The organism is Robiginitalea biformata HTCC2501, from assembly GCF_000024125.1.
GTDB classification, from domain to species: domain Bacteria; phylum Bacteroidota; class Bacteroidia; order Flavobacteriales; family Flavobacteriaceae; genus Robiginitalea; species Robiginitalea biformata.
On the sequence record NC_013222.1, the window covers coordinates 2491359 to 2548477 of the forward strand.

The window sequence follows — 57119 nt, forward strand, 5'->3', positions numbered from 1 at the left end:
TCCCCGGCTGGCCCACCTCCAGGCTGAATACCGGCTCAAGGGTTTTTCGGTCAAAGAGCATGTTTGCATTGCTGGCATGGGGCAATTCCCCCGCCAATGCCTTTAAATTGGCGTAGTGCGTGGTGATCACGCCAAAAGAGCCCCGTTCGTAGAAGGTTTCCAGGAAGGTTTCCGCCAGGGCGCCGCCGAGTTCCGGGTCGCTGCCCGTGCCGAACTCATCGATCAGGAAAAGGGTTTCCGCATTGCATTTTCGCAGGAAGCGGTTCATGTTTTTCAACCGGTAGGAATACGTGCTCAGGTGGTTTTCGATAGACTGGTTGTCGCCGATATCGGTGAGCACCTGATCGTAGAGCCGGCAGGAACTTCGCTCGTGGACGGGGATAAGCAGGCCGCTTTGCAGCATCACCTGCAGGAGTCCGATGGTTTTCAGGGTGATACTCTTCCCGCCTGCATTCGGCCCGGAAATTACGATAATCCGGTTCTCCGGGTGCATCCCGATGGTCTGGGGCCAGGTTTTCAGGCCCTGTTTCCGGTTGCTGAGCAGGAGCAACGGGTGGTAGGCATCGCGGAGGTAGTGCTTCCGATCCGAATTGATCTCCGGGAGGATCCCCCCGTAAGATGCCGCATAACGTGCCTTAGCTGCCGTCAGATCGATTTCCGTCATGACATCCTGGTAGGTGGCCAGATCCGGAATAAAAGGCCTTAAATCGGCTCCCAGGGCCCGGAGGATTTTGTGGATTTCATCCTTTTCGTCGAGTTCCAGCAATTGGAGTTCCCGGTTATGCCGTTCGGTAGCCTCCGGTTCGACATAGACAATACTGCCGGTCTTGGAAGTGCCAAGCACATTGCCCTTTACCTTGCGACGGTACATCGCTTTCACCGCGAGTACCCGCCGGTTCTCGACCACCGACTCCCGAATTTCGTCCAGGTAATCCGCTTGCTGGTAGCGCGACAGGGCGGAATTGAAACTCTTGTTGATTCCGGCCCGCGCCTGTTCCATTTTCCGGCGGATCTCCCGCAGATTGTCCGAGGCGTCGTCGCGGATTTCCCCGAAACGGTCAATCACCCCGCCGATTCGCTCCGGGATTATCGCGTGGAATTCCGCCCGGGCAACCCATTGGTTCAGATACGGATAATAGTCTGCAAACTTTTTAAAAAACCGCTGGTGGTCCCGTATCAAACCAGCCAAATCGGACATATGCCGGAAAGCCTCGATGGGCAGCAAACTGTTTTCCACCTTGAGCATCCCCAGGAAGGAGTCTACCGGTTCAAACCCGTGATTCGGGATCTGGTTGTCGTTTTCAAACGACGCCAGGTATTCCGAGGCGCGAGCCAGGCTATCCTGCAGGAGCCCGGCATCGCGGAAAGGGGTAACCGACCGGGCCGCCTGCCTGCCGGGGCCCGTATGGCAGAATGCCTCGAGTTGTTTCCGGATTTCCGGGAATTCCAGGTCTTCAAGCGTTTTTGCAGTGATTTTCTTCATCGTAACAGGCAACCTGGCAAAGGTAGTCAATGCCGGTAAAAAGCGGAATGGCGAATTGCTGAAAAGGACGGCGCGCCCGCCCGTCTTCCGCCGGGTATTTTGTACCTTCGCCGAATAGCCCCGTCTCCCTGAAAAACCAACTGATTCCTCATGGAAGTACGCATAAACCCGGCCTGGAAACCGCTTTTGCAACCGGAATTTGAGAAACCCTATTTCCGGAAACTCACCGATTTTGTCCGTCGGGAATACAACGAGCACACTTGTTACCCGAAAGGGGCGGAGATCTTTGCAGCCTTCTCCCACTGCGATCCCGATGCTGTCAAAGTGGTTGTCATCGGTCAGGACCCCTATCACGGACCGGGGCAGGCCAACGGGCTGTGCTTCTCAGTTCGCGAGGGACTAAGCCATCCGCCTTCTTTGGTGAATATATTCCGGGAAATTGAGCGGGATCTCGGGCAGCCCTGCCCGCAGAGCGGGGATCTTGGCCGGTGGGCCCGACAGGGGGTGTTGTTGCTCAACGCCACCTTGACCGTTCGCGCCCACAAGGCGGGAAGCCACCAGAAACAGGGCTGGGAAATTTTCACCGATGCGGTAATCACTAGGCTTTCGGAAGATCGCGACAGCCTGGTGTTCCTGCTCTGGGGCGGATTTGCCAAGCGCAAGGCACCCCTGATCGACGCGGCGAAACACCATATCCTGACCTCGGGCCACCCGTCCCCGCTGAGTGCCAATCGGGGGCTGTGGTTTGGCAACGGCCACTTCAGAAAAACAAATGAATTGCTGGAAGCGGGGGGGAGGAGCCCAATCGAATGGTGATTGGAGGCTCCTGCACGAGCAGGCCGCCTTTACGGGCGTGCATCCCGGGAAAATTCCCCGCCTAGAAAGGGTTTATTTGGGATTCCCGGAGGTGGGCTCCCATAAGAAATCCTCCTTCCTGATATTGTTGGACAATAAGTTTAATTCAAATAATGTATTGATTACATTATCAAGAACATGTACTTCAACCTGTTGCTGACTCCACTCGGTGATTTTTAGCCAGGAACGTATATCCTCCAATTTCTGATCATACCGGAGCGCCAGGGTCTGGTCGATATCCGGGATGGCTTTGAAGCGAGAGGTGTAGCTATTGATGACCTGCAGCAGGGTTTGCAGGACCCCGGGCTTTGAACGCGCATATTCGCCTCGGGCAACCAAAACAAAACAAGGCCATGGGGTTGGGCAGACCCCGACCCGCCGGAACACATCGGAATCGACCAGGGCCTGGGTGGTAAACCGTTCCCACATAAAATAATCGGCTTCTCCCGCAGACAGGGCGCTAACTGCCCCGTCCAGGGTATCGACCACCTCAAAACCCATGGATTGCGTATCCCAGCCCATGTTCCCGGCAAGGACATAAGCCATCAGGTGGCTGCCACTTCCGTACCGGCTGATGGCCGCCCGGCCGTTTTGAAGCTCTCCGACCTCCTGGAAATCGCTTTTACTGCCCACATGGATGCCCCATTGCAGCGGAGATCCCACATATTCCTGGACAATGACGGCATCCAGCCCCCCGGAAGCCGCTTTGACAAATCCTTCAGTGAGTATCAGGGCGAGATCTGTCTCCCCTGCTTCGAGCATGGCGCACATGCGCCCGGTTCCCTGGGGCACATCCGTCCATTCGAGGTGGATGCCCTGTCGGGCAAAGGCGCCGTCCTGAAGTGCGAGGTGCCAGGGCAGGTTGAAATGTTCCGGGACTCCGGCTATTCGTGCCATATTTTCCATAGAATTCAATTTATACCAGGATTTCCAAAGTGCGGGTGATCAACCGGTCGATAGTCCGTGACGGGTCTTCGGAAAACTCCCCGTTTGCCCGGTTGGCCAGGATAGCGCTCAGGGAGGCGGCCTGGTGGCCCAGCAAGCCGGCCAGCCCGAGGATGCCAGCTGTTTCCATCTCCATATTGGTAATCCGGAGGTCCCCAAACCGGAACTCAGCCATCCGGGCCAACCAGTCCGGTTGTTGAAGGGGCAGGCGCAACCTGCGGCCCTGGGGGGCGTAAAACCCCGGGTTGGTAGCCGTCATCCCGCGGATGACTTCCGACGTACTCAATAAATCCGTAAGCCCGGGATCGGGGGTCACCACGTAGGGCACCGCTTTCATAACAGACCATTGCATCGCCTCCAGAAAGCGGTACTGGATATCTGCCCGTTGCAGGTGCTCGCTGTCATAGTAGTGCAACAAGCCGTCAAACCCGATGGCATACTCGCTGATTACGAAGGAATCCACGGGAATATCCTTTTGCAGCGCCCCGGAGGTACCGATACGGACCAGGCGAAGGCGGGTTGTCGCCGCCCTGGGTTGCCGGGTCTCAAAGTCAATGTTGAAAAGCGCGTCGATTTCGTTCAGGACAATATCGATATTATCCGTTCCGATGCCCGTGGAAACGACACTCAGGCGCTGTTTGCCCAACGTGCCCGTGTGCGTGGTGAATTCGCGCTTGGACACGGAGAATTCAACGGAATCAAAATGGCGTGAGACCTGAGGGACCCGTTCGGGATCGCCCACCAGGATGATGGTTTCGGCGAGATCCCCCGGCCGTAGATTGAGGTGGTAGACGGAGCGATCCGCATTCAAAATGAGTTCGGAGGGCTCCAGGGACATATCAGAGCTTTAGGATGCGCCCGGAATCCGAATTGTAAAGGAAGTTGTATTTCAGGGCGCCGCCCAGGTAGGCATCACTATCGCGGATCATCGAGTAATAACTCGTTTTCCGGTCCAGGATGTCCTTGCCGGTTTTATTGAGCCGCGCAGGGCTGATAGAGGAAAAGAGCGGCTTGAGACTGGATAGGATGCGTTCGTATTGAGAATCGCCGAAACCATACCACCCCTGGTTGGTCAGCAGGGACTTCATCAGGGCTTTCTTGCTTTTCGGTTTCTCCTCGGCAACTACCTGGAGGACCCGGTTTTCCAACTCGTTAAGCCCGTTGCTGATGGTCGGGAAGCGCTTGAGGTGGACCAGGATGCTGTTTTCCAGGTAATCAAATTTGTAATTCTCAAAATCCGTCAGGTTTTCCAGCCGGATCGGGTTGTCGCTGCAGTAGAGTTGCCACACGTAGTCCGCGTATTCAATATCGTCCTGTGAGAGTTCTACCCGTTTGTCGAAGAGTTTGTGGATTTGTTCCTCGCTCAATTCGGAAAGGCCGTGGTACTTGCCGTCGGATTCCTGGTCGCCGCTGCAGGCCAGCGTGATCCGGGCGTGACGCCGGTGCGTTTTCAGCCAGCTGATGACCGCCAGCATGTTGATCTGGCAAAAAAGGTCGTATTCAAACCACAAAATAATCTCGTCCTGCTGTTTGTGGTTGCAGAGCGAGCGGTATTCCTTCAGCGTTTTTTCGATGAACCAGGATTTGCTGACGTTGTAGTTCTTGTGGAGGAATTCAAACCGGGTTTTCCAAAAGGCTTCGCTGCCCACATTGGTCTCCGTCTTCCCCTCGCACAGCATCTCCCGCCAGGTGATAATGTCGCCCTTCAACTTCAGTTCTTGTAATCGCTGGGTGAAATTATCCCCGTTGGTAATGTGCAATTGGGAACTCATTTTCGGACTGTTTTGGTTGCGGTTCTATCGAGTAAATGTAATACTTCGTCGATAAAAAGCAAAACTAATTAACAGATACCCGGCGGATTATCCGCCTACCCGCTTTACGTTAAAACCTTTGCTTTTAAGAAGTTGCATAATCTGGTCCCGGCAGTCGCCCTGTATGAGGATGCGGTCGTCCTTGTAGGAGCCTCCAACCCCCAGGTGCTTCTTGATTTCCCGGGTAAGGGAAGCGAAATCCGAATCGGCACCCGTATAGCCCTCAAGGACCGTTACCGGCTTGCCGCGGCGCTTCTCGTAAATACAGCGGATGGGGTCTTCCTGCAGCCAAACGGGGTTTGGGTCGGGATTCCCCGAATCGGATTCCGATTCCGGTTCCGGTTCGTGGTCGGGAAACAGGTTTTTCAGTTGATCTCGCAGGTCCATGTGCAGCTATTTTTTCACCAAGCCGAGCTCCACCAGCCGTTCGTGCAGGAATTCCCCCGCGGTGATGTCCTCAAAGCGTTTCGGGTTTTCCTCGTCGATGCAGTGCTCCAGGCAATCCAGGGGCATCGTGCTGATGGGGTGCATAAAAAACGGGATGGAATAGCGGGAAGTACCCCAGAGTTCCCGGGGCGGGTTGACCACCCGGTGGATCGTCGATTTCAGCCGGTTATTCGTCAGGCGCGATAGCATATCGCCCACATTGATCATCAGCTGGTCCGGGGCGGCAATTGCGTCGATCCATTCGCCCTTGTGGTTTTGTACCTGCAGGCCCTTGCCGTGCGCGCCCATGAGCAGGGTGATCAGGTTGATATCTCCGTGGGCCGCTGCCCGGACGGCATCTTTGGGTTCCTCCGTGATGGGCGGGTAGTGGATGGGCCTCAGGATGGAATTCCCGTTGTGGATGAATTCGTCAAAATAATTCTCGGGCAATTCCAGGCGGAGCGCAAGGGCCCGTAAAACATACTGCGCGGTTTTCTCAAGCATCTTGTAGGCTTCCCGGCCCACTTTGTTAAACTCCGGCAATTCTTCAACCAAGACATTATCCGGGTATTCCGCTTCGAGCTCCGGGTCGTCCTCCACGTATTGCCCAAAATGCCAGAATTCTTTCAGGTCGCCCGCTTTTCGCCCCTTGGCGTGCTCTTTTCCAAAGGAGGTATACCCCCGCTGGCCTCCTATGCCCTCAATTTCGTATTTGGCCTTGACCTCCTGGGGCAGGTTGAAGAAATTCTTCACCTGACTGTAGAGCTCCTCCACGAGCTCTTCCGAGAGGAAATGCCCGCTAAGCGCTACAAAGCCAATGTCTTCAAATGCCCCGCCGAGCTGTTCGACGAAGGCGTTTTTGCGCTGGGGGTCCCCGGAGATGAAGTCGCGCAGGTCGGCACTGGGAATCTGGTTCATAGGCTGCGTTTTTACTGGCCCAAAGTTAATAAAATAATAGGCCATCCTGCCGGCGAATATGTAGATTTGTGGGTAAATACCCATTGCATACCCTATGGAAAAGACCCCGCTTGCTTTCGACTACGAAACCTTCCAAGTGCCCCGCGAGATGCAGCTCAGACTCTACCGGGAAATGTTGCGCCCCCGGCTGATTGAGGAAAAGATGTTGATCCTGCTGCGTCAGGGGAAGATTTCGAAATGGTTTAGCGGCATCGGGCAGGAGGCCATTGCAGTGGGTGTGGCGGCCAGCCTGAAGCCCGAGGAATTCATCCTTCCCATGCACCGGAACCTGGGGGCGTTTACCTTCAGGGACGTACCCCTGAACCGGTTGTTTGCCCAATGGCAGGGCAAGGCTAACGGATTTACCAAGGGCAGGGACCGGAGTTTCCATTTTGGGAGTATGGAGCATCGGATTGTCGGCATGATCTCCCACCTGGGCCCGCAACTGGGGGTGGCCGACGGGATTGCCCTGTCGGACCTTTTACAGGGGCGCAGTCGGGTGACGGCTGTGTTTACGGGGGAAGGAGCCACCAGCGAGGGGGATTTTCACGAAGCCCTGAATATTGCGTCGGTATGGGGGTTGCCGGTGCTGTTCTGCATAGAAAACAACGGGTACGGGCTGTCCACCCCCGTTTCCGAGCAGTATAATTGCGAAAACCTGGCCGACCGGGGCGCCGGCTACGGGATGGAATCGCATATTCTGGACGGCAACAACATCCAGGAGGTTTACGCGAGAATCAGCGAACTATGCGCCAGTATGCGGAAGGAACCCCGTCCGGTCCTGGTGGAGTTTAAAACTTTCCGGATGCGCGGACACGAGGAAGCCAGCGGCACGCGCTACGTCCCGGAGGAGATGATGGAGCATTGGGGGAAACGGGACCCGCTGGAAAACTACGCGGCCTTCCTTCGGGAGTCCGGGGTCCTCAGCGAAGTTCGCGAGGTGCGGATTAAAAAGGAAATTCAGGAGGAGATTGATAACGCTTTGGACGAGGCATTTGCAGAACCCGCTGTTGAATTCAATGAAAGTATTGAGTTAAATGATGTGTTTAAACCATTTGTATTTAAACAAGTTGAAAAAGGATTAAATGCAAATAATATCCGCTTGGTAGATGCCGTCTCTCAGGGACTCAGGCAGAGTATGCAGCGGCACGACAACCTGGTGCTCCTTGGGCAGGACATTGCGGAATACGGTGGAGTCTTTAAAGTGACGGAAGGGTTTGCGGAGGAGTTTGGGACAGACCGGGTCCGGAACACACCCATTTGCGAATCGGGTATCGTCTCCACGGCCATGGGGCTCTCCCTGGGGGGTATGAAAGCGGTGGTCGAGATGCAGTTCTCGGATTTTGTCACGTCGGGGTTCAACCCGATTGTCAATTACCTGGCCAAGGTGCATTACCGTTGGGGGGAGCCGGCAGATGTGGTGATCCGGATGCCCTGCGGTGCCGGAGTGGGGGCGGGTCCGTTTCACTCCCAGACCAACGAGGCCTGGTTTACCAAAGTCCCCGGCCTTAAAGTTGCTTATCCGGCATTCCCGGCCGACGCCAAGGGATTGCTCGCCACGGCCATCGAGGACCCGAATCCGGTGTTGTTCTTTGAGCACAAGGGTCTCTACCGGTCGCTATACGGGGATGTGCCCCAGGATTACTTCACCATACCTTTCGGGCAGGCAGCGCGTTTACGGGAAGGGGAGGGCCTGAGCGTAATCACCTACGGCGCCGGGGTGCACTGGGCTATCGAAGCCCTGGATGCGCTGGGGGTCACCGATGCCGACCTAATTGACCTGCGGACGCTCTGCCCGCTGGACACCGGGACGGTATTTGAATCCGTCCGCCGGACCGGGAAGGTCTTGCTCCTGCAGGAGGACACGCTCTTTGGCGGTGTATGTTCGGACCTTGCCGCCATGATAGGCGAACATTGCTTTGAATACCTGGACGCGCCGGTTCGCCGGGTGGCTTCCCTGGAAACCCCCGTGCCTTTTGCCCGTAACCTGGAAGCGGGTTTCCTGCCAAAAAAGCGGTTACGCCGGGCCCTGGAAGAACTGATTGCTTACTGAGGCGGGGTAACCGGCGGCACGCTTCCCCCTTTACGATTTTAGCGGGGACACAATTCTGCGGATCGGGCAAAGTTTCTACCGGGATTTCGCGCATCTTTCGATATAGGCAACGTCCGGAAACGGGCTTAGACCGTATATATTCGAACAAAACAATCATTTATGAAACGCATACTCCCAATGATACTCCTGGTGGCAATGGGGATCCAATCCTGCTCCGTTTCCAAAGCCGTACGGGAAAAACGCAACATGATAAGCGGTACGTGGACCCTCACGGATATCGTTTACGCCAATAACGAAGGGACATTTAAGGCAACCCTGTTTGACGATGCCGATGCCATATGCTATGAAGGCAGCGAATGGTATTTCCGCGACAACAACAGCACGGGGCGCTATACCATTGAGTCCGGCAGTCTCTGCAATGGGGGCGACCGGTTTTTCCGTTGGTCTGTCATTGAGCAACCTGAAAGCTACAACCCGACCTTCCAGTTCAAATTCATCGACGAAAACCGAAAGGACATCTCGGGCGGCTACGGGTACCGGCTGACAATCGAAAACCTGACGGCCACCGAAATGCAAATGCGCTCCAATGTCCGGGTAGACGGCCAGCCTGTGAGCGTTGTATATCAATTTATCAAAAAATAATCCATGAAAACCTATCGTATGCGCATGGCGAGCTGGATGCTGATCCTCGGGCTCGTATTCGGTTGCAATACCGTTAAAAATGCAAACAACAAACAGAAAGGCGCTGTTATCGGCGCCAGTAGCGGCGCGGTCATCGGCGGGGTCGTCGGCAACAATGTGGGCAAAGGCAATACCGTACTCGGCGCCATCATTGGCGGGGTAGTCGGCGGAGTTGCCGGCGGATACATCGGGGACCGGATGGACCGGCAGGCCGAAAAAATAGAAGAAGAACTTCCAGGTGCGGAGGTAAAACGCGTAGGGGAGGGGATCAATGTCACCTTCACCCAGGACCAGGGGGTCCACTTCGCCACGAACCAGTCGGCTATTGAAGGCGCCTCGGTAACCACCCTGAACAAACTGGCGGGGATTTTTAAGGAATACCCGAAATCCGTGATCCTGGTGGAAGGACATACCGACAGCGCCGGGCCGGAGGATTACAATATGAGCCTCAGCCAGCGCCGGGCAGAGTCTGTGGTCAACTACCTGGTTGCCCAGGGGATAGACAAGGACCGCTTTACGGTTAGGTGGTACGGGGAAACCCAGCCCCGTGCCGACAACTCCACCGCGGAGGGCAAGGCCCAAAACCGCCGTGTGGAAATGGGGATCATCGCCAGTGAGGCCCTCAAGGAGGAGGCCCGGAAGGAAACGGGCGGAAACTGATCGCCAGCTTCCCCGATTTGAATCCAAATAAAATTAGTCCCGGCTCCGGCCGGGATTTTTTTTGATTTCGCGTAACTTAAGAAAATGGAATTCACGGAAATCGCCATTGCGGGAGGGGGTCTGGCCGGCCTGACTGCGGCCATCGAGTTGAGGTGCATGGGGCGGGACGTTACGGTTTTTGAAAAGCATCCCTACCCGCGCCACAAAGTTTGCGGGGAGTACCTGTCGGCCGAAGTACTTCCGTATCTGGAATCCGTCGGGGTGGACATCTCGGACGCCCCCCGGATTACCCGCCTGCGGCTCCAGTCCGAAAGAGGCAGGCCGGTATTTGCCGATCTGCCGCTTGGGGGGCTGGGCATCAGCAGGTATGCGTTGGACCACCGGCTCTGCGAGGCGGCTTCCGGGCTGGGTGTCCGCCTGCGGTTTGAAACCATTCGGGAAATCAACCCCGGGGAAACAGGCAGCTCGCTGCGTACGGATGCAGGAAATTATCGGGCCGGTCGCATCCTGGCCACCTGGGGCAAACGGAGCAACCTGGACCGGCAGCAAGACCGGCCGTTTTTTGCAAGAAAATCCCAATGGATGGCGATTAAAAACCATTACCAGGCCGATTATCCATCCGACCAGGTGGGGCTCTATACTTTTCGCGGGGGGTATGGCGGTTTGTCGGTTACGGAAACCGGAGCCCTCAATTTTTGTTTCCTGATCCGCCAGAAACGATTCGCGTATTATAATTCACCGGAAACCTGCGCAAAAGAAATTATTGCAGCGCACCCCGGGTTGCGGGAGGCGTTAGGGGAGGCGAAACCATTGTTTTCACGTCCATTGGCCATTTCACAGATCTCCTTTGACGCCAAGAAGCGCCACAGGAACCAGGTATTATTTGCCGGGGATGCTGCGCAGCTGATCCACCCCTTAACCGGCAATGGTATGGCGATGGCTATCCTGGGGGGCAGGATGCTGGCCCGGCAACTCGGACAACAGGCGGGTGTCCCAGGCCCCGGAAATGGGGTGGCGAATGAAGATTATTCAGGGAAATGGGATACCGCTTTCAGGGGTCGGTTGTTATCCGGCCGTGCATTGCAATGGCTCCTGACGCGTTCCCGAATGACGGATGTCCTTGTGCGGATGGCCGGTTCTTTCCCGGGGTTGCTGCCGCTTATTGTTTCGAAAACCCATGGACCCCCCGTTCATCCATGAGCCGCTTTAAAATGCGGAGCCAGGCCGCTGAACAAATGGACGACCTGGAACTCGACGAGGGCCGACTCGCCCTGGCACTCGCGGATATTCGACGGGTTAACCGGTTGCTTGGTGGGCATGCCACGAGCCTGGCAGGCCTCAGGCCTTTTCTCAGCCTGGAAAAGGCAGGCCCGGTGCACGTGCTGGATGTGGGCTGCGGGGACGGGGAATTCCTTCGCTATCTGGCTGCCTATTGTCGGAGGGAGGCGATCCCCTGCCGCCTGACGGGGTGGGACTTTAACCCAAAGACTCTGGACCAGGCACGGCAGGCTTCCGCCGGATATCCGGAAATCGCCTTCCGGCAGCGCGACCTGCGCAACCAGCCGGAATTCCCGGAAGGAACCCTGGTCATCTGCAACCTGTTCCTGCATCATTTTACGGATACCCAAATACGGGAGCTGTTGGCGCATTGGCTCTCTCAGGGCCCGAGGGCCATCGTCGTAAATGATTTGCACAGGAATTCGGCAGCATATTATTTGTTCTGGTTTTTTGGGCTTATTTTTATGAGGTCGCCGATTGCCCGCAGCGACGGGCGCATATCCATACTGCGGGGCTTCAGGCGAAAGGATTTCAGTCGTTTGGCGGCAGGATTGCCCCTGGGGCGCACCCGCCTGGTATGGCGGTGGGCCTTTCGGTACCTGTGGACGCTGGAACCTAAAAAGAAATTGCTATGAACGACGTATCGATCGTTACGGCCCAACGGGCGTTGCCCGCTTTCAGCCGAACTACCGACGAGATATTGCCCTACCTGGACCAGTGGCTCCGGGACGAACCGGACCGGCTGCGAAGGAAGGCAAGGAAGATCTTTGAAGGTGCCGGGGTAGATCGCAGATACGGGATTATGGATGTCGCCGAGGTATTTACCCCCTCGAGTTTTGAGGCGAAGAACCGACTGTATGCGGCAGGGGCCAGGGAGCTCGGGAACCGTGCCCTTCAGGCAGCGCTGGAGGCGGCAGGTTGGGAGCCGGATTCTCTGGATATTCTGATTACAGTTAGTTGTACGGGCATCATGATCCCATCGCTGGATGCCTACCTGATCGATGATCAGGGGCTTCGGGGCGATATCATTCGTCTTCCGGTTACCGAAATGGGCTGCGTTGGAGGTGTCTCCGGCCTGATTTACGCCCGGCGTTTCCTGCAAGCCGGCTCGGCGAGCCGGGCCGCAGTCCTGGCTGTGGAATCGCCTGCGGCGACCTTCCAGCACAACGACCGATCCATGGCGAACATCATCAGTGCCGCCATTTTCGGCGATGGGGCGAGCTGCGTGCTGCTCAGCAACGAAGCGGGGCAGGCCGGCCCGCGGATACTCGCCGAAGGAATGTATCATTTCCCGGAATCGACCGGATTGATGGGTTTTGACCTGACCAACCGGGGACTCCGGATGATCCTGGATCCAGATGTGCCCCACGCCATCGGCCGGAATTTTCAGCAGTTTCTCGGGCCGTTTCTGGCCCGGTCCGGCCTTGAAATTACCGACCTCCGGCATCTGATATTCCACCCGGGAGGGAGAAAGATCGTGGAAACCGTGTCGGAACTATTCCGGGACCAGTTGGCCAATATGGACAAAACCCGGGAGGTCCTGCGCCATTACGGCAACATGAGCAGCGCCACCGTCCTCTATGTTTTGCAGGCTTATCTGGAGGATCCCAGCCTGCCACCGGGCCCCGCCCTCATCCTGAGTTTCGGCCCGGGGTTTACCGCTCAACGGATGCTGATCGAGTTCTCGTAGCTTGATTAAATATCTGAGTTAAAAACTTTGTATACAATTACATATAGATATTATGTTAATGAATACTTCAAGAGACTGCGCCCTGGTTATCGGAGGCAGTAAAGGGCTTGGCCTGGCAACGGTGGAGAAGATAGCAGCTACCGGTTATCCGGTTGCGGTTGTTCATCGCGACCCGCGCAAAGACCTCGAAGCCGTCCGGGAACATTTCGAGGCATTGCAAAACAACGGAGCCCATTTGTTGCACCAGAATACGGATGCCATCGGGGGGGAGGGGAGAGACCAGTTTCTCAATGCCCTCGAGGATTGGCTCACACCCGGTCGGAAAGTTGGCTTGGTCGTATTCAGCATTGCCAAAGGCAACCTGAAGCGTATGGTGGAGTCAGACGGCCTGACGGGGCGGGACCTGGCCATTACCTCGGAAGCCATGGCCTTTGCGTTTTACGACTGGGCCCGGGAATTGAAAGGCCGCGGGATGCTGGGTGAGGGAGCCTGCCTGGTTGCATTTACCAGCGAGGGAAGTCAACGGGTTTTACCGGCCTATGGGGCCGTGGGAACGGCCAAAGCTGCCCTGGAGGCCCTGGTCCGCCAAATGGCCGTGGAATGGGCCCCGGAGGGAATCCGCGTCAATTGCCTGCAGGCAGGGGTTACCCAAACGGATTCGCTGATGCGCATCCCCGGGGTAAAGAAATTGCTGGATCGCGCAAGCCGCCGGAACCCGAGTGGCCGCCTGACCCGGCCTGCCGATGTGGCCAACGCCGTTTACCTCCTCAGTCAGCCCGAAGCGGCCTGGATAACCGGCAATGTCCTCTGCGTGGACGGAGGCGAGAGGCTCTGCTAAACAGCGCAGCAAAGTATTCTTTAGTGAAGGACGATGAGATGAAGGACGAGTTACAGGAAATATTGAATCGATTGCCCTACAGGGAACCGTTCCGTTTTGTGGACGAATTGGATTACGTCTCTGATACCGGGGCGTCCGGCCGCTATACATTCCGGCCCGAAAGCTGGTTCTACCCCGGCCACTTTCCCGGCAGCCCTGTTACCCCCGGCGTACTGCTCACCGAATGCTGTGCCCAGATCGGGTTGGTTTGCCTGGGGATTCACCTTTCCGGGTTGCCGGGTAATTCGGCGGCGGCACCGGGCTTTGCACTGTCAGATTCCAGGATGGAATTCCTGCTGCCGGTTTCCCCGGGCGAAACTGTCCGGGTGGTGAGCGAAAAACTTTATTTCCGATTCGGAAAGCTGCGTTGCGATGTCCGGCTGTTTTTGACGGACGGGCGTTTGGCGTGTAAAGGCCGGTTATCGGGAATGCTAATAAATTCTGCTGCATGAACCGACGCGTCGTGATTACCGGGCTGGGTATATGCGCCCCCAATGCTATAGGCACAGCGGGGTTCCGGGAGGCTATGCGGCTCGGAACGAGCGGGATTCGGCATATTGCCGAACTCGACCGGTTGGGATTTCGATGTACGATGGGAGCCGCCCCGGAAATTCCCGCGGAGGTCCTCGAAACTACCTTTACGAGCCTGGAGCGGCGGGGTCTGACGGCATCCGGCCTGATTTACGGAGCGCTGGCGGGTATGGAGGCCTGGGAGGACGCCCGCCTGTATCCGGAGGGATCGGACGAGCCGGATTGGGATTCCGGGGTGCTTTTCGGGACCGGCCTGCTGGGGGCAGACACGTTCCGGGCGGCAGTTAACCGTATCGATGCCCACGAAGTGCGCCGCCTGGGCAGTACTACCGTCCCTCAGATTATGGCGAGCGGGGCGAGTGCCTGGCTGTCGGGGAAACTCGGGTGCGGGAACTGGTCCGGGGCAAATTCCTCGGCCTGCAGCACAGGTGCCGAGGCCTTGCTACTTGCCTGTTGGCATATTCGCAATGGTCGTGCCGAGCGCATGCTTGCGGGGAGTTGCTCCGATTCGGGACCGTACATCTGGGGTGGGTTTGACGCGATGCGTATTTTATCATCGGCGGACCCCGCGGTACCGGAAGCTGCCTGCCGGCCGCTGTCGGCCACCGCGTCGGGATTTGTTCCCGGTTCGGGAGCCGGTGCCCTGGTTCTGGAATCCCTGGAAAGTGCAAATGCCCGGGGAGCCCGCATATATGCGGAAATCCTGGGGGGAGCCGTCAACAGCGGGGGCCAGCGGGGAGGAGGTACGATGACGGCAGCCAATGCCGGAGGCGTGCTGCGGTGTATCCGGGGAGCCCTGGCCGATAGTCGGGTAGACGCCGGTTCCATCGACCTGATCAACGGGCACCTGACGGCCACGGCCCGGGACCCGGAAGAAATCGACGGGTGGTCTGCTGCCCTGGGCCGGTCCGGCAGCGATTTTCCGTTTATCAACTCCTGTAAGGACCTGCTGGGCCACGGCCTGGCGGCATCGGGAAGCATGGAAGCCGTGGCGTCCGTCCTGCAGCTGGCAGACCAGGAGGTGTTCGGCAACACGAATGCCCAGGACCTGCACCCGGAAATCGCCGCGCGCATAGACCGTACCCGGGTCCCGGTGGCGAGCCGGCCTGCAGCCCTGAATTATCTGGCAAAAGCCAGCTTTGGCTTCGGCGATGTCAATGCATGTATTATTTTTAGACGGTATGAACCCTGAATCCAAGAACGTCCGCACATGAAAACACACCCGCACTATGAAACCCTGCAGCAAATTATCCGGCCATATTTGCCCGAAGATGTGGATCCGGACACGGTGGGTCCGGACAGCCGCCTGGTGGCAGATCTGAATATCAATTCGGCCCACCTGGTGGATATCGTCCTGGATGTTGAGGATCGGTTTGATATCCGGCTGGAAGATGCGGATATGCAGGAAATGGCCACCGTGGCCGATGCGCTGGGGGTTATTGATTCCAAGTTAAACAACCCCTGAAGGCCGATGAACAGTCCCTTCAGGGAGCGCGGCTAGGATTCGTCCAGGCCGGCGGAATTCGCCTCGAAGAATTGTACGAGTTCCGACGGGGTACTGAGCTGCCCGATGCGATCCCCGCTTACCACAATCGGGTACTGCAACAATACGGGGTTCTCGTTGAGCATCTTCAGCCAGTCATCCGGATGCAGGTTCCCGCTTCCGGTATCCGGGGCATCCGGATGATCCAAAGCCAGCAACTCGTCAAACGGTTTGTCCAGCCGATCCTGCAAACTTACCCAAAGCGTATTGCCGAGTTTTGTTTTGGAAATATCCAGGTCCTGAATCGCCTTGTTGGAGCCCTGGAGATATCCCAAAGCCTGTTTTCCCAATCGGGTTTCCGAATTGTAGATCAGTGTAAGCTGCTTGTCGTCAGTTGCCAAAACGCTCATTGCATTTTAATAGATTAATCATCCGGCAGTTACCGGTTTTTCATTTTTTCCTTCCGCTTTCGGAGTTGCCGTTCCAAATCATCGGCTGCCTCGGCAATAGAAGCCTCGTAGCTTCCCGTGCTTGCCTCCGCAAACAACCGCGGCCCGGGAATGCTCAAACGGATATTGCAGATTTTACCCGTATCGGGTTCTGAGGTGTTTTCCTTTTTGAAAAAGATATCGGCCCGTACGATAAAATCGTATTTATCGACCATTTTTTCGACCTTTTTACCAGCCATTTGCTCGAGTCTCAGGCTCGCCTTGACCCCATCGTATTCAAAATTGATATCCATATGCAGTATTTATGAGTAAGATACATTCCCGGGGGGCCTTTTCCAAATATTCCGCCTGGTAAAATGTACCGGATTGCAAGTTGCAGAAGCCCTCTTTGCGTTAACGAAAAGATAAGTAAGGGAAATCCTTATGTTAGGAAGTCCGGACAAGGCCGAAAATTCGTAACTTTTATACATGGCAATCCTAACACTTCCAGTATATGTCTGCGTTCACACATCCATCCGGCACCAGGGATAGCCGCATTCCGGGAAGCGAGCGGATCAAGCGGTTACTTCGCGAAGCCGGGCATCTGCGCGCCCTGATCGCAGGCTACCACTGCGAACCCAAAACGGAGCAGCAATTCTTAATCCGCAATTCCCTGACCGAACGATTGCGATCGTTCGAATCGGCCTGCCGGCAACTGGACAACCGCTCCGTGCCGCAGCAACTTCAGGAAGTTTTCAGTAAACTGCAGCACGATACCTTTGCGTATATCCGGGACGCCCGGATTTGATTCAGCCCGCCGGTTGATCCTTCTCCGGGCCGGAATCTTCCCCGCCGGGTCCCGGCAGTTCGCCGTTTGTTTTGTCGGAGGTCAAAACAGATGTCAGGATCCCAGTTGCCAGGCTGACCACAATGACCGAGAGGGAAATCCACTCGGGCACTTCCACCTGGTGGGCGAATAACATTTTCAGGCCCACAAAGGCCAGGATCACCACCAGGCTGTAATTGATATGCCGGAATTTCTGCAGCATCCGGGATATTAAGAAATACATGGAACGCAGTCCCAGGATGGCCAGGATGTTTGAACTGAATACCAGGAAGGGGTCGGCCGTAATGGCCAGGATGGCCGGGATGCTGTCAAGCGCAAACAGGATATCGGTGAGTTCAATGACTACCAGGGCGACAAACAGGGGGGTGGCCGCCCGGATGCCCATGCGCCGGATAAAAAAATCGTGTCCGTGTGTCCGGGAGGTTACCGGAAAAATCCTTTTTACCTGTCGGAACACCAGCGATTTCTTCGGGTCGAACTCCTGCTCGTGGGAACGGAGCATTTTATAGGCGGTATACAGCAGGAACACCCCGAAAACGTAAATAATCCAATCGAATTTATTGATCAAAGCCACTCCGAAAATGATCATGATCCCCCGAAAAACAATGGCCCCCAGGATTCCCCAGAACAATACGCGGTGCTGGTAAATAGGGGGGATAGAGAAAGAGGAGAAGATTACGGCGATCACAAAAACATTGTCGATGCTCAGGGAGAGTTCAATGAGGTACCCCGTGATGTATTTGAGCATTGCATTGCCTGGTGTCAGCCCGGTGGGGTTGTCCACCATCCCTTCGGAAAACAACCAGTAGACCACCCCGCTGAACCCCAGGGCCACCGAGACCCAGAGGCTTGTCCAGGCAGCGGCCTCCTTGGAGCGGATGATGTGGTCTGTTTTGTTGAAGACGCCCAGGTCCAGGGCAAGAAAAATAACTATCAGGGCTATAAAAAGGACCCATATCAGCATATGCCATTCCAATTTAGCGCAAAGATACACATCCCGTGCAATTGCCGCGGCTCAATCCGCAGCGGTGTTGTCTTTTTAACGAAATCCCGGCAGGTTCGTGCAAAAATTCCCATGGCTAGCGGGCCAGTCGCCGGCCGCGCCTCATACGGTAATTGCTGTAGGTGAGCAAAACCAGCGACAAGGCCCCGCAGATAAAGAATCCCTGGAAGAGCGGCAGGGCGGATGTCACCACAAAACTGCCGATCCACGCACTGATGGGCACGGACATCAGCGTGGCGATGAACCCGGTGATCGCAGCGCCGATTCCGGCAATATGGCCCAGGGGCTCCATCGCCATGGATCGAAGGTTTCCAAACAGGAAGCCGACGGTAAAGAATTGCAGGGCCAGGAATACCATTAAAAAGGCCATGTGCGGGTTGTTCCCATTGGCAAATAAAAGGGCGTAGCACAGGGAATTCAATGTAAAGCCCACCAGGGAGACGGTGATCAGGCGACGCATACCAAACCGGACCACCAGCCAGCCGTTGATCAGCGTGGCCGTACCGATGGTGATGGCCAGCCCGGCAAACAGATACGGGAACATTTCCGGCATCCGGTACTGCACCTCAAAAATTTGCTGGGAAGTGCTCAGGTACACCAGGAACGAGCCGGTAATAAACCCCCAGATCAATGTAAATAACATGGTCCGGCGGTAGGCGAGTACTTCCCTAAAACCGCTGAATATGCGATTGAAACGGAAGGTGTTCCGGTTTTCCCGGGGGAGGGTTTCCGGCTGACGCCTCCAGAACCAGAGGGACACCAGGAGGCTGAATACCACCTGCAGATAAAAAATAGCCTCCCAGCCCAATGTGTCGAGCACCAGCTTGCCGAAGGCGGGCGCCACCACGGGGACCAAAATAAAAACCACCGTAACGAATGACATGATGCGCGCCATATAGTCGCCACTGAAGCGATCCCGGATCATGGCAATGCTGATGGTCCGGGGAGCGGAAAGGGACATCCCCTGGAGGATCCGGCCTACGATCATCCATTCGAGGCTCCTGGCAAATACACAGAGTGCACTCGCGCCGATAAAGACTGCAAAACCGATATAGACCACGGGCTTGCGCCCCACGCTGTCCGAGATTGGGCCAAAAAGAAGCGGGCCGGTGCCCATTCCGAGAAAAAACAGGGTAATCAGCAACTGGTTGGCGGCGGGATCCGAATTCCCAACGGCAATACCGATGATGTCGAGTGCCGGCAATAAGGCGTCCAGGGCGAGGGCCACGATCGACATGAGTGCCGCCATCAGGGCGATAAACTCCGTGTGGTTCCCGCGGTTGTTTTCCATGTGGTTAAAGGTAGGGATTCCCCGATGGGTTTCGAATTTTTCGCCTGAAGGGATTACGTTGTCCAACCGGGTCTAGAAGACCTCAAACACATAACCCAGAAGCCAATAGAGTATCAGGAATACAACGATGGTGCCAATGCACCCGCATTTGCCCCCGCCGATTTTCTTGGCGCCTATACCGGCCAGGATGGCCCGAAGCAGGTTTTTCATACTTTTCTTTTCCTCAAAGATACGGCAGCAGACGGAGTGGGGGGAGCCTGGTCGCAGCAAAACGCGCCCGATTGGCCGGGACGCGCCCCGAAAAACGCAGAAATCGTATCTTTCGATATGGAAGAACAGCCCCCAAGAGGCGTCCGGGTTCGCGGCCCGGAAGCATTCACCGGGCTCCGGCTGGAGCCTCCGAAGGAATACGCTGCGGGCATCCCCGCAATCGGCAAAGCCCTGGAACACAGCTTTCGCGAAATGGGAGTGCTGCGATCGGTAAGGCCTTTGCTTAGCCTGAACCAGCAAGACGGTTTCGATTGCCCGAGTTGCGCCTGGCCGGACCCCGAAAAACCCTCCAGGGTTGCGGAATACTGCGAAAACGGGGCCAAGGCCCTGGCGGACGAAGCCACGAGAAAAGGGATCGGCGCCGAATTTTTTGCGAAGTATTCCGTAGCCGAGCTATCCCGCCGGAGCGACTACGAGCTCAATGCCCTTGGCAGGCTCACCGAACCCCTGATCCTTCGGGAAGGCTCGAGCCACTATCAGCCCGTGACCTGGGAGGAAGCCAACCAACTGGTCGCCGGGTCGCTCAATGGCCTCATCAGCCCGGATGAAGCCATTTTTTACACCTCCGGCCGCTCGAGTAATGAAGCGGCTTTCCTCTATGGGATGTTTGCCCGGGCACTGGGTACCAACAACCTTCCGGACTGTTCCAATATGTGCCATGAATCCAGCGGGGTAGCCCTGGGAGAAACGCTGGGCATCGGCAAGGGGAGCGTCAAACTGGAAGACCTCTACGGGGCCGACCTGGTCCTGGTTGCCGGCCAGAACCCGGGAACCAACCACCCGCGGATGCTTTCGGCACTTGAAAAATGCAAGGCGCGGGGCGGGCGGATCATCAGCATCAACCCCCTGGAGGAAGCGGGTTTAATCCGGTTCAGAAACCCCCAAAAAGCCTCAGGCATCCTGGGAAGGGGTACCGGATTAACGGACCTGCACCTTCCCGTCCGGATCAACCAGGACATCCCACTGGTCAAGGCCTGGCTCAAACTGTTGCTCGAACGGCACACCAAAGGCGAGAATGTGTTAGACGACAGTTTTATAAGTTCTTACACCAGAGGATTTAAAGCTTTACAGGAAGATTTGCAAAACTATCAAATCGGAGACCTGATTGCCCGCACAGGCGTAGACCCGGAGTCCGTACGCCGGGGCGCGGATTGGCTGGCCACATCCAAAAATATTATTATCTGCTGGGCCATGGGAATCACCCAGCACCAGAATGGGGTGGCTACCATCCGGGAATACGTAAACCTCTTATTGCTGAAAGGTTCCCTGGGAAAACCATTTGCGGGCACCTGCCCGGTTCGCGGGCACAGCAACGTCCAGGGCGACCGGTCTGTGGGGATCCAGCATTTTGTTGACCGGGAACTGAATGCCCGGATCAAAGAACACCTTGGGTTTGAACCTCCCGGCAAGAAGGGGTGGGATGTAGTGGAATCCATCCGCGCCATGCACGAAGGCCGGGCCAGGGTATTTATGGCGCTTGGCGGCAACTTCCTGATGGCGGCCCCGGACACGGATTATACCGCCAGGGCCCTGCAGCAGTGCGACCTGACCGTCCAGATTAGTACCAAACTCAACCGAAGTCATCTGGTAACCGGACGTACGGCGTTGATCCTTCCTACGTTGGGGCGCTCTGAGAAAGAAGAGGCAGGAGGGGGGAAGGACTTCCTCACTGTGGAAAACTCCATGGGCCGGGTAAGGCGGACCAAGGGCATCCTCCGGCCCGCTTCCCCGGAGTTAAAAAGCGAACCGCGAATCATTGCCGATATGGCGGCTACCTGCCTGGGGGAGGGACATCCGGTACCCTGGGGGGAATTTGGCTCGGACTACGGAAAAATACGAAGTGCCATCGACCGGGTGGCCAAGGGGTTCAAGGATACGTCCCGGCGCTCGGAAGGCGCCGGATACTACCTGCCCAACAATGTTCGGGATCTCGATTTCAGCAGCCTGCCCGGGGGCAAAGCGCAAATCACCTGCAACCCCTTGCCGGAGCACCATTTGGCACCGGACGAATTGCTGCTGATGACCATCCGCTCCCACGACCAGTTCAATACGACCATTTACGGCATGGACGACCGGTACCGGGGTATCTACAACGAACGACGCGTGATCCTCATGCACCCGGAGGACTTGGCGGGACGGGGCCTCCAACCCCGGGAGGTGGTTCGCATTACCAGCACCTACGACGGACAAATCCGCGAAGTGCGCAATTTCCTTGCAATCCCCTATAAAATCCCAAAGGGCTGTGCGGCCGCCTATTTTCCGGAAACCAACCCGTTGGTTCCGAATAACCGCTTTGCGGCGGGGAGCCAGACCCCCATCAGCAAGTCGGTGCGCATCCGCGTAATCCGGGAAGTTCCTTCCGGATATCCGGACGCGGACCAGGGGGCAGCGCCGACCAAATAGGGCTTACAAGCAGCAAAATACCAATTTGCAGAGGAGAGGCGGAAGCAGCAAACCACTAATTCTCAGGAGTCAGGTGGAAGCGGTATGTAAAGCGGAAATTGAATAAAAACCCGCCTCGAATGGATTCATTCAGGACGGTTCGCGGATCGCGGATAAAAATATTGGCAATCGATATGGCCACCTTGTCATCGGCGGCATAGATCCGATAAGAGCGGTTTAAGGAGTATCCGCTGCGCACCGCAAAAATCAGCGAGGGGGTGAGGCGGTATTGCAGGTACGCGCTCAGGTCGTTGGAAATTCTTTGTACGTAAGCCTTCCCGAAGTCCGCATTCTCGATGGGGAACGAACTCCCGAGCCCGTCAAAAGTCAGTCCGGCACGCAACCGGGGCACAATTCTCAGGTTGATATCCCCCCGCGACGGCAACAGGGCGCTGAACTCCCATAAATCGTCCGGATGGCGGTAATAGTACCCCCCGATAGGCACAAACATGATCCCGTATTCTTCGGTGTTCATATAAAAGCCAAAACTAAAATTCTTGTGAGTCGCCAGTTTTTTCTGAACCAGTTGCAGGGTACCCAGCTGGAATTTTGTCCGGCCGTACTGGAAGGAAGAGGATTGACGGGGGATTAGCAGGTGAAGGGTGGACCAGTAATTAGGGTGTTCGATATTCAGGCCCAGTAACCCCCCCAGGTTGTATAATGCCATGGATTCGGAGCCGGGGTAGGGTTTCAGTCGGTTCAGGGTACCCAGGGCCCCGGTAATCAGCGCAGTCTTCTCCGACAGGGGGATGGGCATGAACAAATTCAGGTCGGCATGGTCGATGCGGGTTTCGCCCGGGCCGGCTTCATAGCCGGTTTCCGGGGAAATCCCGTAACTCAAATTCAGGACATCCACATATTCCTGCCCGTGCCCGTAAAAGGCCAGGAATAAACAAATGCCGGCAAGGAGTTTTTTCATCGGTGTGAGAATTCGGGCAAGATAGGCATCCCCCGAGAGTGTAACAAATGGCTCAATTTGCCTTCTAATGAACGAGAACCCATACCACCTATTATGAAAACCCGGATAAAAATTATTTTCGCGAGCCTTCTGTTAACTCTCCAGGCCACGCTGTATGCACAGCACCAGCAGCCGGCCGCGTCGGAAATGTCCCCGGCAAAATGGCAGGAAGACCTGGAGTTTCTTCAGCAGACCGTTCATGCCGATTATCCGTTTTTGTTTAAAAAAACGACCCCGGAGGCCTTCGATGCTGCCGTTGCCGAACTGCACCGCGGGATTCCGGGTATGGCCCCCCATGAAATTATGGTGGGTCTCGCCCGGATTGTAGCCTCTTTTGAATACGGGCATACTTCCCTGGGCTATTGGGAGGGAAAAGTGCCCTACCACCAGCTTCCCGTGGTACTCTATAAGTACGACGACGGCATCTACCTGCAGGGGGTCCACCGGAACTACGAGGCTTTGGCAGGCGCCCGCTTGCTCGCCATCGAGGGGGTGCCGGTTGCAAAGGTCCAGGAACTCATGCTGCCGGTAGTCCCTGCCGAAAACTCCCAATACGTTAAGGCCTACGGACTCCATTACCTGACTTTTCCGGAATTCCTGCACGCCCAGGGGGTGATCCCCGAGTTGAAGACGGACATAACACTGCACCTCGAAAAGGAGGGCAAACTGATGGATGCAGTGGTTACCGCTATTCCCGCCGAACGCTTCCCGAGGCAGTACGGCATGGTGGTTCCGGGGGAGGATTGGGTGGAATCCCGGGACGTGTCGGAGACCCCTTTGTATCTTAAAAACCTGGAAAGGATCTATTATTTTGAATACCTGCCAGCTGAAAAAGCGGTCTATGTCCGGCACAGCCAGATCCAGGATGACGAAACGGAGGATATACCCACTTTCTATAACCGGCTGTTCCGGTTTATCGAGGAGAACGATGTGGATAAGCTCATCCTGGATGTCCGGCTTAACGGCGGAGGGAACAACTACAAGAACAAACCGATTGTCACCGGGGTCATCCGGAGCAAAATCGATGCGCCCGGGAAATTCATGGTGATCATCGGCCGGCGGACATTTTCGGCCTGTATGAACCTGGTGAATGAACTCAGCACCTATACCCATGCGGTTTTCGTCGGGGAGCCTACCAGCGAAAACGTGAATTTCTACGGGGACAACCGGCCGGTGACCCTGCCGCATTCCGGAATCAACGCCTATTTGTCTTTTGCCTGGTGGCAGGACAAGCCCCAATGGGAAAACGCCGAATGGCTGGCCCCGCATATTGCAACGGGAATGACCTTTGAACAGTATCGAACCAACCAGGACCCTGCGCTGCAGGCGGCCCTCGCCTTTAATGATTCTACATTTATCCGCGACCCCATGGCCCACCTGACCCGGCTGTTTATGGGAGGTGAAGTCGAAAAGGTGCGCTCCGAGGCGGCCCGGATGATTGCCGACCCGAATTACGATTTCTTTGATTTCGAAGGGGAATTTGACCAAACGGCAGCCAATTTGTTAAAGAGCGGACGCCTGAATGAAGCGCGCTATGTAAACGATCTCAGCCTGGAATTCTTCCCCGATTCCCCCAGGGTCTGGTTCCGGCAAGGGGAAGTCCTGGACGCCCAGGGAGATGGGCCAGGCGCTCGTGCCGCATATCGCCGAGTGCTATTGCTGGACCCGGAAGGCTCCCTCGGAAAAGCAGCCGCCGGGGCACTGAAAGGCAAGATCGGGGAATAGGTCGTAATTATCGGGACTTTACCCGTATTTTTTCCGTATAGGGTCCATGCGCAGTATTTTGTAGACAGAACACGTTATTGAAATGAAATGGATATGCTGCGCAGCTCTTTGCTGCCTGGGGCATGGCCTGTTTGCGCAACATGCGCCCCAATTGGATTCAATCCGCCGCGCCCGGGAGGAAGCCGGGCCGAAGATGCTGGAATTCCAGCCGGAACACCATGCGCTGAACACGCTGCGAAGGATCCGGCTCGAGGAATTTAAAGCCCGCCTGGATACCCTGGATATCCCGGAATCCAAACGGTACCGCATAATGCGCGACCTGTATCGCGGCAGGGAATCCCGCCTGCTCGCCCGGTATTTACCGTCAGATACCTCTGCGGCGTTCAGGGAACCGGAATAAAAAAACCTGTGTATAGAGCAGCTACCGGGCTGTATTTATGGAGATTGCCACCGCGAGGTTGGGTCCTGCAGCCCGGCAATGCCTTATTTTTTACATTTTTAACCTGTCAGGCAGCTTTTTAATAATTATTTGGCAAAATTTTTGATGTATTCGCAGTAATTTCACTATGCATGCGAAAAATCAATCGTCATATTGTCTATATAGCCCTGTATGCCGTGTGGGTTTCCGGTATCATTTGGCTGGTAGGGGGCTGCCAGTCTACGGCGGCACCACTTTCCGCGGAAGAGCAGGCCCGTTTGGACAACCTGGTGGAGAACCGGGAGTTTGTTTTTGACGCAAAATACGCCATGCCGCTGTCTTCCCAGGCATACATCAGCGCAGCCAATATGGGCTTTACGATGGCCCGGGGCAATTCACCCACCAACATCAACCTTACGGGGGATGGGTATTATTTGAGAATGTATGGTGAATCCGTAGAAATTTACCTGCCGTATTTCGGAACACGCGAAAACATTACCAATTACAACAATATGGGCAGTATCGATATAAAGGCATCCATTGAAGACTTCCGGGAAAGGCGTACACCAAAAGGCCATGAAATGGAGTTTTTTGCCCGGGAAGGTTATGAAAGGTTCCGTCTGATCCTCAATATATTCCCCAATAGTCAATCACAACTATCGCTTTTCAGCCCGCAACGGGATGTTATCCGGTACGTGGGAAAACTCCATCAATCCAGTGAGAGGTGAGAGGTTGTTTTTTTCTATTTAACATAATATAAATTATAGGACAAATAGTATCCGTTCCTTTAAAGCGCTATAGGCGTTGATTTCATAGCGAGCGGTTCCGGGTTCATATGATACCCGAACTTTCTGAAGTTATAATACGGAGTTTTCATCCGGGGTGTCGTCCGTATCGTAATACTGCATAAGCACTTCCAATGTATTTGCCCGTTCATCCCAGAATTTTCTCAGGGGCTTCAGGAATTCGTAAATTTCACGGACTTTCTCCGGATTCAGGCCGTAGATCATTTCGCGTCCTTTTTTGCGCTGGCTGAGCAATTCGCATTCCACCAGGATCCGCAGGTGCCTGGAAACCGTTTGACGGGCGGTGGGAAAATGTGTCGCGATTGCCCCGGAAGCCATGGGCGCTGGTGCTACCAATTGGATGATTTCCCTACGTGTCGGGTCGGCAATGGCCTGGAAAACGTCCCTTCGAAGCTCCATATGCAGTTATTTGTCTTCAAATATACATGAAGCTATATAGCTTCGCAATTATATATTATAAAACGCTGATAAACTGATGTTTATTGTTGGAAATATCCGGTTCTGCAACTGGCAATCGCTAAGTCAGCGATTCGATGACCTCCAGGGTTTTGTCGATTTCCGCTTTGGAATTGTAGATATGGACGGAATGACGTACCATTTGCTCCCCTACCGAACGGGGCTGTAACCGCTCCCGTTCCCAGAGCGTGCGTTGCAGGTCAGGCCCTGTGTATCCCGCTACGGAATAGGTCGTGATACCGGCAGCCATTTCTTCATTAGTGGAAGAATGAATCCTTACATTCGGGAGCGTCTTCAACCCGCTGCGGAGGTACTGGCCAAGTTCCCGGATACGATCCAGCCAGGCTGCTTCCCCGATGGTTTCATAAAAATCCACGGCTGCTGCGTACCCCGCAATCTGGGCGGGATTGCCCGTGCCGTATTGCATCAGGCGGAACCCGTGATCCTCCTGATTGTCCCATTGATAACTGGCCAGGGTACTCCAAATCCGGTCGGCCACCCGGTTGCTGATATAGAGCAAGCCGCTACCCGGCGGTGCCAGGAACCATTTGTGCAGGCTGGAATAATAGGCGTCGCATCCTATTCGGGCTACATTTACCGGCACATGCCCCACGCATTGGGCCCCGTCAAGGACGGTGAAAATATTCCGCCTGCGGGCTTCGGCGCAAATTTCCTGAACCGGTAAAATAGTACCGTATCCCGACACCATATGCGGGATGGCGATCACCCGGGTTTTTGGGGTGACTTCCCGGAAGATGGCGTCGACGACCTCCGACGGGTCGTTGGCCGGCTCCGGCAGGGTGGCCTGTTTGTAAATACAGCCCTTGCGCCTGGCGAGCAACTGCCAGGCGGCAAAGCCTCCCCCGTGTTCCTGGTTCGTATTTAATAGCTCGTCCCCCCGCTGCAGGTCGAGCCCCATCCCCACAAAGTTCATCCCCATCGTGGCGTTCTGCGTAATGGACACTTCCCGGAAATCCGCGTGGATGATGGCCGCCAGCCGTTTGCGGAGCTCCTCGTACGGGAAATAACCGCTCAGCAATTCGGGCCCGGAGCCCTCTTTGTAATCAATCGTCGCCGCCTCGGTATTCCAGTACATCATGTGCCGGATCATGGTTTCCAGGACATAGCCGGGCGTCGGCCCCATGGTGCCGTTGTTGAAGTAGGTCTGGCCTTCTTTCAAGGGGAAGTGCCTGCGCACCAGGCGCCAGTAGTCCTCCCCTTTGGAAGGCATTCCTCTGAGGTTCTCCAGGGACCAGTTGCGGGAATTATCAAAAGACAGGAACGGCAGTGACAGGGTGGCCAATGCACCTTTTTTCAGGAAATGCCTGCGCGGGTTCATAGCGGTTGGTTTGCCTAAAAATAGGCAAAAATCCAGGCGGTTACTCCTCCTCCACCAACTTGTCGTCCTTCCAGGTGCCGCTGGCTACCACCTCCCCTTCCGCGTTGTAAAATGTTCCGGGCCCGTTGCGGCGGTCGTTCTCCCAGGTTCCGGTGAATTTTTCACCATTCGGCCAGTAATAGGTGCCCTGACCGCTGCGGCGGTCGTTTTTAAATTCACCCACGTAGTATTCGCCATCCTGCCAGTAAAAGGCCCCCCGACCGTGGCGGAGATTGTCCTGCCACTCCCCTTCGTAGCGGCTGCCGGTGTCCAGGATGGCCACCCCATAGCCATTGGCCTGGCCATTGGCAACCTGGCCCACATAGTGCAGGGGGTTCCCTTTGGAGCTCGTAAAAGTCAGGTATTCTCCCAGGGATTTACGCTGGAGCTGCTGCCGAAGGCCTGCAATCTGCACGCGGGCCTTTTCCAGTGCAAACGAAAGGGAATCGCTGTTGCGGAGTTCCCTGCCCAGCTGCGAAATGCTGTCTGCCACCCCGGCGAGGCCCGCCAGGCTGTCACGAACCTGTTCCCCGGCCATGTGGATCCGGCTAAGGCGATCCAGTTGCCGGGCCAGGTCCCTGCGAAGGGCCACGCCCAGGCTATCGGTCCCCATGGTCTGTAGTTCCCGGTCGTAAGCTTCTGCGGCCCCGCGATAGTCGCCCTGTCCGGCCAGGGAGTCAATCCGGCTCAGCCGGTTGACCAGCGACAGCGCGCTGTCTTGCTGCGCGAGGCGTTCTTTCATGTCGGCGATCTTTTCCCCCTGGCTCACCGTTAAGATCAGGCCGGCAGTCAGTAGCAGGATGACGGCGGCCAGCATGCCGTAGATGATTTTTCGTTGGATTCGGACTTTATCGTTCACGTCTATCAGGTTTACAAGGGCTTGTTTGCAAGGGCAACAGGTGCTAGTCGGTCAGGTGGATTTCAGGCAATTTGTTTCGAACCTTCCGGAAATCGGGTGAAAAATACAGGTGGCAGCGAATTGTCCAGTTCTGCTTATAATTTCCCCCATTCACCAGGTCCTGGCCCTGGGAATACATCAACCCTGCAGCAACGGTCAGCCTCGGTGTGAGGATATACCCCAGGGTGGTGGTAATCCGCAAATCTTCCATCGGGCTGGCCACGACCTCCTTGCCGCTTTGCATGATCAGCTCGCTTTCCGGGGCCACGTACCACGCTCCGGGGGCCAGCTTTGGTTTGTTCAATGGGATTTTCAACCGAAGCATATACCGCCAGCGGTTGCGGAAGATGTATTCGCTGTTGTCTGCAAACCCCTGGGTCCAGCGGTGTTCGATACGGATCCTGTGGTATACCATGAAAGTGGAAACCGGCATGGCGAATTGATACTGGTGCCAGATGCGCCATTCCGGCACAACTTTCCGGTCTTCCGAAGCCTCGTCCGTGTTGAAATTGATGCGGAGCACCCCCCCGAGGGCTGCATTGAAACTCTTGTTGTAGATATACCCGATTGCATGCCGGTTGTAGACCTGTCCGACCTGCCCGATAAAGGGCGTGTTTTCGGTTTCCTGGAACCGGAAGTGTGTCTGCGCCACCCAGAACAGCCGTTTGGAAATCCGGATATTCCCGTAGGTGTTCACCCATACTTTGGAAACCGGCTCTTTGTATTTCGAAGTTTCGGGGAGAATGACATCCTCCTGCGCGCGCACTGCGGCAATCCCGGTGACAACCAGGACCAGGACCGAAAATATGGAGTTTCTCAGTCCGGTCATTCCTGCAGGTTTTTTTCGGGAAAAGCCAATTCCAGTCGTTCGGCGACGATGGCCGGGTCGTTTTCCCTCCGGAGCCTGCGTTCCAATCGGGAAGTGTCTTCGTCCCGGAGTTTCACAATGCGGCTAAAGGCGGATTTCAGGAAATTCCCGGCTGCCTCCGCATATTCGCAGCTAATTTCAGGATCAATACGCCTGAGGGTTTCCGGGATAAGCACATCCGTATAGGCCGTGGTAATCCGTTTCTTGACCGATTCCTCCATCAGCGTGGCCGTAAAAGGATTCCAGACCTGGTCCGTGTAGGCCTCCTGAATAGCCTGTCGCCTTTCGGGCAACCGGTAGATTTCTTTGGCCAGGCTGTCCAGGGCTCCCAGGCAGCCGAGGAGATCCGTGCCGTAAGCCAGTTTCTCCCGGGCGCTGTCCATCGAGGAATACACCCTCAGCCGGTTCTCAGCGCTTCGCCGGATGGCTACCAGGGCCTGATGCTCCTGTACGGTACTCCCAGGGACCAATGAATCTGCCAGGGCTTCCAGGTCATCGATCAGGACAATCAGGCGTTCCTCAGTACGGGCGAATTCCTGCTCCTGCCGCTCGGCATTCAGGCGTGCGGTCAGGAGTTCTTCGATACGTTCCAGGTTTCCCCTGGCGTATCCCACCAGGTTGGCCAGGTATTCCAGCGTATTGGAGGGTGTCCCCAGCTCCACTTCATCAGTATCCCGGTAATTCTGTGACTCCGTTGTCGTATCGGTGGGCACCTCCCCAATCCTGCCCGGGGGGCTTCCCGCCCAGAGCCCGGAGATGAGTTGATCCCGGGGGACATATTCGAGAATCCCCATCTCAATATATTCAAGTAGTGATTCAGATGGATCTATATAATCACTTTTAAACATACGGGTTACCTCCAATAAAAAACCCACTTCTGAATTGGAGCGCTCCAATATTTTCAATCCGGCATTATCCAATAATTCCCGGGCAATCCGGGCGGCGACCGGGATATCCCGCCGGAGTCGGCTAACGCGTGTGGAATCTGCAGGGTTCAAAGGAAACCACGGCACCCGAACGCGGAAACCCGGGCGGTAGTCCGAATTCCCCAGTGCCGAGAGTATCGTGTCGATGCGGCTGTAATAGTGATTATTCCGGGTCAATAACCTGTTCACCTTCCCACTTGAAATATCGGTCGTGGGGGTATTCAGTTGTATAAGTTTCAGAAAGCGCGCATCGAGATCGATGGCTCGGGAATTTGCAAAGGACTGACTCCAGACCGGGATGCGCTCAGATGAGGCGCCCCTGCTAACATCGATATACCGCAGTCGGCCTTCGTCGAATACCCACTCCTCGCCTACCCCGGCACCCGCATCGGAATACAGCGTCCAGGTATCGTGGGCCAGGCCGTTGCGAAGAAATCGGCCAACCAGGATGTCTGTGGTGTCCCGCAACCGAAAACTCTGCTGGGGAACCCCATTGCGGTAGGAAACTGAACTTCTGAATAATTCCCGTGCCACCTCAGATCCGGTTATCCGGCTTACCGTATGAACCCATTGACCGTCCGGCCTGCCCGAAACCAGGGTGCCGGAGGCCTCGTGTTGTACCCCGCTGACTTTCAGGGTATACTGCAGGCCCACCACATCGGTAATACTGTCCGAGCGGTAGGTTCCAAAGCGGAATTGCCAGGGACCCCGGGGATTATTCCCGGAAAAAGCCCCCGAAACGGAAAATGAGGTATCCGATTCCTGAAGCAGGGATTGCAAATTCGACCGGCTGAATCGGAAGGCGCCGTCCAGGATGGTATCCCCGGAATCGACCCGGTATTGATATTGGGCACGACCTTTGTAACTGCCTACTTCCAGTGGGCCGGAATATTCCTGCAAGGTCTGGGCACCCAAAGGCGAGGTTCCCAGCGTCAGGACAGCCATAAAGGCCAGAAGATGAAGGGTCAGGCGTTTCACGGGGCAAAACTAAGTAACTATGCCTACATTCTCCAACCCAATCGAAAACATTACGCGATTAAAAGCCTTTCGCTATATTCGGAAAAAGATTCACAAATGAACCGACTGATTTTTAAGATAATAGCAGTTATCGGGCTTTTATACGCCCAGGTTGGATGCGCCCAAACGGCGCCGCGTCCGGATTTTGACCTCGAAAACGACCTGTTGCTCGCCCATTTTGACTGTAAAACGGATGTAGACGACGTACATAGCGTTGCGGCTACGGCCACCCTGTTGCGGCACCCGGATTTCAGGGAAGTCAGATACCATGCAGTTGCGGGTGCATACGGGGTTCAGGAAGGCCTTTATGTGCCGGCTGAGGAGCTCTTTGAAGCCGCTTTTGGCACCCATTGGTCGGATGCGCATGCCGATTTCGGGAAGGCCCTGCTGGAGGTGTACGCCGTCGTTTCAGGCACCCTAAGCCGGGGCGGGGACATCTGGATTCCCGAAGCCGGCCAGTCCGACTTTTCAGCGGCTCTTGTCCGCCAGGTCCGGCAGCGAAACCCGCAGATCGACACGCGGTCCCGGATTCATATTGTCCAGCACAGCGATTGGAACGAGCGGGTTACCTCCCCGGAAAGCCTGGCCTATGTCAGGGAGCATACGGATTATCGGAAAATACCCGACGGCAATGCAGAAGGGAACGGGACCCCCGGTTTCCGGAAGGACCAGGCGATAGCCTGGCGGGAACAGTTGAGTGACCCGGAACTCGTGGCGCTGTGGGAAAGCGCCCAGGCAATCGCCAACCGCTACAACGGAGCATCCGGCCGGTACCTGAATAAATCGATTGCGGCCGGCGGGCTCGATTTCTCGGATGTGTCCGAGACCTGCTGGATTTTTGGTTTGGAAGGCCTGGAGGATGCAAAAGCCTTCTTTGCCCGGCTCGCCCAGTAATGCAGATAGCTCGCCCAATATTGCAAATAAAAAAATAAACCCCGGGCCATCCCGGGGTTTATGCGATCGTCGTAAATGTATCCGGGCGGCCGTAAGCCACCGGAGCATCACTCATTACATGATGGCGACCACTTCCAGGTCAAAGACCAGGTCCTGACCGGCCAGCGGGTGGTTGGCATCCACAACAATATTGTCTTCATTGACCTCGGCTACACGGAGCTGCCGCTCGGAACCGTCTTGTCCGCGGGCCACGAGCCCCATGCCTACTTCCGGCTTGATGTTTTCAGGCAGTTCGGAATTCGGTACGGCCTGGAAAAGCTCTTTCCGGATTTCGCCATATGCTTCTTCTTTTGGAATGGTAATGGTCTTTTTTTCGTTGACCTCCATATCCACGAGGCCTTTTTCGAAACCGGGGATCAGGCTGCCCTCGCCGAGTTTCACCTCCATGGGCTCCCGCTCGAGGGAACTGTCAAATACCTCCCCGTTGGTCAGTTTTCCGGTGTAGTGCACCCGGACCATATCATTCGCTTTAACTTTACTCATAATTCAATTTTAAATGCAGAATATTTCCTAATAAGCTGCAAAGGTAGTGGCTCTAAACGCATTAGACGAAAAAATCCCCTTTTTTATACCTTTTTTATGGAATTTCCGGCGATTTTCACTGATCTCGGGATGATTTGATTCAATTTTCGCGTGTAAACGGTACAAATCGCACAGGCATCAACGACTCCCGAACGAGTTTTCCATTGCGCTTCTTGCGCAGAAGCACCAGGTCGCGGACCCCCTGATGCGGACCGACCGGAATGACCATCCGACCGCCTTCGGCTAACTGGTCTACCAGGGGCTGAGGAAGCGCTTCCGCTCCAGCGGTTACGATGATGGCATCAAACGGCGCCTGCCGGGGCCAACCGTGGTAGCCATCCCCGATACGCACCTGAATGTTTTCGTATCCAAGCGCCTGCAGCCTCTTGGCGGCTGCTTCTCCCAGGGGCTCCACAATCTCAATGGTATAGACGGAATCTACCAGTTCAGCCAAAACAGCTGCCTGATAGCTGGATCCCGTCCCGATCTCCAATACTTTATCGCTGCCCTTGAGGCGCAGTGCCTGGGTCATAAAGGCCACCATGTAGGGTTGTGAAATGGTCTGCCCCTCCCCGATTGGCAAGGGGGTGTCCGAATAGGCCTCAGCACGGTATTTTTCCGGGACAAACAAATGCCTGGGAACCTTGCGCAAGGCCCGCAGGACCGAGCCTTCTACAATGTCGCGGGACTGGAGCTGTTCCCGTACCATCCGCTGCCGGAGCTGCGGGAAGTCGGGTTGCCCCCAGAGCCCTTTCAGTACGCCCAGGCAGAGCGCCAGCGATATCAGGGACTTCATTTCAAACGCTTTTCTTAAAGATACAAAACAGCGGGAAAAGTCCTGTTGCACCGGGAGGGAACGGCTTCGGATTTAATTTTATATTTACCGGATAACCAACTGACTTCAGATGCATTTTTTTCGCCCCTGCTTCATCGCCCTGGCCGCCTGCCTGGTCTGCATACCTGCAAATGCCCAGGAGGCCATTCAGCCCGATACCACCAACCAGCAGCGCCCCGCCTATGAGGCCGTCGCCCTCGATGAGGAACCCGTGGTGGACGGGGATGTTCTGGGCGACCCGGTCTGGCAGGCCATTCCGGCCACGGAGGGACTCCGGCAGATCCGGCCGAATTACGGCCAGCCGGTTTCCGAGCGCACAGCGGTGCGGGTGGCCTACAGCCGATCCACGTTTTACCTTTCCGTGGTTTGCTATGATTCGGAACCGGACAAGATCGTGGTATCCGATTCCCGTCGTGATGCCGACCTGAACGACGAAGACAGTTTCCTGTTTATCATCGACACGTATAACGACCGCCAGAACGGGTTTTTGTTCGGGACGAACCCCCAGGGGATGGAATACGATGCCCAGATCAATAACGAAGGAAAGGGCAATTTTAACGCCAATCGCCAGCAGGGCGGCGTTATTGGGGGCACCAATCTGAACTGGGATGCCGCCTGGACCGTGCGCACCCAGGTGGGGGATTTTGGGTGGAGCGCGGAATTCGCCATCCCGTTCCGCTCGCTGCGATTTGCCAGCGGGTCGGCCAAGAGCTGGGGGATGAATTTCCAGCGAAACATCGCCAAGAATACGGAGACAGCCTATTGGACCACCCTCCCGCTGGGCTTTGACCTGAAGCGGTTGTCTCTGGCCGGCCAGCTCAGCGGCCTGGATCTGGTAAACCCGGGCAACCTCAAACTAATCCCGTATGTCCTGGGCCGGGCCACCCGCGACCGGAGCATGGACCCTATCGAAACCGACACGGATTTTGAGGCCGGTGCCGACATTAAATACAGCATCACCCCCGGCCTGACCCTCGACTTGACGTACAACACGGATTTTGCCCAGGTGGAGGTGGACGACCAGCAGGTAAACCTGGACCGGTTCAATCTGTTCTTCCCGGAGAAGCGCGCCTTTTTCCTGGAAAACGCCGGCCAGTTTACCGTAGGGAGCCCCGGGGAGGTAGACCTGTTTTTCAGCCGTCGAATTGGCCTGGGGGACGACGGCAGCGTGGTGCCCATCATCGGCGGGGCCAGGCTGTCCGGTAAGGTCGGGAATACCAACGTGGGCTTGCTCAGTATGTTTACGGAAGATGTGGAGGAAGCGGGGATTGAAGAGAACAATTTTTCCGTGGCCCGGGTTAACCACAACTTCCCGGGAACGCGCTCTTCCCTCGGGGGGATTTTTGTGAGCCGTTCGGGGCTCGGGGCCACGGATGACGATTACAACCGGGTGTACGCCATTGACGGTAAATGGGGAATCGGCAACAAGGCCGAGGTCAACGGGTATGTTGCCAAGAGCACCACTCCGGGCATCGAATCGAACGACCACGCGTTTAAACTCCTGGCCAACTACGACTGGAACGGGTGGAACGTGAGCGCCGGTTATACCGAAGTGGGCGAAGGTTTTAACCCGGAAGTCGGGTTTTTACAGCGTACCGCCTTCCGAAAACCCGAACTCCTGCTGTTCAAGGCGCACCGCTTTAAGGATGCCGGGCAACTGCTCGAAATCCGCCCGCATACCTCGTACCGGGGTTACTGGGACTTTGACGGCAACCAGCAAACCGGTTTCTGGCACATCGACAACCACTGGGTATTCCGCAGCGGTTTTGAAGTGCACACGGGCATCAACCTCACCTACGAACAGGTGTTCCGGCCCTTTGATATTGCCGGGGTTACCGTGCCGGTTGGGGAATACCCGAACGAAGAGCTGCAACTGGTGGTGATCACCAACCCGAACAACGCCTTTTCCCTGAGTACCCGTACCTTTATCGGAGGGTATTTTGACGGGAAGCGCATCAGCAACAGCGGGACTGCCAATTATCGGGTGGGGGACAAATTCGTCTCCTCCCTGACCTTCAGCCACAACGATATCGGTTTAAGCAACGGGGACGTCACCGCCGTAGTGGGCGGCCTGCGCCTGGCCTATTCGTTTACCCCAAGGCTCTTTGTCCAAAGCCTGATCCAGCGGAACAACGTGTCGAACATCACTTCGGTGAATGCCCGCCTGGGATGGCTGCAAAGCGCCAATACCGGCCTCTTTGTGGTGTTGAACATTGTACGGGACGACGACCTGCCGGATGCCCTGGACAATCAGGTGCTGACCATCAAGTATACCCACCAGTTCGATATCCTGAAATAAGGCCGCACTCCGGCCCGGGCTTGCGGGCACTAACGGGCTACCCGGGATCTGCGAAATCGGCGGAGGCTGATGGTCTTGTGTTTTGTGCTGATAAAATAAACACCGGTGAGCAGCACCAGGGCAGCCACCACGGATTGTAATGTGATAGGCTCATCCAGGAAGTACCAGCCCAGGAGCATCGCCACAATCGGGTTTACGTAGGTGTTGGTCGACACTTTTTCGGGCGAAACCACCTTCAGCAGGAAGTTGAATGCCGTAAATGCCACAATGCTGCCAAAGAGAATCAGCAGCAGCATGGCCCAGAGCGTATCCGCCTGCCATTCCAGGGGGTTGCTCAGGGGCTCCCGGAAGCACAGGCTCATGACCAGCAGCATCCCTCCGCCCATTAGCATCTGGTAACCCGTGTTTACGAAGGAATTCCCGGGTAAATCAGCCTTGCCAACAAACAGGCTCCCATAGGCCCATGCCACCATGGCGGCAAAGATCATGAGAATCCCGATCCAGGCGTCCGGGTGCCGCGTGGTGGCGTCCTGGCTTACGAGCAGGTAGATCCCGAGAATCCCCAGGGCTACACCCACCAGGGAGATGGGGCGCAGCCGATGGCCCTGCAGGAGCCACATCAGGAGCATCACGAGCAGGGGCTGGGCCGCAATGATCAGGGCAGCAAAATTCGTATCCACGAATTTCAATGCCCAAACCACCATCCCGTTGCCGAAACTCAAAAAAAGGAACCCCGCTAGTCCCGTGTTCAGCAACTGGCGCCGCGTAATGCCCAGTTTTTTTCCCATCAGGGCCGCTATTCCAAAAATCAAAACCCCGGCAATCACAAAACGGATGCCGGCCAGTAAAAAAGGAGGCAGTTCGTCCACGGCCACCTTATTGAGCAGGTAGGTAGACCCCCAGATAACGTAAATAGCGAAAAATGCCGCAAAGATGAGCGGGGCCTGGGATCGGTTTTCCATGGCGCAATATTAATGCAAACCCCGCTTTCAATCGGCAAGGCGCCCGAACAATTTTATTCGGCTGAAGCCATCTCCTGTCCGTCGTAGACAATCCGGTAAATGGCATTCCCGAAATCGTCGGAAACCAGTAGCGATCCGTCTTCCAGAAACATCAGGTCTACCGGCCGGCCCCAGCGGGTCTGGTTCTCGTGGTTGAGCCACCCGTCAATAAAGGGTTCATATCCAACCGATTCGCCATCCTTTAGCTTCACCAGGGTCAGGCGGTATCCCGATTTTTCGCTGCGGTTCCAGGAGCCGTGTTCGGCAATGAGCAGGTGGCCCTGATAAGCCTCCGGGAACATGTCCCCAGAAACGAATTTAACGCCCAGGGGAGCTACGTGGGCGCCCAGGTTTTGCACCGGGGCGACAAAATCGTCACAGGGTCGCTGGTCGCCGAAGTCCGGGTCGGGAATTGTCCCTCCATGGCAAAAGGGATATCCGAAATGCTGCCCCGTTTCCGTAACCCGGTTCAGTTCACAGGGCGGGATGTCGTCCCCCATCATATCCCTGCCGTTGTCGGTGAACCAAAGTTCTTCCGTTTCAGGGTGCCAGGTAAATCCCACGGTATTGCGGACCCCCCGGGCCACAATTTCCCGATTGCTGCCATCCGGGTCCATCCGCGTGATGGTTGCAAACCGTTCATCCACTGAAGTACTGTCGCAGATGTTGCAGGGTGCCCCCACAGGCACGTACAGCTTGTCGTCCGGTCCAAAGGCGATGTATTTCCAGCCATGGTGGAATTTATCCGGGTAATCGTCATACACAACCACGGGGTCCGGCGGGTTGTCCAGCCGGTCTTCAATGCCATCGAAACGCAACAACCGGTCTACCTGGGCCACATACAGGGAGCCGTTCCGGAAGGCTACCCCGTTGGGTACCTCCAGGGTGGTATCCAGGACAATGGTCCGGTCTGCCCGGTAATCGCCGTCTTCGTCTACCAGGGCATAGAGCTTGTTGGTCCCCCGCGTACCCACAAACAGGGTCCCCTTGTCGCCCATCGCCATCGAACGGGCGCCCTCCAGGTCTTCCGCAAAGGTATGGGCGTAGAAGCCCGGCGGCAGGTTCAGGCTGTCCAGGGGCAGGTTCGAGGTAAACTCCGGACGCGCTTTGGTTGCGTCCTCCGGTTGTTTGGGATCCTCCCCGCAGCCAGCCAGCAGGAGCAAAGCCAGGCAGGCAGTTCCGTAAAGTGTCAAATGGTGTTTCAAATCCATGGTGTAAATTTTCCCCTAAAATACAACATACGCCCCGCAATTGCAGATGCCGGCTAAACTATCCGGCTGCGGGCTTCAGGTTCCCGGGGGGAATTCGTAAATTTTGCGGCATCCACAAAGGCCGGGGAGAAATCCCCGGACTTTGGCCAAATTAACATCGAAACAAGGAACTGTGAGTAAAGGGATTAAAATTGACGATGAGAAACACTGGTATAAAGATGCCATAATCTACGAATTGCATATCAAGGCATTTTTTGACAGCAACGGGGATGGAATCGGGGATTTTCAGGGCCTGATCCAGAAACTGGACTATCTTGAGGACCTCGGGGTTACGGCCATCTGGGTCCTCCCCTTCTACCCTTCCCCACTGCGGGACGACGGTTACGACATCGCCGATTACTACAATATCAACCCCTCCTACGGAAAACTCAGGGACTTCAAGCGGTTTATCCGCGAAGCGCACAACCGCGGACTCAAGGTGATTACCGAGTTGGTAATCAACCATACCTCCGACCAGCACCCCTGGTTCCAGCGCGCCCGGAAGGCACCCCCCGGTTCCCGCCACAGGGATTACTACGTATGGAGTGACGACCCTGGAAAATACAAAGATGTCCGCATCATCTTCACGGATACCGAACCCTCCAACTGGACCTGGGACCCGGAGGCCAAAGCCTATTTCTGGCATCGGTTCTTTTCCCACCAGCCCGACCTGAATTTCGACAGCCCGGACGTACAGCAGGAGGTCTTCGACATTATGGATTTCTGGTGCGAACTGGGAGTGGATGGATTCCGGCTGGATGCAGTCCCCTACTTGTTCGAACGGGAGGGCACCAATTGTGAAAACCTGCCCCAGACCCATGAATTCCTCAAAAAACTCCGGGCACATATCGACAGCAAGTACGACAACAAGCTCTTTCTGGCCGAGGCGAATATGTGGCCCGAAGACAGTGCGGCTTATTTTGGCAAGGGCGATGAATGCCATATGAATTACCACTTCCCGATTATGCCGCGCATGTTCATGGCATTGAAAATGGAGGACCGCTACCCGATCATCGACATCATCGACCAGACTCCGGAAATTCCCCCAACCTGCCAATGGGCCATCTTCCTGAGGAACCACGATGAATTAACCCTGGAGATGGTAACCGACGAGGAACGGGATTACATGTATAAGGTTTACACCAAAGACCCCCAGGCCAAGATCAATGTGGGGATCCGCCACCGCCTGGCACCCCTGCTGGAAAACAACCGAAGCAAGATCGAGCTGATGAATGTACTCCTGTTTTCCCTTCCGGGTACGCCGGTCATCTACTACGGGGACGAAATCGGCATGGGGGACAATTTTTACCTGGGAGACCGGGACGGCGTTCGCACCCCCATGCAGTGGACCGGGGACCGCAATGCGGGTTTTTCCACTGCAAATCCCCATAAACTGTACCTCCCGACCATCATCGATCCGGAATACAAATACGAGGCGGTCAATGTGGAGTCCCAGCAAATCAACAGTTCCTCCCTCCTTTGGTGGATGAAGCGGATTATCGGCATGAGGAAACGCTACAAGGCGTTCGGGCGGGGGAACATAGAGTTCCTGGCCCCGGCCAACGCAAAGATAATCGCATTTATCCGGGCTTATGAAGGGGAACAGATACTCGTATTGTGCAACCTGTCGCGTTTTGCCCAGGCCGCCGACCTGGAACTCGGAACATTCGAAGGGCATACCCCGGTGGAGGTTTTCAGCCGGAACCGTTTTCCGCGAATCGGCCGGGAACCGTATTTGTTTACCCTGGCGCCTTTCGGCTACTATTGGCTCTCACTGGAGCAGGACGAACGCCTGGTGGAAGCCGGCCCCCCGCCCCGCTTAAAAGCCGACAAATGGAGTGGCCTGATGTCGAAGCCCCTTCGGAAAAAACTCCAGGAGGAAGTATTGCCGCGCTATCTGGATAACGCAGACTGGTACGCCGGGAGGAACCGGATTCGACAGAGCCTGGAAATCCGCAATTCGGCCGCCTTGCCCCTTCGCGGCTTGCCGAGCCGGTGGCTCGTGGTAAAAACCAGTTATAACGACGGCCTGCCGGAACACTACCAGTTGCTGGTGGCGTGGATCCCGGAGGCCCGGCGGGAAGCCCTTCGCGACCTGCCGGATGCAGCGATACTCGCAGAGATGCAGCTCGGTTCGGAACCCGGTGTCCTCATCGATGCCATTTACGAGGAGCCTTTCCGGATGGCCCTTCTGCAATGGGTGCGGCAGGGGAAAAGATTCGAAACTGACGGGGGCGAACTGCACTTCAGCCGCGGCAAAAGGAAATTCCCGGCCCCTTCGGACCCCATGAAATCCCGGATCCTGCCTTCCGGCCAGACGTTCAGTTCCCTGCAATACGACGACCGCTACCACCTGAAACTCTATCGCCGACTGGACGATACGCTCAACCCGGATCTGGAACTCGCCCATTTCCTCTCGGAGGAAACCACGTATGAGCATGTCCCGGATTATCTGGGGGCAGTGACCTTTTCAGCAGCGGGAAGGACTACGCTGGCCCTGGGATTGGCCCAGGAACTCGACCCCAGCCAGGGGACGGCCTGGGAATATACCCGGGATGCCTTCCACATGTTTTTTGAACGGGCCCTGGCAGCCGGGGAGGAAACTAAATTCAAGCCACCAAAAGGCGGCCTGACGGATCCGTTGCGTTTCGAAGACCTTCCGGAACTGTTGAAAGATCTGATGGGGAGCGCCCTGCCCGAACGCATTGTGCAACTGGGAGAGCGCACGGCCGGACTGCACCGGGCCCTGGCGTCCCAACCCGGGCGGGAAGGCTTTGAACACGAGGCCTTTTCCCTGCACTACCAGCGCTCGGTCTATTCCTCCCTGCAGGGATTGACCCGGGATGCATTTGACAAGCTTAGGAAATCCCTCAAGCGGCTCCCCGAGGAAATCCAGGAGGAAGCCCGGGAGGTGCTGGGCCTGAAGAACGACGTCCTCCAGTGTTTCAAACGGATATTCTCCCATAAAATGGAGGCGGTTAAAATCCGAACACATGGGGATTTCCACCTCGACCAGGTCTTGTGGACCGGTCGGGATTTCCTGATTCGGAATTTTGAGGGCGAGCCCATGCGGCCTTTCTCGGAACGCAGATTGAAGCGCTCCCCCCTAAGGGACGTCGCGGCCATGATCCGTTCGTTGCATTATGCAGTTTACGGCGCCTTACACGAAAGCGACTTGCTGGGCGGCGAAGGCAATGAAATTCAGGAATACTGGGCGCAAATATGGAATCGGGCCAGTACGAGGCTCTACCTGAGCGGATACCTGAAATCCCTGGACGGTCCGGGCTTTATCCCCGAGGACCCCGACGACTACCGCATCCTGTTGGAAACCTTCCTGCTGGAAAAGGCGGTGTACGAACTCGGGTATGAACTGGAACACCGCCCGGACTGGGTGTTGATCCCATTGAGAGGAATTCGTTCCGTGCTCCGGGAAGCCGGGTTTCTCAGTTCCTGAGGGCCTTCATGTCGATCACAAACCGGTATTTGACATCGGCTTCGATGACGCGCATGCAAGCATCGTTGATGTCCTGCATGCGAATTAGTTCAATGTCAGAAGTAATCTGGTGTTTACCGCAAAAGTCAGGCATCTCCCGGGTCTGGGCCAGGCCACCGATCAGAAAGCGCGTAAGCCCTTGCGGATTTCAATTTTATAGCGTGCAATTTCTCTATCCTCAAACGAGTTGGGCTTCCAGGTGGATCTTTGCATTGAGGAGGTTGGAAATCGGGCACACTTCCTTTGCCTTCTGGGCGGTTTTTTCAAATGCCTCTGCCTGCATTCCGGGTACTTTCCCACGGAGGTTCAGGTGAATGTCGGTTACCTTCCCGTCCTCAAAATGGACTTCGGCCGAAACGTCCAGGCTATCTGGTGTGTACCCTTCTTCCCCAATGAGAAAACTGAGTTGCATGGCAAAACAACCTGCATGGGCTGCGCCGACCAGTTCTTCAGGATTCGTCCCTTTGGTATCTGCAAACCGGGTATTAAAGGAATAAGGGGTTTGTTCCAATACGCCGCTGGCACTGCTGAGGGTGCCGCTGCCTTCTTTGCCGCCCCCTTTCCACAGGGCGCTTGCTTTACGGGTAAATTTCATGGTTCTGTGTTATGGTTAAAAATATTTGCCCACGAGAACTGATGTCCTCCGCGGTTTAAAGCAAGATAATAAAAACGAAAGGTTCCCAAAGGCCTATGCTTCTTTTGAGGTGCCCGGCCATTCGATAACGCCTTAACCCGCGGGAACTCCTCCCTGTAACACTTCGGATTCCCGGTCGTCTTATCTATAAAGGCAAGCATGAAACGGCTCAACATGAATTACGATTGGCGACAGCTAACATACGACCGCAGGAATGGCTGGAACATTGGCCGTAAATTCCTTGCAGATACCGTATATTCGAGCAGGTAAAAGGCGGAAACCGCAATTCCCTGCCCCATGGAACAGGCATTTTTCGAAATGATCCTTTGGATACTGCTCACCTTTGTCCTGGCAGTACTACTCCCCGCTTGCCTAATCTGGTACCTCTACAGGAAATACCGCAACCGGCATCGCTAGGCCGTAACTTTCGGCCTGAATTCCCCTTCGATGGCATTCCTTCGTTTTTATTCGTTACTCACAGTTATACTACACCCCACCGGTGCGCAGCCACGGTACCATAGGGTTCATTCGGTGAAATTCTTAAATGTTTAACATAATAATATAAAGTTTAAACATTTATTGGCTATTCCCCGGGAATTCCAGGGCTATCCACGTGATTGATACGGTAGTGATGCCCGAGTAATTGTTGGGAGACTATTAAATTAAAACCGCCCGGATTGGGCGGTTTTTTATTTATACAACCATCACGAAACCGGGCAGCGTTATCGCCTACTACCTACCCGATTGACTCAGGGCTGGCTATACCTCGATGCGGCCCTGCAGGCGCTTTTCAACCTTGCGCTTAATGGCCGTGAGGTTTTTCATTACCTCCATCAGGTGCTGATCCCTTGTTTTCTTATACACTTCGTTAATCTCGAGAATGAGTTTCTTGAGGTCCCGGGAAGCCTGCACCCGATCGCTGGTCGTAATGCGCGACCATTTGCGGTTTTCGAATTCTGAAGCTTTTTGTAATAATTCGGTAGTCATGATACTGGTTCTGATTTTATAGCAATTCTCGAACCCGGCTGTTGGTCACGGTTTTTTTCCGCCTTTTTTCATGGCCGGAAATTAAAATACGGCCAATCCCCGACAACGATCCGCAACCCGGATTCCTTAAATAATTCCCCGAATTTAATATTTCTCTACAGACAGCTAAACACATTAACAAAAGTTTAATGTATTCGGCCTGAGGCGGCTAAAAGAACGGTTCTTTCCGACATCAATGCATATAACTCCCGGCATTCATATCGACGGTGGTGCCCGTGGCGTGGTCCATTTTGCCGCTGCACATAAAGGCCACCAGGGGGGCGATGTCCCCGGGAACCGTCAGGTTGGGCAAAGCGATTTCATCCTGCAGTATTTTCTCGCCTTTCTGGCGAATAAACGTTTCCGCCATTTCGGTACGGGTAAAACCCGGGGCAATGGTGAACGCCACGATCCGGTCCCGCCCGAAGGCTCGCGCCACGGATCGGGCCAGGGAAGTCAGCCCCCCCTTTGACGCGGCATATCCCAGAAAATCTTCGGTCTCACCCCGGAAGGCCGCCCGGCTCCCGATATAGACCAGTCGGCCGCCACCCCGCATTTTAAAATGCTCCAGGGCCAGTTTCGTAAGCAATCCGCAAGCGTCCAGGTTAATAGCCAGGGTCTTTCGCCATACCTGCCACCAATCTGCAGTTGCCATTTCCGGCGGGTGCGGCAGGAAAACACCTGCATTGAGCACCAAAGCATCCAGGTGGCCCAATGCCTCCAGGCTTTTACGGAAGAGTTCCTCTGTTTCCGCCGGGTTCTCGAGGTTGGCAGCGAGGGTCGCAACTTTCGAATCCGGATGTGCTTTGGCCAACGACTCGGCAGCTTCCCGGTTTTTGTTATAGTGGGCGATGATACGCCCCCCCTGCCCGAGAAGTTCCCGGGCTACCGCCGCTCCGATACCCTGGGAAGCCCCGGTAACCAGTATATTTTGTCCTTTCAGTTCCATCAGGCAGTTTCACGCTTAAATTTCTGTTGGGAAAGTAGGCAGATTGGACTGGAATTCCAATGGAAATTGACAGCGATGGGAATGCCCCGGGCGATACCCTTGTATTATTGCTGAATCAGCCGGGTAGCGTTCGGGATCCGTTAGATCTGGAATTCATTTCAAAAAAGGTCTTGAAAATAGCACAAACTGTCTACTTTTTTTCGTATTCTTTTAATCAAAATGATTCAGCTATCACAGATCCCAAATGGCAAACCCCCGGGATCTCAAATCATAAAACTGGCATGGCAAACCGCATCCCCGAATTCCTGACAACACCATTTCAGAGGGCCCGCTCTCAGTATCCCGAACTGGCCGGGGTCCGCATCCGTCTCAGACTGCTCAGTAGGCCCGGCCGATCTACCATGACAGCCCGTCCAACCTTTTGGTCGTTGTTTGCGGGCAGGAAGGCGCGCACCTACATCATCCGGATTAGTCCGACGGTTCAATTTGGAAATAAAACCGAATCATTGGCCGTTCTGCCGGCAGAGGTATTGGAGGGATGGTTTGCCCACGAATTGGGTCATGTAGTGGATTATTCGCGCTACAGCGGTTTTGGTTTGCTTGGGTTTGGCCTGAGATACCTGTTTTCCCCTTCCTTCAGGCGGGCTGCCGAATTCCGGGCAGATTACCACGCCGTATCGAACGGGTTACAGGAATCCATCCTGCGGACCAAGAATTTTATCCTGCACGAGGCGGACATACCCGAAGCCTATAAGGCCCGTATCCGGCGATTCTACAGTTCCCCGGAAGAAATCGAAGCCCTGGTTCAGGAGCTGGCTGCGGATTCCTGACCTGTACCCTGGTTCCGGACAAATTCCTCCCACTGGGAAAACTTATCGGGATCCATGACACGTTCCATCTTAACCTGTCCCCCCTTCTTTTTTTGCGACTCGTTCCAGCCGTAGAAGATTTCCGGGTCCACAACCTGTACCTTCACCCCCTCAAGCGCTTTGGACCTCGCCACCCGATAATTCTTATTGGCTTCCTGGAGGTGGTTGTCCAGGGAGGAGGCCAGTTCCTTTGAGTCTCTGGAATCCCGGCTGCCCAGGTACCAACAATGGTGAAATCCGTCGTCCAGGCGGATCGCCGCCAGGGTGTATTCCGGGATGGCCATGTCAAAGGTATTTTCCAGGTGCTGCACCCCGGCATCCAGTTTTTGCACCGATAATTGGGAGCCCACTGTGTTCAGGAAGAATTTGGTCCTTCCCGTAATATGGATTTCCGCCCGGCCGGTATCCGAGAATGCCACCGTGTCTCCGATCAGGTAACGCCATGCCCCCGAAACCGTACTAATTACCAGGGCGTAATCTGTATCGGCTTCCACCTGGTCCAGGCCCAGGCTGGGGGCCTCCTGCCGTATGCTCCCGTCTTCTTCCAGATTCTCGGGGACGAAAGGAACGAATTCAAAGTAAATTCCATTATCCGTGAGCAACTGCATTGCGTCGGTTTCCGGCCGGGTTTGCAGTGCCAGGAAACCTTCCGAAGCCAGATAGGTATCGATGACGGTAATTTCCCGGCCCATAAGCGACTGAAAACTCTTCCGGTACGGGCCAAAGGCCACCCCCCCGGAGGTATATACCCGAAGGTTGGGCCAGATTTCATGGATGTCCCGGAGCCCGTGGGTGTCGATGACCTTGCGAAGCATCAGTTCAATCCAGCTGGGGATACCGCTCAGAGCCCCGATGTCCCAATCAGAGGCACGGTCGGCAATTCGCTGAACGCGGTCGTCCCAGTCGTCGATCCGGGCAATTTCCTCCCCGGGTTTATAGTAACTCCGGAACCAAAAGGGAATATTCCCGGCACTGATACCTGAAATCTCGCCTTCTCGAAATTCCCCCTGCTCCTGTAAATCCGTGGAGCTCCCGAGCATCAGAATCTCTTTTTCGAAGAATTCCGAAGGCAGGTCAAAGTTGCGCAGGGATAATACCTGCCGGATCCCGGCATTTCGGATGCTCTTGATCATCTCGTCGGTTACCGGGATCCGCTTACTGCTGCTGCCGGTGGTCCCGGATGAGAGCGCATAGTAATCCGGTTTGCCCGGCCAACTGATATCCGGGGATCCGTCCAGCTGTTTTTTCCACCAGCCCTCGTGCATCCGGTTGTAGTCAAAATAGGGTACCTGTTCCCGGAATGCCTTGCGTATGTCGTCGGCCCCTAATAAGGCATCAAACCCATGGTGTTTCCCAAATGCCGTATCCCTCGCCTTCTCAAGCAAGCTGCGCAGTTGCGACTCCTGTTGATCCAAGTGGTTCTGATCCGGTTTTATGATGGCCCCGGCCTCGATGGCCTTCTTGATGATAGCTCCCAGTAATGGCATATGTCGTTAAAAATACAAAGGCCCGGTCAACCCGATGTGCCAGGGCGGGGTAAAAATGCTCGGTATTACACCCTGCCTCCCTCCTATTCCATCAGTTTCAGCAGGCGCAATGCAAAATTCAGAAAAAACTTCAAATTTTTAGAATTTGTATTAAAGCGCTAAAAATCAGTTATATAGATCTGATCTGAAGCAATACAATATGTTAAAAAATGTTTAAGACAGTACCTTTTATAACATAGTACTGTAACAAAAGAATTCCTCACCCGTCTTATAGATGTAATACCGCAACAAGGCAACCAATTATGACAGCAAGAGTAAACATTATCAATAACAGGTTCCAGCTACTGATGCTGGGATTCGGCTGGAGCCGGCGTCCTGTGCGACTTACAAAATCAATCCATCAATTAAAAAATAACAATCATGAAAGCAATGAACTTAGCCACACCGACTGAAGCAAGACGTTTCCGGAGTTTTTCCAATTTTAAATCGAGCAAGCGCGTGCGCTGGTCCGAATCCCGGAACTTCGTCTACTGACAAATCCATCGACAATCAAAAAACAAATCGTCATGAAACCTATTGTTAATCAAACCCCTACCGAAACCAGAAGGTTTGCTTATTTCTCGAGTTTCCGGGATAGCAAACGCGTCCGGTGGAGCGAGAATCGGAACTACTTCTATTGATAGCCCCCCTATTATTAGCTCCTCCCAGCCCCATGGAAAAGAAAAAGGCCCGCTCATCACGGGCCTTTTGCTTTGTATATGCTCGGGGATTTATAACTCAAATTCCTCCTGTACCCCGTTCGGATACGTAAGAATTGCGAGGTTGTCGCATTGCCCGTCTCCCAGGTCGGCGATGATAGAAAGGCCGTTTTTCCCGAGGGTCATTACGCCGCTTACCAAGTACCCGCATTCAAAATTTCCGGTCAGCGGGCTGGTGATAGCAACCGTATAGGTGTTGCCGTCTTTCAACAGCGTCCAGTCCCCCTCGATCGAAAAAGTACTGTCCGCCAGCGTTTCCCCAAAGGTAATGGCCAGGGAGCGCGTTCCGCTTTCGCTGATGGTACTGCCGTCCGCAAAATCCAGGGTCATATCACTCACGATGGTCATGGAGACCGAATTGCCTTCGCTGGCAGTCAATGTGAACGACCGCGTCCCGTTAACCTCAATATCCCCGACATAGAAACTGTCGTAGACGGCAGTAAACGATGCGGTTTCAGGATCTGTTCCATAGGTCACTACCAGGGTACCGTTCACATTTTCCGTCCCATTGAGGACGCAGTTGCCGAAAGTGGCAGTAAAACCGGTTTCCGTGTACTCCGCCTGATAGCATTCGTTAGCGGCGCTTTTGCCGGAATTGCTGTTGCCGTTCTGGAACAGTTCCGCCAGGGCGGTATCCGCTACCCCGGTCCATTCCTCGGTCTCCAAGACCGCCTGGAATTCCTCCTGGGAGAGTTGCGCCTCCTGCGGGATGTCCTGTTCGTCGGCATCCGAGCTGCAGCTCTGGAGGAAAGTAAGGGTAATGGCTGCCATAGCCGCGGCTGTGTAGGTAAACAATTTTTTTGATTGCATAGGATTCGTTTCGAAATTACATCCCATAAAACGCGTTGCCGACCGGTTTAGTACCCGACGCCCCCCATTCTCGATAAAATGCACCTGGCCGATACCCAGCAAGTTGCTCCGGATGGGATGGAGGTCACGGGATGTTTAGGCTAGAACCTGAGCTGGAGGTTCGCCCGCACAAAAAACGGGGTTCCGGGGGTAAAATGAATCTCCTCTACGGGTTGCGTTTCCCCCGCCAACCGGCTCAGGGTGGCAAATTGGGTCTCTTTCCAACGGGTGTCGAAAAGGTTTTCAACAGTTAGCCCCAGGGTAATTGCCCCCCGGGTGTAATTCAAATTGGCATCCGTAACAAAATAACCGTCAGCCACCAGGGAATTCGACTCATCCGCCGGCCGATCCGCAATAAACCGATAGCGGATCCCTCCGGAAAAAGGCCCCAGGTCGCGTAAAGACAGGCTGCCCGAAGATGTTAATTCCGGTGCCAGGGGAATCCGGTCCGCTCCGGCAGGGGCCTCCGTACTCCTGGCATAGGTATAATTGACATCGCCCCGGGCAAACAGGTGGTCCGTTATCTGGGCCTGGATGGCGGCTTCCAGTCCCAGGCGGCGGGTCCTGCCGCTGGGTTCAACAATCCCGGCATCCCCTACATACACAAACTCCTGTTCCAGGAACAGGCTCCAGAGGTTTGCGCTGAGAACCAGCCGGTCCAGCGGCCGGTACACGGAGCCCACCTCGAGGCCCAGGGCCCCGGGCAGGGTTTCTTCCCCTCCCCGGGCAACCACTACCCGGGTGTCGTTGGAATGGTATCCCAATCCCGCCTTCCCCACAAATTGAACTTTGCGGGAAGCCTGGTACAGGGCATTGAATTTCGGGGCCAGGAACCAACCGGGTTCCACGGCCCGGGCATACGTTTGTGGGAGCCTGTCCCGGTATTCAAACCGCAGGTGGTCCAGGCGCAGGCCGGGGACCAGGGTCCACCGCCCCAGCTTCCAGCTGGCCTCGGCAAAGGCAAAGCCATTGAATTCGTCAACATCGCCATAGGCCAGGCGCTCCAGCAGCGTCTTGCGGTTGGCTGTCCGGGACAGGGAGACCTCGTCCACGTCGTCGTATCGGAATCCAATCCCCAGGTCCAGATACCCTTTTCTGGGCGTGCCTTCACCGTGAAAGCTATGCCTCCAGACGGTTTGTCCGCCCAAGAGCAGGCGTTTTTCCTGTTGGCGGATCTGATCGCCGTTTACGGGATCCTCCAGGAAAAAGGTAAAATTGGAATACAGGTCAAACTGGTAGCCGGTTACATAGGCCGATGTCCGCAGGCTTTGATGCGGGCTGTATTGCTTTCGGTGCGACATCCAGATATTCGTCCGGGAAGTACGCCCTCCTTCCGTACTGTCAATGGCTCCGAATCGGGAGATTTGGCCGGAAACCACTGCCCGTTCCGGAATCTGCCCGGAGGCGTCCCACTGGCTTTGGAAGTGGCTCGCTGTCAGGGTGAGCGACTCGTCCTCCCGGTTGTCGAACCGGTAGCGGCCCATCAGATTCACCCGGCTGAAATTCTGGGAGGCTTCAAAGACCCCGTCGGAAAAGAGTATTTCCCCGGCCAAATAGGCCTGGGAGTGGTCCGTGTCGGCTACCCGGATCATCCCCAGTCCGCGCAGGGTATTAAATTGCCCGGCTTCCAGGGTTACCCGGTTTTGAGGGAGCCGGTCCCTGAGTTTAAAAGAAATGTGTCCGGCCGTATTGAAATTCCCCACGCCAGCCCGGTAGGGGCCTTTCCCAAAATCGATGTTTTCGATGGTTTCCGGGATGATAAAATGCAAATCCGAATACCCCTGCCCGTGGGCATGCGAGACCATGTTAACGGGCATCCCCTCCACGTCGATTGCCAGATCGGTTCCGTGGTCGATATCAAAGCCTCTCAGGAAAATCTGCTCAGCTTTGCCCCCTCCGGCATGCTGGCCGATGACCAGCCCGGGTACCCGCCGCAGTATTTCCTGGGAGGACCGTACGGGGTTTACCGCCAGGTCGGCCCGAGCCAGGTTGTTCAGCGGGTTCAACCGGGCTACCAGGACAACCTGTTCCAGCCCCACGGCAGCCGGTTGCAATACCACAGTGATGCCCTTTTCAACGTGCAGGGCCGTAATCGTGCGTTCGTCCGAGGCGAAACCCAGGCTGTAGAGTAAAAGCCGGTCGCCCACATCCACGTTGTCCAGTTCAAAATAACCGGCCGCATCCGCATATACGTAGGATCCCGTGGCGGGATGGTAAATGGCGGCAGCTTCGAGGGGGTTTCCATCCGGATCGGCAACGCGTCCCCGGATATGGTGGGCATTCAGGGATGCCGACAACAATAACAACAGGATGCAATAATATACTTTGTACATGATTTGGTGCTTTCCCTTATGTACGAAGCCAGATCAAAAAGGTTCACTCCCGCCTACCGGTCCGGAAAGAGCGAGGTATCCAATCCGGGTAGTAATTTCAAAGCATTTTCGTAGTATAGTTTCCGAAGTACGTCATCCGGGAGGTCCAGCCCGTACATGGCCCAAAAGGCGTGGTATTTCTTGTAATAGGGAAAGTATTCGTCATCCGTTTCAAGCACACGGAAATACGTCGGGTATTCGGAGGGTTGCCAGGCGTCTTTCCCAAAAACTACCCGGTCCTGGTAGTCGATAAAGAATTTCCGGGCCCTCCGGGGCTGCCTGCCCAATTCGGCGATGACGGCCCCGATCCCCACGTACATATTGGGCATCTCGTCCAGTAAATCCGATAGCGTATCCAGGTCATTGGCATACCAGCCCATATGGGCATTGACAAACCGGGTATTCGGATGCTTTTTAAACATCCGGTGCTGCTCGTCGATAATCTGCTGCCAGGGCGCGGGGTCCGTATTGCTCCTTTTGCGGCGCGGCCGGAGTTTGAGCTCGAGCCAGCGTTCGTTGAGGGAATCCATCGGGTCCCAGAAGGAACGCGGGTCTGCGGAATGGATGAGCACCGGAATCCCCAGTTCGGCGCATTTTTCCCAGATCGGGTCCAGCCGGGGATCATCCACGGCAACCCGGTCCCCGTTTATATCGGTATTCCGCAACCCGAGGCTTTTGTATATTTTAAGCCCGCTTGCCCCGTTTTCAACATCCGCTTGGAGTTGTGCCGCGGCACGCTGCCCCCAGCCCGGGGCTCCCACACTGTCAAAATCCACATTCGCAAAGATAACGAAGCGGTTTGGGTAATGGGCCCGGACATTGGCCACAGCCCTTTTGAGGTGTTCTCCGGATCCACCGCTGAGATTCACCATCACCGCCATATTCAGCGAATCCATTGCCGCGACCAACTCGGACAGGTCCTGTGTCGGCATGCGGAAGTGGTGGCTGTGCATATCGATAAAGGGAAATTTGGCTTGCTCGGTTGGGTGGGCCGGAACGACCAGTGTGGAAGTAGGGTTGTATTGTTCAAAGCCCATTTCCTGGGCGTTTACCAGGTAAGTTAGCAAGGCTGTACAAAGTGTCAGGAGGTGTTTTGGTTGCATCATTTGGTAAATATATACTGTTCAGGTCTTTTCTATTCTGGTCTATTTTATTCGGGAATCCCCGGGCTTGCCGGCCGCCCCGGGCGCGTCAGCCCCTTTACCGGCCCCGGGTATCTCGGGCAACCCGGCAATTTTGCGGAGTTCCCGGTACTTCTCGGGGGTGTCCATGTCCCGGCCTGCCAGCCCCGGTTCCAGGAGCAGGGTTTCCGAAGCAGCGCTTCTGATCAGGCTGCTGGCCCCTCCACTCCGGCCCGGGGAGCGAAGTGCCTCAAAAAAGGAGCGCCGGAATATAGCAGGTACGCCCCCGCCTTCCGGGTAACGGGTGGCGACGATGCCCGGTTCGTTACTCTGAAAATTGGACAGCAATCGCAACAGATAGGTCTTGGAAACCAGGGGTTGGTCCGCCAGGAGTACCAGGAGGCCTTCCAGGTCCGGGCGGGTTTCCAGGGCCGCTTCCAGGCCGCAGCGGATACTGCTGCCCATTCCGGAGGCCCAATCGGGGTTTTCACGGATGCGGGCAGAGGAGTTCCTGAGATTTTCGGATAGCTCCCGGTGGTGTGCCCCGGTAACTACTACCGGGGGCGGCAGCCCGGCTTCCTCAACGGCATGGAGGATGGCGTCCAGTACGGTTCCCCCGGACCATGGCAGCAAGGCCTTGGGGCGGCCCATTCGCCGGGATTCCCCCGCGGCAAGAACGATGGATGCGATTCCCGGGGCCATCAACTGTGGATTTTCCCGTCTTTTTCACGTAGGGGCACCGGATTCGATTCCCGGATAACCGATAGGATTTCGGCCAGGATGGATAGGGCGATTTCCTGGGGGGTTTCCGCCCCGATATCGATGCCGGCAGGTCCGTGCAACCGATCAAAAAATGCGTTGTCCGGAGCCTGGAGTCGATCCATCAGGTCCCCCAGGAGGCGTTCCCGGCGGGAAGCCGGGCCCAGGACGCCCAGGTAGGCGGGACGGGATTCCGTCAGCCGGATCAGGTATTTTAAGTCTTTGGTATAACTGTGGGTCATCAGCACCACGGCTGTTTGCCCGTCCATTTCAGGCGGATCCCACTGCTCGGGAATCACTGCCCGGAACTCCGCGGCCCCGGGAAAATACGACTGGGTCCTGGCCTCGTCGGCTGCAACCGTGACACAGACCTCCCAGCCAGCCTGGGCTGCCAGGGCTGCCAACTGTACCGTGTCGTGTTCCCCCCCAAAGAGCTCCAGGCGGAGCCTGGGCGGCAGTTCCTGGCGAAAAACGGACAGGGTATCGTCCGGCGAACCATCTCCGAAGGCATAAGCCCCGCCGGGAGTTTCCATCACGGTCAGCATGCCCTCACGGCTTCCCACTTCGCGTGTATAGGACGAACGCAAACGCAGGGGTTGCCGATCGCGGACGCGTTGCCGGAAAGCCTTAAGGAATGCCTTTGACGGCCGGAAGGGTTCCAGCAGGATATACAGGATGCCTTCGCACCCGAGGCGGTAGCGGCCGTCGTAGGTCATCATTTTGGGCTTGCCCGTCTGGAAAACCTCCTGCGATTGCAAATGCACCTCTTTTTCCACGCAGCCCCCGCTCACCGCGCCGTAGGCGGCCCCGTTTTCCAGGAGCAACATCCGCACCCCGGGGCGGCGGTATGAGGAACCATCCAGGTCCACCACGGTTGCGAGCACCGTTTTATGCCCGAGTTCCGTTGCCCGTTCCCAGGCTTCGACAATTTGTATCAATTCGTGCGTCACTTCACTTAAATTTAAATGGTATCCACTTTACCGTTGCGCCTTTGGCATAACCGGATTTCGTCGGTTCGATACAGAGAAAGCCCTCGGCCCTGGCCAGGCTCAAAAAATCTCCGGAACTGTTCATGGGCACTTCCGCTGCCCAGAGCGTACCTTCCCGGTTCTCCACCGTTGCCAGGCGAAATTGGGTCAGCCCGCTTGTATTCTCAGCCGGGGCGATGAGCCGGGCCTGCTGCCCGTTATTGTCAAAACCGAAGCTTTTCAGCAGCCAGTCCCTAAAATACAAATGAAAGCTCAGAAACGTTGAAACGGGATTCCCAGGGAAGGAAAATACGAGGTTTTCCCCTCCGGCGCCCACCCCGAACCAAAACGGCTTACCGGGACGCTGGGCCACCCGGTGAAAACATTTACGTACCCCAAGCGCCTCCAGGACTTCTGGCAAATAATCGAACTTACCTTTGGACACGCCCCCGCTGAGCAACAGGATCCCAGGCTCGCTGAGAACCTTTTCAAGCTCCATCCGGATGATTTGGGGGTCATCTGCCAGGTGGATTTCTTCCGGGACGATCCCGAATTCGGTAAGGGCTGCCCGCAGTGCCCGGGTATTTGATTTACGGATCTGGTGGGGTTCGGGTTTTTGATCCACGTCCACCAATTCGTCGCCGGTGGATACCAGCGTAACGGCAGGGAGGCTGTAAACCTTCGGCTTGCCGACACCCACCGAGGCGAGAACGGCAATTTCCGAGGGGCCAATCCTCGTGCCGGGCTCCAGCAAGACGGATCCTGCATCCGCATCGCTCCCGGCCGGGTGGATACTCTGGCCTTCAGATGGATCGGATTGGATGGTAAACGCCCCGGCTGAACTCAGGAGGTCTTCGTACCGCACCACGGTATCCGCTCCTTCCGGCAATACGGCCCCTGTGGCAATTTCGATGCAATTGCCGGCCCCGGAAAGCCGGTGCCTGGGGTCGCCGGCCCGGGCCATCCCCTGGATGCGGTATTCCCGGTGCCCGTCTCGGAAATCCCGGTGGCAAATGGCTATCCCATCCATAGTCGCCCGATCGTACGGGGGCAGGGGGCGGTCTGCAACAACGAGCTGAGCGAGATAACGTCCGCAAGCATCGTCCAGCCGGACAGTTTCAGCTGCCAGGGTCCATCGCTCGGCCATTACGGCCTCATAGGCTTTCCCAAAACTTATCATCGGGAGGTTGTTTTCTGATTCGTCATATATAATACGCGCATCTTTTCTTAAAGTTTCAGTCTCAGGGCAACATTTCAAACCCCATGCCATTGACCAGCAACACCCGGAGCCCCACCAGAAATACCAGGACGGCCGTTACCATCCGGATACCATTGGCTGTGAACCGGTTCAGGGTGAGGCGGATGCCGATTTGCCCGCCGGCCAGTACAGCGGCCATCAACGCCAGCGCCGGTATCCAGGAGACAGTGAAGGTCCCGGCAGTTACAAGCCCTGCCAGGCCCGACAGGGAGTTGACCAATATAAAGAAACTCGCCAGGGCGGCAATTTTAATAGGCAGGTCCCACTTCAGGTGGTTTAGGACGGGGGCGAGGAATATCCCTCCGCCTATGCCCACCAGGCCTGAGAGCATGCCAATAGCGCCTCCCAGCAGATAGGTTAACGAACGGGTGTACCGGTGTTTTTTGGGAATTCGGAATCGATGCCGGACCGATTGGTACCCCAGTGCCAGGGAGGAAATCAACAAGGCTGCCCCCAGGATACCGAAAAAAACTTGTTCCTCCAGCCGGAAGCTTGCGCCCATATAAGCCAGCGGGATACTCGCCAGCGTAAAAGGGATACAGAGGTTCCAATCCAGGTGGCCCCTTTTGTAAAAGAGCCAGACACTGCCGCTGACAACGGTGAGGTTGCAGAGCAGCGCAATGGTCCGGATTTCATAAAATTCCGCGAGGCCCAGGCTCAGGATGGCCAGGTAGGAGGATCCCCCTCCAAACCCTGCCGAGGCATAGAGCAGGGCGATCGTGAAAAAGGCCAGAACCAGCCAGATCAGGTCGGGATGCATCACTGGCTTTCCACTTTTAATTGCCGCATCCCTCCGGAAATCCAGAAAAAAGGAGTTGACGGCCACCGGGACTGCAGTTCCCGGCACGCCCGCCGGCTCCTCGGCCCGGTCTCGCAGATCAGGTAAACCGGGTTGCCTGAAGAAAAGTCCGGTGCATCCGATGCTATTCGTTTCATTGGAATATTCCGGGCGCCGTCCAGGTGGTGGCTTTCAAATTCCCCGGGTTCCCGTACGTCCACCAGGAGATGTGCAGCCCCCTCCTTTCGCAACCGCAGGTATTCGCTCCCGCTAACCGCATCCGGCTTCCCTTCGCAGGAAAGCTGATAGGTGGCAGACAGGTCGTCGGGGACGGTTCGGTTCGCATCTTTTTGGATGGCTATGTGCAGGGTTTGCTGTTTGCGGGCATCGTAAAGCAGCAACTTGCCAGCGCATACCCCTTCCTGGCCGCAAATCGCCTTGACCGCCTCGAGAGCCTGCATGGTCCCGATCAGGCCCGGAAGCACCCCAAGGGTTCCGAGCGTATCGCAATCCGGTATTTCTCCTGCCGGCGGCGGAACCGGGAAAAGGCACCGGTAGGTGGGGCCGCCCCGATAATTGAAAACGCTCACCTGCCCCTCAAAGCCGTGAAGGGCCCCATATACCCAGGGAATTCCAAGCATCAGGCAGGCGTCATCCACCAAAAACCGGGTTGGCAGGTTGTCCGTGGCATCCACAACCAGGTCGTAATTCCCAATTAATTCCAGCGCATTGGTGGGATTCAGGAAGGTGTCGCGGATATCCAGTTGGGTATCCGGGTTCTGGGCGCGCAGTACTTTTTCCAGTTCCCGGACTTTGGCCATTCCCACGCTCGCCGGGCCGTAGGCAGGCTGCCGGTGCAGGTTGCTGGTTTCAACGACATCCCCGTCTACGAGCCCCAGCCGCCCGATACCCATGGCATTCAGGTAGGTGGCCGCCGGAACCCCCAGCCCGCCGGCACCGATTATCAAAACGGCAGCTTCCGACAGGGCCCGTTGCCCTTCCGGGCCAAAATCTTCCAGGCGGGTCTGCCTGTCGTACCGGTCGGCGCTCATCGTTCCTTGAGTTTTTGCAGGATGGCCTCGCGTTCCCGCGGGTCGTTCGCATTGGCCAGGACAGTGTCTTCCTCGGCTACCACCAGGCGAATATCCGATTGCAGGAGGAATTTTCTCGGGCAGCTGGAGGTGGCGTTTTTCAAATAATCCTTGGCAGCGCGCAGCGCAGAAGGTTCCCAAATAGCAGCCAGGGGTTCAGGGAGTCCGGATGCCTCCGTTGCATAGGCCGTCGCCACTTTATTGGGATCCCTGCGACTTACCAGAAATTCCAGGGATTCTCTGTCCATCAACGGGAGGTCGCAGGCCAGCACGAGCCAGGCGGCGTCCGGAAAATCGGCGTGGGCCGATAAGATGCCGTTCAAAGGGCCCCGATACCGGTCCTGGTCTGTCAGTGTCCGGTAATTACCCGGTATATCTGCGGCCT

General features: G+C 55.8%; 54 protein-coding genes and 1 pseudogene (2 of these 55 cut by a window edge). 20 read left to right on the forward strand and 35 right to left on the reverse strand.

All coding sequences use genetic code 11. The features are described from left to right. Positions 1-1483, reverse strand: the 5' portion of a protein-coding gene (locus RB2501_RS11010) for an endonuclease MutS2 (protein ID WP_015754894.1). 692 nt of this gene lie to the left of the window's left edge; the window shows 1483 of its 2175 coding nt (coding positions 1-1483); it begins with the start codon at positions 1481-1483; its stop codon lies beyond the left edge, outside the window. Positions 1484-1633: 150 nt separating this feature from the next. Here RB2501_RS11010 and ung point away from each other — a divergent pair, with 150 nt between their 5' ends. Next, a complete protein-coding gene (gene ung, locus RB2501_RS11015; RefSeq protein ID WP_015754895.1) occupies positions 1634-2299 on the forward strand; it encodes a uracil-DNA glycosylase in 666 nt (221 codons plus the stop codon). 72 nt (positions 2300-2371) lie between these two features. Here the strand turns inward: ung and RB2501_RS11020 are convergent, their stop codons facing one another. The 5 genes from RB2501_RS11020 to RB2501_RS11040 form a co-directional block, all read right to left on the reverse strand. Continuing rightward, on the reverse strand, positions 2372-3244 hold the full coding sequence (locus tag RB2501_RS11020) for a substrate-binding domain-containing protein (protein ID WP_015754896.1): 873 nt from the start codon (positions 3242-3244) through the stop codon (positions 2372-2374). Positions 3245-3254: 10 nt separating this feature from the next. Beyond that, entirely contained in the window at positions 3255-4121 is an 867-nt protein-coding gene (locus RB2501_RS11025) for a nucleoside phosphorylase (protein WP_015754897.1), read from the reverse strand. Between the two features lies 1 nt (position 4122). After that, the gene (locus RB2501_RS11030) at positions 4123-5055 is read right to left on the reverse strand and encodes a DUF1835 domain-containing protein (protein ID WP_015754898.1); all 933 of its coding nucleotides are present in this window, start codon (positions 5053-5055) and stop codon (positions 4123-4125) included. Between the two features lie 87 nt (positions 5056-5142). Then, the gene (locus tag RB2501_RS11035; RefSeq protein ID WP_015754899.1) at positions 5143-5481 is read right to left on the reverse strand and encodes a translation initiation factor; all 339 of its coding nucleotides are present in this window, start codon (positions 5479-5481) and stop codon (positions 5143-5145) included. Positions 5482-5487: 6 nt separating this feature from the next. Then, positions 5488-6438 (reverse strand): isopenicillin N synthase family dioxygenase, encoded by a 951-nt coding sequence (locus RB2501_RS11040; RefSeq protein ID WP_041327208.1) that lies wholly within the window; start codon positions 6436-6438, stop codon positions 5488-5490. A 94-nt stretch (positions 6439-6532) separates the two neighbouring features. Between RB2501_RS11040 and RB2501_RS11045 the strand changes: the two genes are divergently transcribed. From RB2501_RS11045 to RB2501_RS11090, 10 genes are all read left to right on the forward strand, one after another. Further along, on the forward strand, positions 6533-8530 hold the full coding sequence (locus tag RB2501_RS11045) for an alpha-ketoacid dehydrogenase subunit alpha/beta (protein ID WP_015754901.1): 1998 nt from the start codon (positions 6533-6535) through the stop codon (positions 8528-8530). 159 nt (positions 8531-8689) lie between these two features. After that, complete coding sequence (locus tag RB2501_RS11050; RefSeq protein ID WP_041327209.1) at positions 8690-9172, forward strand: lipocalin-like domain-containing protein; 483 nt, start codon at positions 8690-8692, stop codon at positions 9170-9172. Positions 9173-9175: 3 nt separating this feature from the next. Continuing rightward, positions 9176-9871 carry an OmpA family protein gene (locus RB2501_RS11055; RefSeq protein ID WP_015754903.1) on the forward strand — a complete coding sequence of 232 codons (696 nt, stop codon included), beginning with the start codon at positions 9176-9178 and terminating at the stop codon, positions 9869-9871. Positions 9872-9955: 84 nt separating this feature from the next. After that, positions 9956-11071: an NAD(P)/FAD-dependent oxidoreductase gene (locus RB2501_RS11060; RefSeq protein WP_015754904.1), complete on the forward strand. Its 1116-nt coding sequence runs from the start codon at positions 9956-9958 to the stop codon at positions 11069-11071. Then, a complete protein-coding gene (locus tag RB2501_RS11065) occupies positions 11068-11784 on the forward strand; it encodes a methyltransferase domain-containing protein (RefSeq protein ID WP_015754905.1) in 717 nt (238 codons plus the stop codon). The genes RB2501_RS11060 and RB2501_RS11065 overlap by 4 nt, the downstream gene beginning before the upstream one ends. Then, positions 11781-12839 (forward strand): type III polyketide synthase, encoded by a 1059-nt coding sequence (locus tag RB2501_RS11070; RefSeq protein ID WP_015754906.1) that lies wholly within the window; start codon positions 11781-11783, stop codon positions 12837-12839. Before RB2501_RS11065 ends, RB2501_RS11070 begins: the two co-directional genes overlap by 4 nt. Before the next feature lie 58 nt (positions 12840-12897). Continuing rightward, the gene (locus tag RB2501_RS11075; protein WP_015754907.1) at positions 12898-13677 is read left to right on the forward strand and encodes an SDR family oxidoreductase; all 780 of its coding nucleotides are present in this window, start codon (positions 12898-12900) and stop codon (positions 13675-13677) included. Between the two features lie 23 nt (positions 13678-13700). Then, a complete protein-coding gene (locus RB2501_RS11080; protein WP_238528067.1) occupies positions 13701-14168 on the forward strand; it encodes a 3-hydroxyacyl-ACP dehydratase FabZ family protein in 468 nt (155 codons plus the stop codon). Next, the gene (locus tag RB2501_RS11085) at positions 14165-15439 is read left to right on the forward strand and encodes a beta-ketoacyl-[acyl-carrier-protein] synthase family protein (RefSeq protein WP_015754909.1); all 1275 of its coding nucleotides are present in this window, start codon (positions 14165-14167) and stop codon (positions 15437-15439) included. Before RB2501_RS11080 ends, RB2501_RS11085 begins: the two co-directional genes overlap by 4 nt. Before the next feature lie 18 nt (positions 15440-15457). Then, the gene (locus RB2501_RS11090) at positions 15458-15712 is read left to right on the forward strand and encodes an acyl carrier protein (RefSeq protein WP_015754910.1); all 255 of its coding nucleotides are present in this window, start codon (positions 15458-15460) and stop codon (positions 15710-15712) included. Positions 15713-15744: 32 nt separating this feature from the next. Here RB2501_RS11090 and RB2501_RS11095 read toward each other — a convergent pair whose 3' ends face one another. Both RB2501_RS11095 and RB2501_RS11100 read right to left on the reverse strand, forming a co-directional pair. Beyond that, positions 15745-16140 carry an arsenate reductase family protein gene (locus RB2501_RS11095; RefSeq protein ID WP_015754911.1) on the reverse strand — a complete coding sequence of 132 codons (396 nt, stop codon included), beginning with the start codon at positions 16138-16140 and terminating at the stop codon, positions 15745-15747. Between the two features lie 29 nt (positions 16141-16169). Then, positions 16170-16472, reverse strand: coding sequence for an HPF/RaiA family ribosome-associated protein (locus tag RB2501_RS11100; RefSeq protein ID WP_015754912.1), 303 nt, complete (start codon positions 16470-16472; stop codon positions 16170-16172). Between the two features lie 200 nt (positions 16473-16672). Between RB2501_RS11100 and RB2501_RS11105 the strand changes: the two genes are divergently transcribed. Next, positions 16673-16966 (forward strand): hypothetical protein, encoded by a 294-nt coding sequence (locus RB2501_RS11105; protein WP_015754913.1) that lies wholly within the window; start codon positions 16673-16675, stop codon positions 16964-16966. A gap of 1 nt (position 16967) precedes the next feature. Here RB2501_RS11105 and RB2501_RS11110 read toward each other — a convergent pair whose 3' ends face one another. The 3 genes from RB2501_RS11110 to RB2501_RS16265 form a co-directional block, all read right to left on the reverse strand. Beyond that, entirely contained in the window at positions 16968-17969 is a 1002-nt protein-coding gene (locus tag RB2501_RS11110; protein ID WP_015754914.1) for a TerC family protein, read from the reverse strand. A 115-nt stretch (positions 17970-18084) separates the two neighbouring features. Continuing rightward, complete coding sequence (locus RB2501_RS11115; RefSeq protein WP_041327777.1) at positions 18085-19299, reverse strand: multidrug effflux MFS transporter; 1215 nt, start codon at positions 19297-19299, stop codon at positions 18085-18087. 72 nt (positions 19300-19371) lie between these two features. Beyond that, positions 19372-19509 carry a hypothetical protein gene (locus tag RB2501_RS16265; protein WP_015754916.1) on the reverse strand — a complete coding sequence of 46 codons (138 nt, stop codon included), beginning with the start codon at positions 19507-19509 and terminating at the stop codon, positions 19372-19374. 117 nt (positions 19510-19626) lie between these two features. On the opposite strand from RB2501_RS16265, the gene RB2501_RS11125 reads away from it, so the two are divergent. Continuing rightward, entirely contained in the window at positions 19627-21972 is a 2346-nt protein-coding gene (locus tag RB2501_RS11125) for an FdhF/YdeP family oxidoreductase (protein ID WP_049764896.1), read from the forward strand. A gap of 55 nt (positions 21973-22027) precedes the next feature. Here the strand turns inward: RB2501_RS11125 and RB2501_RS11130 are convergent, their stop codons facing one another. Then, a complete protein-coding gene (locus tag RB2501_RS11130; RefSeq protein WP_015754918.1) occupies positions 22028-22930 on the reverse strand; it encodes a hypothetical protein in 903 nt (300 codons plus the stop codon). A gap of 93 nt (positions 22931-23023) precedes the next feature. On the opposite strand from RB2501_RS11130, the gene RB2501_RS11135 reads away from it, so the two are divergent. The 3 genes from RB2501_RS11135 to RB2501_RS11145 all read left to right on the forward strand — a co-directional run bounded on the left by RB2501_RS11135 (position 23024) and on the right by RB2501_RS11145 (position 25840). Beyond that, positions 23024-24694, forward strand: a complete 1671-nt coding sequence (locus RB2501_RS11135) for a hypothetical protein (protein ID WP_015754919.1) — start codon at positions 23024-23026, stop codon at positions 24692-24694. Positions 24695-24776: 82 nt separating this feature from the next. After that, the gene (locus RB2501_RS11140) at positions 24777-25094 is read left to right on the forward strand and encodes a hypothetical protein (RefSeq protein ID WP_015754920.1); all 318 of its coding nucleotides are present in this window, start codon (positions 24777-24779) and stop codon (positions 25092-25094) included. Positions 25095-25264: 170 nt separating this feature from the next. Continuing rightward, positions 25265-25840 carry a DUF4251 domain-containing protein gene (locus RB2501_RS11145; RefSeq protein ID WP_015754921.1) on the forward strand — a complete coding sequence of 192 codons (576 nt, stop codon included), beginning with the start codon at positions 25265-25267 and terminating at the stop codon, positions 25838-25840. Between the two features lie 129 nt (positions 25841-25969). Here the strand turns inward: RB2501_RS11145 and RB2501_RS11150 are convergent, their stop codons facing one another. From RB2501_RS11150 to RB2501_RS11170, 5 genes are all read right to left on the reverse strand, one after another. Continuing rightward, positions 25970-26317: an ArsR/SmtB family transcription factor gene (locus tag RB2501_RS11150; RefSeq protein WP_015754922.1), complete on the reverse strand. Its 348-nt coding sequence runs from the start codon at positions 26315-26317 to the stop codon at positions 25970-25972. A gap of 118 nt (positions 26318-26435) precedes the next feature. Next, positions 26436-27713, reverse strand: a complete 1278-nt coding sequence (locus tag RB2501_RS11155; protein WP_015754923.1) for an aminotransferase class V-fold PLP-dependent enzyme — start codon at positions 27711-27713, stop codon at positions 26436-26438. A 40-nt stretch (positions 27714-27753) separates the two neighbouring features. Further along, entirely contained in the window at positions 27754-28611 is an 858-nt protein-coding gene (locus RB2501_RS15880; RefSeq protein WP_015754924.1) for an MORN repeat-containing protein, read from the reverse strand. 43 nt (positions 28612-28654) lie between these two features. Beyond that, positions 28655-29479 carry a DUF2490 domain-containing protein gene (locus RB2501_RS11165; protein WP_015754925.1) on the reverse strand — a complete coding sequence of 275 codons (825 nt, stop codon included), beginning with the start codon at positions 29477-29479 and terminating at the stop codon, positions 28655-28657. Then, positions 29476-31422 (reverse strand): hypothetical protein, encoded by a 1947-nt coding sequence (locus RB2501_RS11170; protein ID WP_148214356.1) that lies wholly within the window; start codon positions 31420-31422, stop codon positions 29476-29478. The genes RB2501_RS11165 and RB2501_RS11170 overlap by 4 nt, the downstream gene beginning before the upstream one ends. A 96-nt stretch (positions 31423-31518) precedes the next feature. Between RB2501_RS11170 and RB2501_RS11175 the strand changes: the two genes are divergently transcribed. Beyond that, entirely contained in the window at positions 31519-32355 is an 837-nt protein-coding gene (locus RB2501_RS11175; RefSeq protein ID WP_015754927.1) for a hypothetical protein, read from the forward strand. Positions 32356-32469: 114 nt separating this feature from the next. Here the strand turns inward: RB2501_RS11175 and RB2501_RS11180 are convergent, their stop codons facing one another. Together RB2501_RS11180 and RB2501_RS11185 are read right to left on the reverse strand one after the other, a co-directional pair. Next, positions 32470-32898 carry an FKBP-type peptidyl-prolyl cis-trans isomerase gene (locus RB2501_RS11180; protein ID WP_041327213.1) on the reverse strand — a complete coding sequence of 143 codons (429 nt, stop codon included), beginning with the start codon at positions 32896-32898 and terminating at the stop codon, positions 32470-32472. Between the two features lie 139 nt (positions 32899-33037). Next, positions 33038-33733, reverse strand: coding sequence for a protein-L-isoaspartate(D-aspartate) O-methyltransferase (locus RB2501_RS11185; protein ID WP_015754929.1), 696 nt, complete (start codon positions 33731-33733; stop codon positions 33038-33040). A gap of 109 nt (positions 33734-33842) precedes the next feature. On the opposite strand from RB2501_RS11185, the gene RB2501_RS11190 reads away from it, so the two are divergent. Beyond that, positions 33843-36071 (forward strand): DUF5916 domain-containing protein, encoded by a 2229-nt coding sequence (locus RB2501_RS11190; RefSeq protein ID WP_015754930.1) that lies wholly within the window; start codon positions 33843-33845, stop codon positions 36069-36071. Between the two features lie 29 nt (positions 36072-36100). Here the strand turns inward: RB2501_RS11190 and RB2501_RS11195 are convergent, their stop codons facing one another. Together RB2501_RS11195 and RB2501_RS11200 are read right to left on the reverse strand one after the other, a co-directional pair. Further along, on the reverse strand, positions 36101-37033 hold the full coding sequence (locus tag RB2501_RS11195; protein WP_015754931.1) for an EamA family transporter: 933 nt from the start codon (positions 37031-37033) through the stop codon (positions 36101-36103). A gap of 53 nt (positions 37034-37086) precedes the next feature. Further along, positions 37087-38283, reverse strand: coding sequence for a PQQ-dependent sugar dehydrogenase (locus RB2501_RS11200; protein WP_015754932.1), 1197 nt, complete (start codon positions 38281-38283; stop codon positions 37087-37089). 172 nt (positions 38284-38455) lie between these two features. On the opposite strand from RB2501_RS11200, the gene treS reads away from it, so the two are divergent. Then, positions 38456-41776: a maltose alpha-D-glucosyltransferase gene (gene treS, locus RB2501_RS11205; protein WP_015754934.1), complete on the forward strand. Its 3321-nt coding sequence runs from the start codon at positions 38456-38458 to the stop codon at positions 41774-41776. Here the strand turns inward: treS and RB2501_RS16025 are convergent. From RB2501_RS16025 to RB2501_RS11220, 4 genes and pseudogenes are all read right to left on the reverse strand, one after another. Beyond that, positions 41766-41939: pseudogene (locus tag RB2501_RS16025) on the reverse strand (NAD(P)-dependent alcohol dehydrogenase); the annotation flags it as partial. The gene treS and the pseudogene RB2501_RS16025 overlap by 11 nt on opposite strands. Positions 41940-41993: 54 nt before the next feature. Further along, on the reverse strand, positions 41994-42410 hold the full coding sequence (locus tag RB2501_RS11210) for an OsmC family protein (protein WP_015754936.1): 417 nt from the start codon (positions 42408-42410) through the stop codon (positions 41994-41996). Between the two features lie 798 nt (positions 42411-43208). Further along, positions 43209-43436, reverse strand: a complete 228-nt coding sequence (locus RB2501_RS11215) for a hypothetical protein (RefSeq protein ID WP_015754938.1) — start codon at positions 43434-43436, stop codon at positions 43209-43211. Between the two features lie 232 nt (positions 43437-43668). After that, positions 43669-44424, reverse strand: a complete 756-nt coding sequence (locus tag RB2501_RS11220) for an SDR family NAD(P)-dependent oxidoreductase (RefSeq protein ID WP_015754939.1) — start codon at positions 44422-44424, stop codon at positions 43669-43671. Between the two features lie 281 nt (positions 44425-44705). Between RB2501_RS11220 and RB2501_RS11225 the strand changes: the two genes are divergently transcribed. Next, on the forward strand, positions 44706-45254 hold the full coding sequence (locus RB2501_RS11225; RefSeq protein ID WP_148214357.1) for a hypothetical protein: 549 nt from the start codon (positions 44706-44708) through the stop codon (positions 45252-45254). On the opposite strand, the gene RB2501_RS11230 is transcribed toward RB2501_RS11225, so the two are convergent. The 10 genes from RB2501_RS11230 to RB2501_RS11275 all read right to left on the reverse strand — a co-directional run. Next, entirely contained in the window at positions 45230-46780 is a 1551-nt protein-coding gene (locus RB2501_RS11230) for a GH3 family domain-containing protein (protein ID WP_015754941.1), read from the reverse strand. The two genes, RB2501_RS11225 and RB2501_RS11230, sit on opposite strands and share 25 nt — an antisense overlap. Positions 46781-47550: 770 nt before the next feature. Further along, positions 47551-48348, reverse strand: a complete 798-nt coding sequence (locus RB2501_RS11235; protein ID WP_015754942.1) for a hypothetical protein — start codon at positions 48346-48348, stop codon at positions 47551-47553. Positions 48349-48488: 140 nt separating this feature from the next. Continuing rightward, the gene (locus tag RB2501_RS11240) at positions 48489-50720 is read right to left on the reverse strand and encodes a TonB-dependent receptor (RefSeq protein ID WP_015754943.1); all 2232 of its coding nucleotides are present in this window, start codon (positions 50718-50720) and stop codon (positions 48489-48491) included. A gap of 53 nt (positions 50721-50773) precedes the next feature. Beyond that, complete coding sequence (locus tag RB2501_RS11245; protein WP_238528068.1) at positions 50774-51865, reverse strand: amidohydrolase family protein; 1092 nt, start codon at positions 51863-51865, stop codon at positions 50774-50776. A 39-nt stretch (positions 51866-51904) separates the two neighbouring features. Beyond that, entirely contained in the window at positions 51905-52531 is a 627-nt protein-coding gene (locus RB2501_RS11250; protein ID WP_187289166.1) for a nucleotidyltransferase family protein, read from the reverse strand. A 50-nt stretch (positions 52532-52581) separates the two neighbouring features. Next, entirely contained in the window at positions 52582-53589 is a 1008-nt protein-coding gene (locus RB2501_RS11255) for an XdhC family protein (protein ID WP_015754946.1), read from the reverse strand. Position 53590: 1 nt separating this feature from the next. Next, positions 53591-54787 (reverse strand): molybdopterin molybdotransferase MoeA, encoded by a 1197-nt coding sequence (locus tag RB2501_RS11260; RefSeq protein ID WP_015754947.1) that lies wholly within the window; start codon positions 54785-54787, stop codon positions 53591-53593. A gap of 61 nt (positions 54788-54848) precedes the next feature. Next, positions 54849-55625, reverse strand: coding sequence for a sulfite exporter TauE/SafE family protein (locus RB2501_RS11265; protein ID WP_015754948.1), 777 nt, complete (start codon positions 55623-55625; stop codon positions 54849-54851). Beyond that, entirely contained in the window at positions 55625-56695 is a 1071-nt protein-coding gene (locus tag RB2501_RS11270) for a HesA/MoeB/ThiF family protein (RefSeq protein WP_015754949.1), read from the reverse strand. The genes RB2501_RS11265 and RB2501_RS11270 overlap by 1 nt, the downstream gene beginning before the upstream one ends. Beyond that, positions 56692-57119 carry the 3' portion of an NTP transferase domain-containing protein gene (locus RB2501_RS11275; RefSeq protein WP_015754950.1) on the reverse strand. It continues 112 nt past the right edge of the window, so the window shows 428 of its 540 coding nt (coding positions 113-540); the start codon falls outside the window, past its right edge; it ends in the stop codon at positions 56692-56694. Before RB2501_RS11275 ends, RB2501_RS11270 begins: the two co-directional genes overlap by 4 nt.

Coding starts and splice junctions, on each gene's coding strand:
- ung (WP_015754895.1), top strand. CDS start 1,634: ATGGAAGTACGCATAAACCCGGCCTGGAAACCGCTTTTGCAACCGGAA.
- RB2501_RS11020 (WP_015754896.1), bottom strand. CDS start 3,244: ATGGAAAATATGGCACGAATAGCCGGAGTCCCGGAACATTTCAACCTG.
- RB2501_RS11025 (WP_015754897.1), bottom strand. CDS start 4,121: ATGTCCCTGGAGCCCTCCGAACTCATTTTGAATGCGGATCGCTCCGTC.
- RB2501_RS11030 (WP_015754898.1), bottom strand. CDS start 5,055: ATGAGTTCCCAATTGCACATTACCAACGGGGATAATTTCACCCAGCGA.
- RB2501_RS11035 (WP_015754899.1), bottom strand. CDS start 5,481: ATGGACCTGCGAGATCAACTGAAAAACCTGTTTCCCGACCACGAACCG.
- RB2501_RS11040 (WP_041327208.1), bottom strand. CDS start 6,438: ATGAACCAGATTCCCAGTGCCGACCTGCGCGACTTCATCTCCGGGGAC.
- RB2501_RS11045 (WP_015754901.1), top strand. CDS start 6,533: ATGGAAAAGACCCCGCTTGCTTTCGACTACGAAACCTTCCAAGTGCCC.
- RB2501_RS11050 (WP_041327209.1), top strand. CDS start 8,690: ATGAAACGCATACTCCCAATGATACTCCTGGTGGCAATGGGGATCCAA.
- RB2501_RS11055 (WP_015754903.1), top strand. CDS start 9,176: ATGAAAACCTATCGTATGCGCATGGCGAGCTGGATGCTGATCCTCGGG.
- RB2501_RS11060 (WP_015754904.1), top strand. CDS start 9,956: ATGGAATTCACGGAAATCGCCATTGCGGGAGGGGGTCTGGCCGGCCTG.
- RB2501_RS11065 (WP_015754905.1), top strand. CDS start 11,068: ATGAGCCGCTTTAAAATGCGGAGCCAGGCCGCTGAACAAATGGACGAC.
- RB2501_RS11070 (WP_015754906.1), top strand. CDS start 11,781: ATGAACGACGTATCGATCGTTACGGCCCAACGGGCGTTGCCCGCTTTC.
- RB2501_RS11075 (WP_015754907.1), top strand. CDS start 12,898: ATGAATACTTCAAGAGACTGCGCCCTGGTTATCGGAGGCAGTAAAGGG.
- RB2501_RS11085 (WP_015754909.1), top strand. CDS start 14,165: ATGAACCGACGCGTCGTGATTACCGGGCTGGGTATATGCGCCCCCAAT.
- RB2501_RS11090 (WP_015754910.1), top strand. CDS start 15,458: ATGAAAACACACCCGCACTATGAAACCCTGCAGCAAATTATCCGGCCA.
- RB2501_RS11095 (WP_015754911.1), bottom strand. CDS start 16,140: ATGAGCGTTTTGGCAACTGACGACAAGCAGCTTACACTGATCTACAAT.
- RB2501_RS11100 (WP_015754912.1), bottom strand. CDS start 16,472: ATGGATATCAATTTTGAATACGATGGGGTCAAGGCGAGCCTGAGACTC.
- RB2501_RS11105 (WP_015754913.1), top strand. CDS start 16,673: ATGTCTGCGTTCACACATCCATCCGGCACCAGGGATAGCCGCATTCCG.
- RB2501_RS11110 (WP_015754914.1), bottom strand. CDS start 17,969: ATGCTGATATGGGTCCTTTTTATAGCCCTGATAGTTATTTTTCTTGCC.
- RB2501_RS11115 (WP_041327777.1), bottom strand. CDS start 19,299: ATGGAAAACAACCGCGGGAACCACACGGAGTTTATCGCCCTGATGGCG.
- RB2501_RS16265 (WP_015754916.1), bottom strand. CDS start 19,509: ATGAAAAACCTGCTTCGGGCCATCCTGGCCGGTATAGGCGCCAAGAAA.
- RB2501_RS11125 (WP_049764896.1), top strand. CDS start 19,627: ATGGAAGAACAGCCCCCAAGAGGCGTCCGGGTTCGCGGCCCGGAAGCA.
- RB2501_RS11130 (WP_015754918.1), bottom strand. CDS start 22,930: ATGAAAAAACTCCTTGCCGGCATTTGTTTATTCCTGGCCTTTTACGGG.
- RB2501_RS11135 (WP_015754919.1), top strand. CDS start 23,024: ATGAAAACCCGGATAAAAATTATTTTCGCGAGCCTTCTGTTAACTCTC.
- RB2501_RS11140 (WP_015754920.1), top strand. CDS start 24,777: ATGAAATGGATATGCTGCGCAGCTCTTTGCTGCCTGGGGCATGGCCTG.
- RB2501_RS11145 (WP_015754921.1), top strand. CDS start 25,265: ATGCGAAAAATCAATCGTCATATTGTCTATATAGCCCTGTATGCCGTG.
- RB2501_RS11150 (WP_015754922.1), bottom strand. CDS start 26,317: ATGGAGCTTCGAAGGGACGTTTTCCAGGCCATTGCCGACCCGACACGT.
- RB2501_RS11155 (WP_015754923.1), bottom strand. CDS start 27,713: ATGAACCCGCGCAGGCATTTCCTGAAAAAAGGTGCATTGGCCACCCTG.
- RB2501_RS11165 (WP_015754925.1), bottom strand. CDS start 29,479: ATGACCGGACTGAGAAACTCCATATTTTCGGTCCTGGTCCTGGTTGTC.
- RB2501_RS11175 (WP_015754927.1), top strand. CDS start 31,519: ATGAACCGACTGATTTTTAAGATAATAGCAGTTATCGGGCTTTTATAC.
- RB2501_RS11180 (WP_041327213.1), bottom strand. CDS start 32,898: ATGAGTAAAGTTAAAGCGAATGATATGGTCCGGGTGCACTACACCGGA.
- RB2501_RS11185 (WP_015754929.1), bottom strand. CDS start 33,733: ATGAAGTCCCTGATATCGCTGGCGCTCTGCCTGGGCGTACTGAAAGGG.
- RB2501_RS11190 (WP_015754930.1), top strand. CDS start 33,843: ATGCATTTTTTTCGCCCCTGCTTCATCGCCCTGGCCGCCTGCCTGGTC.
- RB2501_RS11195 (WP_015754931.1), bottom strand. CDS start 37,033: ATGGAAAACCGATCCCAGGCCCCGCTCATCTTTGCGGCATTTTTCGCT.
- RB2501_RS11200 (WP_015754932.1), bottom strand. CDS start 38,283: ATGGATTTGAAACACCATTTGACACTTTACGGAACTGCCTGCCTGGCT.
- RB2501_RS11210 (WP_015754936.1), bottom strand. CDS start 42,410: ATGAAATTTACCCGTAAAGCAAGCGCCCTGTGGAAAGGGGGCGGCAAA.
- RB2501_RS11215 (WP_015754938.1), bottom strand. CDS start 43,436: ATGACTACCGAATTATTACAAAAAGCTTCAGAATTCGAAAACCGCAAA.
- RB2501_RS11220 (WP_015754939.1), bottom strand. CDS start 44,424: ATGGAACTGAAAGGACAAAATATACTGGTTACCGGGGCTTCCCAGGGT.
- RB2501_RS11225 (WP_148214357.1), top strand. CDS start 44,706: ATGGCAAACCGCATCCCCGAATTCCTGACAACACCATTTCAGAGGGCC.
- RB2501_RS11230 (WP_015754941.1), bottom strand. CDS start 46,780: ATGCCATTACTGGGAGCTATCATCAAGAAGGCCATCGAGGCCGGGGCC.
- RB2501_RS11235 (WP_015754942.1), bottom strand. CDS start 48,348: ATGCAATCAAAAAAATTGTTTACCTACACAGCCGCGGCTATGGCAGCC.
- RB2501_RS11240 (WP_015754943.1), bottom strand. CDS start 50,720: ATGTACAAAGTATATTATTGCATCCTGTTGTTATTGTTGTCGGCATCC.
- RB2501_RS11245 (WP_238528068.1), bottom strand. CDS start 51,865: ATGATGCAACCAAAACACCTCCTGACACTTTGTACAGCCTTGCTAACT.
- RB2501_RS11250 (WP_187289166.1), bottom strand. CDS start 52,531: ATGGGCCGCCCCAAGGCCTTGCTGCCATGGTCCGGGGGAACCGTACTG.
- RB2501_RS11260 (WP_015754947.1), bottom strand. CDS start 54,787: ATGATAAGTTTTGGGAAAGCCTATGAGGCCGTAATGGCCGAGCGATGG.
- RB2501_RS11265 (WP_015754948.1), bottom strand. CDS start 55,625: ATGCATCCCGACCTGATCTGGCTGGTTCTGGCCTTTTTCACGATCGCC.
- RB2501_RS11270 (WP_015754949.1), bottom strand. CDS start 56,695: ATGAGCGCCGACCGGTACGACAGGCAGACCCGCCTGGAAGATTTTGGC.